This window comes from Microbacterium sp. NPDC055903, assembly GCF_053615555.1.
The window spans coordinates 56,271-113,649 of record NZ_JBSHCA010000002.1; the positions used below are offsets into that span (position 1 = coordinate 56,271).

52 protein-coding genes (2 of these 52 only partly in view) are annotated in these 57,379 nt (G+C 68.5%); 40 read left to right on the forward strand and 12 right to left on the reverse strand.

Going from position 1 to position 57,379, the window contains the following annotated elements; genetic code table 11:
* Window positions 1-722: the 5' portion of an NAD(P)-dependent alcohol dehydrogenase gene (locus ACWGJP_RS09610; RefSeq protein ID WP_452329568.1), read on the reverse strand. 319 nt of this gene lie to the left of the window's left edge; only the first 722 of its 1,041 coding nucleotides appear in the window; the start codon lies at window positions 720-722; its stop codon lies beyond the left edge, outside the window.
* A 74-nt stretch (window positions 723-796) separates the two neighbouring features.
* Entirely contained in the window at window positions 797-1,711 is a 915-nt protein-coding gene (locus ACWGJP_RS09615) for a methyltransferase family protein (protein WP_452329569.1), read from the reverse strand.
* Window positions 1,712-1,815: 104 nt separating this feature from the next.
* Here ACWGJP_RS09615 and ACWGJP_RS09620 point away from each other — a divergent pair, with 104 nt between their 5' ends.
* The gene (locus ACWGJP_RS09620) at window positions 1,816-2,436 is read left to right on the forward strand and encodes an SGNH/GDSL hydrolase family protein (RefSeq protein ID WP_452329570.1); all 621 of its coding nucleotides are present in this window, start codon (window positions 1,816-1,818) and stop codon (window positions 2,434-2,436) included.
* A 44-nt stretch (window positions 2,437-2,480) separates the two neighbouring features.
* Complete coding sequence (locus ACWGJP_RS09625) at window positions 2,481-2,861, forward strand: hypothetical protein (protein ID WP_452329571.1); 381 nt, start codon at window positions 2,481-2,483, stop codon at window positions 2,859-2,861.
* Window positions 2,862-2,963: 102 nt separating this feature from the next.
* On the opposite strand, the gene ACWGJP_RS09630 is transcribed toward ACWGJP_RS09625, so the two are convergent.
* From ACWGJP_RS09630 to ACWGJP_RS09640, 3 genes are read right to left on the reverse strand one after another with little or no spacing between them, the layout of a single operon-like run.
* Entirely contained in the window at window positions 2,964-6,338 is a 3,375-nt protein-coding gene (locus ACWGJP_RS09630) for an error-prone DNA polymerase (protein WP_452329572.1), read from the reverse strand.
* Window positions 6,338-7,837, reverse strand: a complete 1,500-nt coding sequence (locus ACWGJP_RS09635; protein ID WP_452329573.1) for a DNA polymerase Y family protein — start codon at window positions 7,835-7,837, stop codon at window positions 6,338-6,340. Before ACWGJP_RS09635 ends, ACWGJP_RS09630 begins: the two co-directional genes overlap by 1 nt.
* Complete coding sequence (locus ACWGJP_RS09640) at window positions 7,837-8,568, reverse strand: hypothetical protein (RefSeq protein ID WP_452329574.1); 732 nt, start codon at window positions 8,566-8,568, stop codon at window positions 7,837-7,839. Before ACWGJP_RS09640 ends, ACWGJP_RS09635 begins: the two co-directional genes overlap by 1 nt.
* A 133-nt stretch (window positions 8,569-8,701) precedes the next feature.
* On the opposite strand from ACWGJP_RS09640, the gene ACWGJP_RS09645 reads away from it, so the two are divergent.
* The 5 genes from ACWGJP_RS09645 (at window position 8,702) to ACWGJP_RS09665 (ending at window position 11,979) form a co-directional block, all read left to right on the forward strand.
* On the forward strand, window positions 8,702-9,187 hold the full coding sequence (locus tag ACWGJP_RS09645; RefSeq protein WP_452329575.1) for a prepilin peptidase: 486 nt from the start codon (window positions 8,702-8,704) through the stop codon (window positions 9,185-9,187).
* A 9-nt stretch (window positions 9,188-9,196) separates the two neighbouring features.
* Window positions 9,197-9,409, forward strand: a complete 213-nt coding sequence (locus ACWGJP_RS09650) for a response regulator (protein WP_452329576.1) — start codon at window positions 9,197-9,199, stop codon at window positions 9,407-9,409.
* Entirely contained in the window at window positions 9,402-10,034 is a 633-nt protein-coding gene (locus tag ACWGJP_RS09655) for a CYTH domain-containing protein (RefSeq protein WP_452329577.1), read from the forward strand. The genes ACWGJP_RS09650 and ACWGJP_RS09655 overlap by 8 nt, the downstream gene beginning before the upstream one ends.
* Before the next feature lie 75 nt (window positions 10,035-10,109).
* Entirely contained in the window at window positions 10,110-11,267 is a 1,158-nt protein-coding gene (locus tag ACWGJP_RS09660; protein ID WP_452329578.1) for a type III polyketide synthase, read from the forward strand.
* Window positions 11,254-11,979 carry a methyltransferase domain-containing protein gene (locus ACWGJP_RS09665; RefSeq protein ID WP_452329579.1) on the forward strand — a complete coding sequence of 242 codons (726 nt, stop codon included), beginning with the start codon at window positions 11,254-11,256 and terminating at the stop codon, window positions 11,977-11,979. The genes ACWGJP_RS09660 and ACWGJP_RS09665 overlap by 14 nt, the downstream gene beginning before the upstream one ends.
* A 68-nt stretch (window positions 11,980-12,047) precedes the next feature.
* On the opposite strand, the gene lpdA is transcribed toward ACWGJP_RS09665, so the two are convergent.
* Window positions 12,048-13,445, reverse strand: a complete 1,398-nt coding sequence (lpdA, locus tag ACWGJP_RS09670; protein ID WP_452329580.1) for a dihydrolipoyl dehydrogenase — start codon at window positions 13,443-13,445, stop codon at window positions 12,048-12,050.
* A gap of 9 nt (window positions 13,446-13,454) precedes the next feature.
* Window positions 13,455-14,114 (reverse strand): copper resistance CopC family protein, encoded by a 660-nt coding sequence (locus ACWGJP_RS09675; protein WP_452329581.1) that lies wholly within the window; start codon window positions 14,112-14,114, stop codon window positions 13,455-13,457.
* Window positions 14,115-14,217: 103 nt separating this feature from the next.
* Between ACWGJP_RS09675 and ACWGJP_RS09680 the strand changes: the two genes are divergently transcribed.
* From ACWGJP_RS09680 to ACWGJP_RS09690, 3 genes are all read left to right on the forward strand, one after another.
* Window positions 14,218-14,703, forward strand: coding sequence for an FHA domain-containing protein (locus ACWGJP_RS09680; RefSeq protein WP_452329582.1), 486 nt, complete (start codon window positions 14,218-14,220; stop codon window positions 14,701-14,703).
* Window positions 14,703-15,395 (forward strand): transcriptional regulator FtsR, encoded by a 693-nt coding sequence (ftsR, locus tag ACWGJP_RS09685; protein WP_452329583.1) that lies wholly within the window; start codon window positions 14,703-14,705, stop codon window positions 15,393-15,395. The genes ACWGJP_RS09680 and ftsR overlap by 1 nt, the downstream gene beginning before the upstream one ends.
* Before the next feature lie 99 nt (window positions 15,396-15,494).
* Entirely contained in the window at window positions 15,495-16,040 is a 546-nt protein-coding gene (locus ACWGJP_RS09690) for a MerR family transcriptional regulator (RefSeq protein ID WP_452329584.1), read from the forward strand.
* 99 nt (window positions 16,041-16,139) lie between these two features.
* On the opposite strand, the gene ACWGJP_RS09695 is transcribed toward ACWGJP_RS09690, so the two are convergent.
* Window positions 16,140-16,952, reverse strand: coding sequence for a ParA family protein (locus ACWGJP_RS09695; RefSeq protein WP_452329585.1), 813 nt, complete (start codon window positions 16,950-16,952; stop codon window positions 16,140-16,142).
* A gap of 92 nt (window positions 16,953-17,044) precedes the next feature.
* Here ACWGJP_RS09695 and ACWGJP_RS09700 point away from each other — a divergent pair, with 92 nt between their 5' ends.
* From ACWGJP_RS09700 to ACWGJP_RS09710, 3 genes are read left to right on the forward strand one after another with little or no spacing between them, the layout of a single operon-like run.
* Window positions 17,045-20,452, forward strand: a complete 3,408-nt coding sequence (locus ACWGJP_RS09700) for a pyruvate carboxylase (protein WP_452329586.1) — start codon at window positions 17,045-17,047, stop codon at window positions 20,450-20,452.
* A gap of 48 nt (window positions 20,453-20,500) precedes the next feature.
* Window positions 20,501-22,327 carry a MinD/ParA family ATP-binding protein gene (locus ACWGJP_RS09705; RefSeq protein ID WP_452329587.1) on the forward strand — a complete coding sequence of 609 codons (1,827 nt, stop codon included), beginning with the start codon at window positions 20,501-20,503 and terminating at the stop codon, window positions 22,325-22,327.
* Window positions 22,327-22,818, forward strand: coding sequence for a peptide deformylase (locus tag ACWGJP_RS09710; protein ID WP_452329588.1), 492 nt, complete (start codon window positions 22,327-22,329; stop codon window positions 22,816-22,818). The genes ACWGJP_RS09705 and ACWGJP_RS09710 overlap by 1 nt, the downstream gene beginning before the upstream one ends.
* Window positions 22,819-22,873: 55 nt before the next feature.
* Here ACWGJP_RS09710 and ACWGJP_RS09715 read toward each other — a convergent pair whose 3' ends face one another.
* On the reverse strand, window positions 22,874-24,703 hold the full coding sequence (locus ACWGJP_RS09715) for an AMP-dependent synthetase/ligase (protein ID WP_452329589.1): 1,830 nt from the start codon (window positions 24,701-24,703) through the stop codon (window positions 22,874-22,876).
* Window positions 24,704-24,819: 116 nt separating this feature from the next.
* On the opposite strand from ACWGJP_RS09715, the gene ACWGJP_RS09720 reads away from it, so the two are divergent.
* Window positions 24,820-25,512 carry a lysophospholipid acyltransferase family protein gene (locus ACWGJP_RS09720; protein ID WP_452329590.1) on the forward strand — a complete coding sequence of 231 codons (693 nt, stop codon included), beginning with the start codon at window positions 24,820-24,822 and terminating at the stop codon, window positions 25,510-25,512.
* A 30-nt stretch (window positions 25,513-25,542) separates the two neighbouring features.
* Window positions 25,543-26,886, forward strand: a complete 1,344-nt coding sequence (locus ACWGJP_RS09725; protein WP_452329591.1) for a class II 3-deoxy-7-phosphoheptulonate synthase — start codon at window positions 25,543-25,545, stop codon at window positions 26,884-26,886.
* Window positions 26,887-26,956: 70 nt separating this feature from the next.
* Here the strand turns inward: ACWGJP_RS09725 and pknB are convergent, their stop codons facing one another.
* Window positions 26,957-28,909, reverse strand: a complete 1,953-nt coding sequence (pknB, locus tag ACWGJP_RS09730; protein WP_452329592.1) for a Stk1 family PASTA domain-containing Ser/Thr kinase — start codon at window positions 28,907-28,909, stop codon at window positions 26,957-26,959.
* A gap of 70 nt (window positions 28,910-28,979) precedes the next feature.
* The gene (locus ACWGJP_RS09735; protein ID WP_452329593.1) at window positions 28,980-29,927 is read right to left on the reverse strand and encodes a LysM peptidoglycan-binding domain-containing protein; all 948 of its coding nucleotides are present in this window, start codon (window positions 29,925-29,927) and stop codon (window positions 28,980-28,982) included.
* Between the two features lie 130 nt (window positions 29,928-30,057).
* Between ACWGJP_RS09735 and ACWGJP_RS09740 the strand changes: the two genes are divergently transcribed.
* Window positions 30,058-30,408 carry an Rv2175c family DNA-binding protein gene (locus tag ACWGJP_RS09740; protein WP_452329594.1) on the forward strand — a complete coding sequence of 117 codons (351 nt, stop codon included), beginning with the start codon at window positions 30,058-30,060 and terminating at the stop codon, window positions 30,406-30,408.
* A 9-nt stretch (window positions 30,409-30,417) separates the two neighbouring features.
* Here ACWGJP_RS09740 and ACWGJP_RS09745 read toward each other — a convergent pair whose 3' ends face one another.
* Window positions 30,418-31,512 carry a polyprenyl synthetase family protein gene (locus ACWGJP_RS09745; RefSeq protein ID WP_452329595.1) on the reverse strand — a complete coding sequence of 365 codons (1,095 nt, stop codon included), beginning with the start codon at window positions 31,510-31,512 and terminating at the stop codon, window positions 30,418-30,420.
* A gap of 103 nt (window positions 31,513-31,615) precedes the next feature.
* Here ACWGJP_RS09745 and ACWGJP_RS09750 point away from each other — a divergent pair, with 103 nt between their 5' ends.
* The 24 genes from ACWGJP_RS09750 to nrdR all read left to right on the forward strand — a co-directional run.
* Window positions 31,616-31,996: a DUF3040 domain-containing protein gene (locus ACWGJP_RS09750; RefSeq protein WP_452329596.1), complete on the forward strand. Its 381-nt coding sequence runs from the start codon at window positions 31,616-31,618 to the stop codon at window positions 31,994-31,996.
* 274 nt (window positions 31,997-32,270) lie between these two features.
* The gene (gene mraZ / locus ACWGJP_RS09755) at window positions 32,271-32,702 is read left to right on the forward strand and encodes a division/cell wall cluster transcriptional repressor MraZ (RefSeq protein ID WP_452329597.1); all 432 of its coding nucleotides are present in this window, start codon (window positions 32,271-32,273) and stop codon (window positions 32,700-32,702) included.
* 101 nt (window positions 32,703-32,803) lie between these two features.
* Window positions 32,804-33,742, forward strand: coding sequence for a 16S rRNA (cytosine(1402)-N(4))-methyltransferase RsmH (gene rsmH, locus ACWGJP_RS09760; RefSeq protein ID WP_452329598.1), 939 nt, complete (start codon window positions 32,804-32,806; stop codon window positions 33,740-33,742).
* Window positions 33,739-34,284 (forward strand): hypothetical protein, encoded by a 546-nt coding sequence (locus ACWGJP_RS09765; RefSeq protein ID WP_452329599.1) that lies wholly within the window; start codon window positions 33,739-33,741, stop codon window positions 34,282-34,284. Before rsmH ends, ACWGJP_RS09765 begins: the two co-directional genes overlap by 4 nt.
* Window positions 34,285-34,296: 12 nt before the next feature.
* Window positions 34,297-36,078, forward strand: a complete 1,782-nt coding sequence (locus ACWGJP_RS09770; protein WP_452329600.1) for a peptidoglycan D,D-transpeptidase FtsI family protein — start codon at window positions 34,297-34,299, stop codon at window positions 36,076-36,078.
* Window positions 36,079-36,106: 28 nt separating this feature from the next.
* Window positions 36,107-37,522 carry a UDP-N-acetylmuramoyl-tripeptide--D-alanyl-D-alanine ligase gene (locus ACWGJP_RS09775; protein ID WP_452329601.1) on the forward strand — a complete coding sequence of 472 codons (1,416 nt, stop codon included), beginning with the start codon at window positions 36,107-36,109 and terminating at the stop codon, window positions 37,520-37,522.
* Entirely contained in the window at window positions 37,519-38,628 is a 1,110-nt protein-coding gene (gene mraY, locus ACWGJP_RS09780; RefSeq protein ID WP_452329602.1) for a phospho-N-acetylmuramoyl-pentapeptide-transferase, read from the forward strand. Before ACWGJP_RS09775 ends, mraY begins: the two co-directional genes overlap by 4 nt.
* Window positions 38,625-40,160 (forward strand): UDP-N-acetylmuramoyl-L-alanine--D-glutamate ligase, encoded by a 1,536-nt coding sequence (murD, locus tag ACWGJP_RS09785; protein WP_452329603.1) that lies wholly within the window; start codon window positions 38,625-38,627, stop codon window positions 40,158-40,160. Before mraY ends, murD begins: the two co-directional genes overlap by 4 nt.
* Window positions 40,129-41,325, forward strand: a complete 1,197-nt coding sequence (locus ACWGJP_RS09790) for an FtsW/RodA/SpoVE family cell cycle protein (RefSeq protein ID WP_452329604.1) — start codon at window positions 40,129-40,131, stop codon at window positions 41,323-41,325. The genes murD and ACWGJP_RS09790 overlap by 32 nt, the downstream gene beginning before the upstream one ends.
* Entirely contained in the window at window positions 41,322-42,395 is a 1,074-nt protein-coding gene (locus ACWGJP_RS09795) for a UDP-N-acetylglucosamine--N-acetylmuramyl-(pentapeptide) pyrophosphoryl-undecaprenol N-acetylglucosamine transferase (RefSeq protein WP_452329605.1), read from the forward strand. The genes ACWGJP_RS09790 and ACWGJP_RS09795 overlap by 4 nt, the downstream gene beginning before the upstream one ends.
* 56 nt (window positions 42,396-42,451) lie before the next feature.
* Complete coding sequence (gene murC, locus ACWGJP_RS09800) at window positions 42,452-43,852, forward strand: UDP-N-acetylmuramate--L-alanine ligase (protein ID WP_452329606.1); 1,401 nt, start codon at window positions 42,452-42,454, stop codon at window positions 43,850-43,852.
* Between the two features lie 3 nt (window positions 43,853-43,855).
* Window positions 43,856-44,776: an FtsQ-type POTRA domain-containing protein gene (locus ACWGJP_RS09805; protein WP_452329607.1), complete on the forward strand. Its 921-nt coding sequence runs from the start codon at window positions 43,856-43,858 to the stop codon at window positions 44,774-44,776.
* Window positions 44,777-44,967: 191 nt separating this feature from the next.
* Window positions 44,968-46,116, forward strand: a complete 1,149-nt coding sequence (gene ftsZ / locus ACWGJP_RS09810) for a cell division protein FtsZ (protein WP_452329608.1) — start codon at window positions 44,968-44,970, stop codon at window positions 46,114-46,116.
* The gene (locus tag ACWGJP_RS09815; RefSeq protein WP_452329609.1) at window positions 46,113-46,805 is read left to right on the forward strand and encodes a YggS family pyridoxal phosphate-dependent enzyme; all 693 of its coding nucleotides are present in this window, start codon (window positions 46,113-46,115) and stop codon (window positions 46,803-46,805) included. The genes ftsZ and ACWGJP_RS09815 overlap by 4 nt, the downstream gene beginning before the upstream one ends.
* Before the next feature lie 46 nt (window positions 46,806-46,851).
* Complete coding sequence (locus tag ACWGJP_RS09820) at window positions 46,852-47,322, forward strand: cell division protein SepF (RefSeq protein WP_452329610.1); 471 nt, start codon at window positions 46,852-46,854, stop codon at window positions 47,320-47,322.
* A 3-nt stretch (window positions 47,323-47,325) separates the two neighbouring features.
* Window positions 47,326-47,637, forward strand: a complete 312-nt coding sequence (locus ACWGJP_RS09825) for a YggT family protein (protein WP_452329611.1) — start codon at window positions 47,326-47,328, stop codon at window positions 47,635-47,637.
* Between the two features lie 172 nt (window positions 47,638-47,809).
* Window positions 47,810-48,403, forward strand: coding sequence for a DivIVA domain-containing protein (locus ACWGJP_RS09830; RefSeq protein WP_452329612.1), 594 nt, complete (start codon window positions 47,810-47,812; stop codon window positions 48,401-48,403).
* Between the two features lie 9 nt (window positions 48,404-48,412).
* Complete coding sequence (gene lspA / locus ACWGJP_RS09835) at window positions 48,413-49,096, forward strand: signal peptidase II (RefSeq protein ID WP_452329613.1); 684 nt, start codon at window positions 48,413-48,415, stop codon at window positions 49,094-49,096.
* Between the two features lie 2 nt (window positions 49,097-49,098).
* Window positions 49,099-50,019 (forward strand): RluA family pseudouridine synthase, encoded by a 921-nt coding sequence (locus ACWGJP_RS09840; protein WP_452329614.1) that lies wholly within the window; start codon window positions 49,099-49,101, stop codon window positions 50,017-50,019.
* A gap of 166 nt (window positions 50,020-50,185) precedes the next feature.
* The gene (locus tag ACWGJP_RS09845; RefSeq protein WP_452329615.1) at window positions 50,186-50,773 is read left to right on the forward strand and encodes a GNAT family N-acetyltransferase; all 588 of its coding nucleotides are present in this window, start codon (window positions 50,186-50,188) and stop codon (window positions 50,771-50,773) included.
* A gap of 99 nt (window positions 50,774-50,872) precedes the next feature.
* Window positions 50,873-54,391, forward strand: coding sequence for a DNA polymerase III subunit alpha (gene dnaE, locus ACWGJP_RS09850; RefSeq protein ID WP_452329616.1), 3,519 nt, complete (start codon window positions 50,873-50,875; stop codon window positions 54,389-54,391).
* 126 nt (window positions 54,392-54,517) lie between these two features.
* Window positions 54,518-55,750: a hypothetical protein gene (locus ACWGJP_RS09855; RefSeq protein WP_452329617.1), complete on the forward strand. Its 1,233-nt coding sequence runs from the start codon at window positions 54,518-54,520 to the stop codon at window positions 55,748-55,750.
* A gap of 1 nt (window position 55,751) precedes the next feature.
* Window positions 55,752-57,071 carry a histidinol dehydrogenase gene (gene hisD / locus ACWGJP_RS09860; RefSeq protein WP_452329618.1) on the forward strand — a complete coding sequence of 440 codons (1,320 nt, stop codon included), beginning with the start codon at window positions 55,752-55,754 and terminating at the stop codon, window positions 57,069-57,071.
* Between the two features lie 19 nt (window positions 57,072-57,090).
* On the forward strand, window positions 57,091-57,379 hold the 5' portion of the coding sequence (nrdR, locus tag ACWGJP_RS09865; protein WP_452329619.1) for a transcriptional regulator NrdR. The gene runs 188 nt beyond the window's last position; the window shows 289 of its 477 coding nt (coding positions 1-289); the start codon lies at window positions 57,091-57,093; the stop codon falls past the right edge of the window.

The window sequence follows — 57,379 nt, forward strand, 5'->3', positions numbered from 1 at the left end:
ACGGCATCTGCGCCGTAGCCGTCCGTGAGCTCGAGGACGGCGGCCGCGGCATCCGCATCGCTCTTGAGCACCACATCGGCACCGTGCTCTTTCGCCGCCGCGAGCTTCTGCTCGTCGATGTCGAGCGCGATGATGCGTGCTCCCGTCGTCGCCGCGAGGATCTGGAGACCGATGTGGCCGAGGCCGCCGAGAGCGATCACGACGGCGGTCGAGCCGGGCGTGAGGCGGTGACGGGCACCGTTGATCGCGTGTATCGGCGTGAGGCCGGCATCCGCCAGCGGTGCCGCGGTGACCGGGTCCAGATCGCCGAGCGGCTCCAGGTAGCGGGCCTTCACCTTCATGTACTCCGCCATCCCGCCGTCGGGGCCGAGACCCGGAGTGGGCGGGTAGTTGTGTCGACCGGCGGCGCTGATGCACACGTTGTCACGGCCCTCGATGCACGAACGGCAGTGCCCGCACGACCAGATGAGGTAGACGAGCACGGCGTCGCCCTCGGCGAAACCGTCGACGTCCTTGCCGACCGCGGCGACGTGACCGCTGGTCTCGTGTCCGAGCGTCAGCGCTGAGGGCCAGGGGAACACCGGCATGTGGCGGACGTGGATGTCCGAGTGGCACAGGCCCGCGCCTGCGACCTTGACGAGAACCTCATCGGAGGCGATCTCGGGGACCGGTACCTCCCGGATCTCGAGCTGACCTGGACCGACGATCTGAAGAGCGCGCATGACGGCAGTCAATGTCGCGGCGGTGCGCGGACAGAAGGATCATCCGCGCTCGGAAGCGCTGCCCTGCGGGTCCTTCAACGTCCTCGGCCGAGCCGTGGCACCCAGCACCGTACACGATCACGGTAGGCGCGGAAGTCGTCGCCGAAACGCCGCTCGAGATCGTCCTCTTCCAGGGGTCGGACGAGCGCGTTCCACATCACAGATCCGCACAGGGCGTAGAGGATGACCAGCCATGATCCGGCGAGCATTCCGACGGCGACGCCTTGGGTGATGCCGGCGACGGCCATCGGATTGCGGACGAACCGGTATGGCCCTGAGACGACGAGGCGGCTCGCGGTCTCGGACGGGAGCGGCGTTCCTGCGCCGCGCGTCGACATCGCCAGGGCGGACCAGATACCCAGGGCACTGGCTGCGATGAGGACGACTGCCCCCGCCGCGCGCACGCCGAACGGAAGGTCGATGTCGAGCCTCCAGCGCCGCTCCACTGCTGCGATGACGGCCGGCGCGAGGAGGAGGAAGACGCCCCAGAACACGATGAGCTGCAGCACGGTTCGACGGACGTGGCGACCTGTGGTCCCGGGAGCCGCGGGGCGGAAGGCGAAGGGACCGCGCAGGATCCGCTCGGTGGGGAAGCGGCCGAAGACGACGAGAAAGCCGGCGCCCGCCCCGGCGACGGCGGCGCCGACCATGAGCAGGGCTCCCCACCCGGCCGACGTGGTGATGGTTGCGTATGTCGCCATGCAGACGGCGACGAGCGCAGTCCAGGGGACCACGATCCAGACGGCCCAGCACATCCCCAGAGCGACCAGTGCCGAGGCGATCACGAAGAGGGGGATGTCGAGCGCCGCGACGAGGACCGGATCGAGCTCGCCGAGCGTGAGCCTGCGAACAGCATCCGTGGTGAAGACCATGCTCCACCACGCGGCACCGAGCAGCGCCTGAACGGCGAAGTACCATCGCCCCGCAGTGACGTCGGGGGAGCGCGGCATGCGGTCGAGTCTAGGAGAGAGGTGCGCCGGTCGAGGCCAGTATGATGTCGCACGCGGCGCGCTTTCGCGTCGAATCCCCCGACGAAAAGAAACGGACCTCTCCCGTGACCACGAGCAGCGACGCTCCGACCCGTACCGTCCTCTTCTTCGGCGACAGCATCACGGATGCCGGACGCCGAGACGACCCGCAGGGCCTCGGACACGGCTACGTCCGCGTCATCGCCGAGCACTTCGAAGACGTCAGCCCCGGAACGGCCGTCATCAACCGCGGGATCAGCGGGAACCGCACCGGCGACCTCATCGCCCGGCTCGAGGACGACGTGCTCGGCGAGGCTCCGGACGTCGTCAGCATTCTCATCGGCATCAACGACGTGTGGCGGCGATACGACAGGGACGAGGCGACGAGCGCCGAGCAGTTCGAGGAGAACCTTCGAACCATCCTCACGACGATCCGCGATCGCACCCAGGCGCAGCTCGTCATCGTCGAGCCCTTCCTCCTCCCCGTCGCGGACAAGCTGCACTACCGGGAGGATCTCGACCCGAAGATCGCCGTGCTGCGGCGTCTTGCCGCGGAGTTCGACGCTGTCTTCGTGGATCTGGACGCACCGCTCACCGCATCGGCGACGCAGAGCACTCCCGAGACGGTCGCTCCCGATGGCGTGCACCCCTCCGCAGACGGCCACCGGTTCATCGCGGATGCGTGGTTGAAGGCCTTCGGCGCCTGAGGTGCGCTCTCGCGCAACGGCGTGCGGGTTCCTAGAGTGGAGCCATGGAGAGAACGATCGTGCTGATGGCCTCGGCGCCGCTACCCGTCGGTCACCTCGTCGAGGTCACCGAGCAGGTCGGTCGCGACGCGGCCAACACGGTCGTGGCCATCGCCGACCTCGAGACGGGGGTTCACTACCAGCGCGCGGAGGAGCCCAGCGGGCGCGTTTCGATCTGGCAGGGGCGCGTGCTCGCCACGACGATCACCGCGACGGCGGATGGTCCGAGGACGGCGGTGCGTATCGATCCGACCCGTGTGGGTGCCGCTGAGGCGAAGGCCGCGCTGCGGGGCGCGGATGCCGCGGCCGGGGCGGCCAAAGCGGAGGCCGACCGCTGGGGCGGGTCGGATCGCCCTCCCTACGAGGAGCCCGTCCGGATCTGGTGACCCGTCCGGATCTGGCGAACAACCGCACTGCAGCGTAGCCGGGAGTCTCGGCGGAGCCTGGGCATGACCGCCGCGCGGTCTCGGGGCGTCGGCGAGGCGGGATTATCGGAAGTCCCTTGAACGGTGCGCGATGCCTGTGCGGAGGTCTTCGAAGGCGTCCGCGAGCACATTCACGACACCCTCGGCGGAGCGCTCCAGGATCCCGCGGACGATGAGGGCGGGGGAGTCTCTCGCCACCCGCTGATATCTCCTCCAGACGCCGGGGGAGCAGACCACGTTGACGAGGCCGTGCTCGTCTTCGAGGTTGAGGAAGGTGATCCCCGATGCCGTCGCCGGGCGCTGCCGGTGGGTGACGAGTCCGGCGGCCTCGATGCGGCGGCCCACCTCGTACGTCGCCAAATCGGTGGAGGGGAGCACGCCGCGGTCGGAGAGCGCTGCGCGGAAATGCGCCATCGGGTGGTCATCCGTAGCGACACCGGTGGCCCAGAGATCGGCGGCGAGGCGCTCGTAGCCGCTCTGGTCCGGGAACAGCGGCGGCTGCACGGCCAGTGTCGTGCCGGGGAGGTAGCGGGAACGATCCTCTGCGGCAGCACCGGCCAGCCAGACCGCCTCACGGCGCTTCATGCCCATGCTCTCGAACGCCCCGGCCGTGGCCAGCGCCTCCAGCTGAGCAGCGGTGGCATCCGTTCGCCGTACGAGATCGTTCAGATCACGGAACGGGCCATGCTCCTCCCGCTCGGCCACGATGCGCTCGGCGAACGGGACGCCGATGCCCCGGACATCCGATAGGCCGAGTCGCACGGCATAGGCGCCGTCTCTTCGGTGCTCGGCGGAAGCATCCGGAGCATCCCGATCGAAGCGATGGATGCTCTCCCGCCCGTGGGAGAGCAGACAGGTGCTCTGCCCTGTCGCCCCCCGCTCCTCGCCGAGAGGCTCGAGCGAGGCCTGCGCCGCGGACGAGTGCAGATCGGGTCGGTGGACGACGACTCCATGCCTGCGCGCATCCGAGGTCAGGGTGGATGCCGAGTAGAAGCCCATCGGCTGAGAGCGCAGGAGCCCTGCCAGGAACGCTCCTGGATAGTGCAGCTTCAGCCAAGAGCTGGCATAGACGAGCAGGGCGAACGACAGCGAGTGCGACTCGGCGAAGCCGAAGTTCGAGAAGGCCTGGATCTGCGCGTAGATGCGGTCGGAGGTGCTCTCATCGAGTCCCTTGGCCGCCATGCCCGCGTAGAGCTTCTCGCGGATGCGCTCGATCTTCTCCAACCCGCGTTTGGAGCCCATCGCCCGCCGCAGCAGGTCGGCCTCATCGGCGGTGCAGTCGCCCAGCGTGGTCGCCATCTGGATGAGCTGCTCCTGAAAGACCGGAATGCCCAGGGTCCGGTGGAGGATCGGCTCCAGGGCCGCGTGCGCGTAGGTCACCTCCTCCTGGCCGAGCTTCCGGCGCACGAAGGGGTGCACAGCGCCGCCCTGGATGGGACCGGGACGGATGAGGGCGATCTGGATGACGAGGTCGTAGAACTCTCTGGGCTGAAGGCGGGGGAGCAGGCCCATCTGGGCGCGGGACTCGACCTGGAACACGCCGATCGAGTCGGCCCTGCACAGCATGTCGTAGACGGCAGGCTCCTCCTTGGGGAGGGTCTGCAGCGTCCACCGTTCGCCCGTGGCTGCGGCGATCAGATCGAAGCAGTGCTGCAGGGCGGACAGCATCCCCAGCCCAAGCAGATCGAACTTGACCAGCCCCATCCAGGCGGCGTCGTCCTTGTCCCACTGGATGACGGTGCGGTTCTCCATCCTCGCGTGCTCGACGGGGACGACCTCGCCCACCGGACGTGCGGTGAGCACCATGCCGCCGGAGTGGATGCCCAGGTGCCGCGGAGCCTTGAGGAGATCACCGGCATAGGTCAGCACCTGCTCGGGGATGTCGTGCCCGTCGGCCGGGAGGAGATCGGCGCCCCAGCCCTCGACCTGCTTCGACCAGGCGTCCTGCTGCCCCGGAGCGTGTCCGAGCGCACGCGCCATATCGCGGACGGCGTTCTTCGGCCGGTACTGGATGACGTTCGCCACCTGGGCCGCGCGCTCCCTGCCGTACTCGGTGTAGACCCATTGGATGATCTCCTCGCGTCGGTCGGAGTCGAAGTCCACGTCGATGTCGGGCTCTTCCTCGCGGGTGGTCGCGAGGAAGCGCTCGAAGGGGAGCCGGTACAGGATCGGGTCGACCGCCGTGATGCCCAGCAGATAGCAGACCGCGCTCGCCGCGGCCGAGCCCCGCCCCTGGCAGAGGATGCCGCGGCGCCGCGCCTCCGTCGCGATGCCGTGAACAATGAGGAAGTAGCCGGGGAAGTCCTTCTCCTCGATGACGTTCAGCTCCCGCTCGATGCGGGCACGCCCTTCGTCGTCGAGGGCGGGGTAGAACTCCGGCACGGCCCGCCACACCAGCGAGCGGAGATGGCTCATGGGCGTCTCTCCCTCCGGTACCTCCTGGCGCGGGAGCGCCGGGCGGGCCCGGCGCAGCGGGAACGTGCTCTCGGCGGCGATGCGCAGACCCTGCTCGATCGCGCCGGGGTAGCGCCGGAACCGCTCGGTCATCTCCGCACCGCTGCGCAGGTGCGCTGAGCCGTGCACGGGGAGCCAGCCGTCCAGGTCGTCCATCCCCCTGGTCGCCCGAACAGCGGCGACGGCCTCGGCCATCCCCACCCGCTCCGGCGCCGCGTAATGGACGTTGTTCGTCGCGACGACGGGCAGGCGGCGCCTGCGGGCGAGCTCGGCAAGGGCGTCGTTGCGACGGGTGTCCAGCGGGTCGCCATGATCGATGAGCTCGACGGCGACGTGCTCTCTCCCGAACAGATCGACCAGCCGGCGCAAAGGAGCATCGCCGTCACCGGCGGCGAGCCCCCGACGGACGGCGCCCTTGCGGCACCCGGTGAGGATCGTCCAATGCCCTTCCGCGCTCGCCGCGAGGTCGTCGAGGTCGTAGCGGGGACGGCCCTTCTCTCCGCCGCGCAACTGCGCGCGGGTGATCGCACCGGAGAGCCGGTGATATCCCTCCTGCCCGCGGGCAATCACCAGGAGATGCTCTCCCGGGGGGTCAGGACTGCCGGCGCGGGCGGTGGAGAGGTTCAGAGATAGCTCTGCTCCGAAGACCGTCTGCACGTTCGCCTTCATGGTCTCCGCCGTCTCGGCGAAGCGCGCCGCGCCGTAGAAACCGTCGTGATCGGTGAGGGCGAGAGCGGTCAGTCCGAGCCGTTCGGCCTCGGCGAGCAGATCCTCGGGGGAGGATGCGCCGTCGAGGAAGGAGAAGGTGGAGTGCGCATGCAGTTCGGCGTAGGGGACCGCATCGTCGGGGCGGACGATGCCCGCAGGAGGGGAAGGCCGTCTTCTGCTCCTGACCGGACCCGGGTCGGGGCGCAGGACCGGCCGGCCGCTGAGAGTCGCCTCCATCTCATGCCAGTTCATCCCCGGATGGTTGTTCCAGCCCATCAGCCGTACCTCCCCTCCACCCACCAGCTCCCGTCCTCCCAGAGCACGAGCCAGGCTTGCTGCGCCTCATCGACGATCTGGAAGCGCTGGGCGCTGCGGGTGCTCTGAGGATCCCAGCCCCGCTCGCGCAGCGGCCATGGGCCCGCCCATGCCTGTATCGGCACACCGGCGATGAAGGCCGGCTGCGCGGTGAGCACGCCACGGGCGTCGACGGAGGGCGAGGAGAGATCGGATGCCAGGACGTCGATCGACCGCGGCGGGACGAAGACCTCGGAGGGCAGCGGGTCGGGAAGAGAGCCGGGCCAGGGCAGCGCCGGGTCGCGCTCGACAGGCATACGGTCGCCCCAGGGCTGCAGCTGCTGGCGGTCGGCGAGCCGTCGCCCTCCGACGATCACGGGGGTGCCGACGCCGCGGTGGCCGAGGAGCGCCTGCACGCGGGAGACCGCATGATGCAGACGCTCCTCGGGGCCCTGCCCGAAGAGGCCTGGTTGATGATGGCTGCTGTCGTCCGTGCGAGTGGGGATGATCCGTGCCAGGACGATGCCGCTGCCCAGATCCGTCGCGGCCTCCAGCTGCCATCGCACTCTGTCGACGAGATCGGCGGGCTCGAAGGAGGTCGGGTGCATCCACACCCGTGAGGAGACGCCTCCGTCGTCATCGGTGAGCTCGATGCGCACCTCTGTACACACCTGGGAGATCGCGGCCAGGCCTTCGCTTACGGCATCGGCCGTCTGCCTGATGGCGAAGGCGATCTGATCCGCCTGCGTCAGCGGGGTCTCGAAGGAGATCTCTCTGGCGAGCTCTGGCGGGGCGTCCTCGGAGGGGAGCGGGCGGGAGTCGACTCCCGCGGCCAGGGCATGCAGTCGTGCACCGCGCTCGCCAAGTCTGTCGCGGACCAAGGCCGCATCCAGCAGGGCGAAGCCCTCCAGTGTTCGCACTCCGAGCTTGTCGAGGAAGGCGGTGAGAGCGTCGTCGCCGAGGGCGGGAACGGGGAGCGGCGCCAGGAAGGCGCGCGCCTCACCTGCGGGGACGACGAGGGCAGGGTCGCCGCGTCGTGCGGCCTGCTCTGCTGTGAAGAGGCCGTCTGCAACGCCTGCCTTCGCGCCGGGGTGGCCGTGTTCGGCCAGGATCTCGATGAGGTGGAGGGCGGCCGCGCGCTCCCCGCCGTAGTAGCGGGACGCGCCCCGAGCGCGCATCGCAGCGAGCCCTGGCCGCAGCGGCTGGACATCGGGCACGAGCTCGGCGAGCATCCGCAGCACCGGGAGGAAGGTGCTCTCCTCGCGGCGCGGATCGGCGGGCAGGAGGTGCAGCGAAGGGGCGCGCATCTGCGCCAGCCTTCGCCGCTGACCACGGCGCACTCCCTGGGCGCGGGCCTCGGCGGAGCAGGCCAGCACCGCATTGCCCTGCATGACGGCCACGGGGCCGTACGGTCCGGGTGTTCCCATCGCCGCGCGCACCGGCCAATCGGGCAGCCACAGCACGAGATGTCGTGAGGGCATCATCCCGCCACCGCCCAGGTGCTCGGCTGTTCCACCTCAGCTGCCGCTTCCGTTGTGGCAGGCAGCGGAAGAGGAGCGACGGGGCGGATGGCCGCCGGAGGCGCGTCCACGCGCCCGAGGACTCCGGGGAGGCGGACGCGGATGCTCTGCGCCCCCTGTCTGCGTGAGAAGGCGCGCAGCGTGACGGTGCGGTCGGCGAGCAGGCCCCATCCTTCGCCGAGACCGTGCCACTCGATGTCCTCCACGCGGATCGTCGCCTCGCTCTGCGGCCATCGTGCGGTGACCAGCAGTGTGCAGGAGCGGTCGCGAAGCCGGGCGCTCAACCGTTGCACATCGGCATCCGATACGCGGCTGCGCGGATGCACGGCGATGAGCGGAACCACCTCGGAGAGTGCGGAGGCGACGGTCAGCCAGCGTTCGCCTGGCTCGGGGATCAGGATCAGACGGGACAGGTCCACGCCGAAGGCGGCCATCGCCTCGACGCCGAGGGTGGGCATGCCGATCACGGCGCACCAGGAGCCCTGTTGCGATGGTGCCGCGAGAAGGGCGCCCAGCAGACTTGGCGATGGGGCGATCGAATAGGCGGTTCCGGTGCGAAGGCCAGGATCGGGGAGGAGCCCTTCCAAAGCGGGATCGAGGGGCAGGAATGGCGCGTCGCTGCGTCGGCGCTGCATGCGGGAGATCTCGCTGCGCAGCCGGTGCAGCTCCTGCGCGCGGGCGGGTGATGCCATGCCCATACCTCCATGCTCGAAGATAAGTACGAAGAAATCAAGTCGTGCTGCGAGCATAATTCGGACATCGGACATCGATCCGGAGTTCTCCACAGGCCTCCTGTGGACCAGGGGGATCTCGTAGCCTTCCGTCATGGTCGGGTCTCATCCGCATGATCTCCTCGTGCTCCTGGTGCACGGGGCGCTTCTCGGCGCAGGGGCCTGGTTGCTCGTCATCGATGCCCGTACGCATCGGCTGCCGAACCGCATCGTGCTGCCGACCGGCGGCGCCCTGCTCCTCCTCGTCCTGGTCGAGGCCACCGCGACGGGCGCATGGGCGACGTTCTGGCGCTCGCTGGCGGGGATGATCGTGCTCGGCGGCTTCTACGCACTGCTGAACCTGGCCGGAGGAGGAGTCGGCGGGGGAGATGTGAAGCTCGCCGCGGTCATCGGCATCGTGCTGGCCTGGCACGGCTGGCAGGCCTTCCTGACCGGTAGCGCCGCGGCCTTCATCCTCGGTGCCGTCTACGCGCTCGTGCTGATGACGCTGCGCCGCGCGAAGAGGACGACGCGCATCGCCTTCGGGCCGTGGATGATCATCGGCGCGGTCATCGGTGTCGTCGTGGGTCGAGGGGTCTAGGGTGATCACATGGCATTGGCACGACTTCACGGCGGACCGCTGGACGGGCAGATCATCCCGATCGAGAGCGCCGACGACAAGCTGGTCATCCCCTACAGCGAGACCCAGGTCGTCTATCACCGATCCGGAGACCCGCAGAACACCGGTTCCGGAGACGGTCCCACCGAGATCGACTACCGGTACGACGAGTCCCTCGAGGACATCGCGCCGGGCGATGACTGAGCCCGGCTCCGGTGCAGAGCCCTCGCGCATCGTCGAGGTCGAGCGCAAGTACGACGTCGACACCTCGACCCCGCTCCCGGTGTGGGAAAGCATCGACGGCGTCGATGCGGTGACGACGGGGGAGCTCCGGGAGCTCGACGCCCGTTACCTCGACACGGCTGATGCCGCACTCTCCCGTGCGGGTGTGGCCCTGCGCCGTCGCACCGGCGGCCCCGATGCGGGCTGGCATATCAAGGGCCCGCGCGAGGGCGACGGCCGGCTGGAGATCGGATGGCCGCTGGGAGACGGCGAAGACGTTCCCGGTGCGGTCGTCGAGACCCTTTCCCGCTGGACCACCGCGCCTCTCGCTCCTCTCGCCCGCATCGAGAACAGCCGCACCGCCTATCTGCTCACAGGTCCGGACGGGGTCGTGGCCGAGTTCGTCGACGATCGGGTCCGCTCGACGGATCTGCGCCGAGGCGTGCAGCGCGAATGGCGCGAATGGGAGTTCGAACTCGGCCCTGCCGCGCCCGCCGACGCAGCAGGCCGTGAGGCGCTCTTCGCTGCGGCGGAGGCGGCGATCTTCGGCGCAGGGGGCCGTCACGCGGCATCCGGTTCGAAGCTCGCTCGCGCACTCGGATTCTGAGCGTTCGGTCTACCGCGCGTCCTTGACGCGGGCAAGCCCCTGGCGCTGTACCGCTCGCCATGCCAACGTGTGCTCATGAGCGCCTTCCTCCGCGTGCCGCAGACCGTCCTCCCCTCGACAGCGCTCGCCCAGGAGGAGATCAGGAGTGTCTTCGCCGCGCAGCCGGGTCTCGATCGACGAGCCGTGCGCATCCTCAACGCCTCCTTCAGCGGCTCGGGGATCGACGAGCGCCGGACCGTCATCGAAGAGCTCGCCGCAGGGTCCGAGGGCGAGACGCTGTTCTACGATCGCGAGGAGGGCGTGCTGCTGTCGCCGAGCACGCGCGCGCGCAACGAGGCGTACGTCAGGGAGGCGACCCCTCTGTTCGTGGAGGCGGCGCGACGGGCGATCGACGCATCCGACGATGTCTCGCCCGATGACGTCACCCACCTCATCACGGTCTCGTGCACGGGATTCCACGCACCGGGCCCCGACTTCGCGATCGTGACCGCGCTGGGCCTCTCCCCGGGGGTGCAGCGGTATCACTTCGGCTTCATGGGGTGCTACGCGGCGATCCCGGCCCTGCGCGCCGCCGCCCAGTTCTGTCGTGCCGATGAGCGGGCGGTGGTGCTCGTGGTGAGCGCGGAGCTGTGCACGCTGCATCTGCGTTCCTCCGACGACCCGGACACCATCATCGCGTCCTCTCTCTTCGCCGACGGGGCGGCGGCAGCCCTGGTGACCGCGCGTCCGCCGGTCCCCGGAGTCCCGGGCGCGGAGCTGGACTCCTTCGCGACGTCGATCGCGCCGGACAGCGAGCAGCACATGGCATGGACGATCGGGGACGACGGCTTCGAGATGGTGCTCTCGACGGCCGTGCCGAAGGTCATCGAAGCGAACATCGATGATGCGCTCGCGGCGCTGTGCGCGGCGGATGAGGAGCTCGCCTACGCCCGTTCGTGCGAGGATCTCGCCGGAACGGTGACGCACTGGGCGGTGCACCCGGGCGGACGGGACATCCTCGACCGCATCCAGCACGGCGTCGGTCTCTCCCCTGGCCAGCTCGCCGACGCCAGGGAGGTGCTCCGCACCTGCGGCAACATGTCCAGCGCCACCGTGCTGTTCGTCTTGCGCCGCATCCTCCTCGGCCGGACGGCGCGCACCGGACAGCGCCTCATCGCGATGGCGTTCGGTCCGGGTCTCACGATGGAGGGCGGCGTGATGACCGTGCTGGGAGCCGCGGATGCCCCTTCCTGACCTGCGCGACAGGGACGCATCCGCGCGCGAGCTCATGGACGCACCGGACGCCGATCCGCAGGCGCTGGGCCGCACTTACCATCGCTTCGAGCTGGTGAACCGGATGCTCAGCGGGTGGCGCGGTCTGTATCGGCGGAGGATCCGCGCGCGCATCGCAGGACGAGAGGTGCGCGTGCTCGACATCGGCTCGGGAGGCGGCGACATCGCCAGGGCGCTGGCGCGCTGGTGCCTCGTCGATGCGGCCCGTTGCGAGCTCATCGCGGCGGACCCCGACGAGCGTGCGACGTCCTGGGCGCGCGCGCAGCCGGGGCCAGGAGCGGTGGCCTACGCGACAGCCGACTCGGGCGAGCTGCGTCGGACGGGCGAGCGCTTCGATGTGATCGTGTCCAACCACCTCCTGCACCATCTGAGCGAGGGGGAGGTGACCGCGCTGCTGGACGATTCGCGCGCGCTGCTGCGTCCCGGCGGGGTGGTGCTGCACAACGACATCGCCCGGTCGTCGGCCGCCTATGGGCTCTATGACGCGGTGACGCTGCCGCTCGCGCGCAATCTGCTGGACGGGACGTTCATCCGAGCGGACGGGCTCACGAGCATCCGCCGTGCGTACACGCCGGACGAGTTGCGGATGCTCGCCCCTGCGGCGTGGCGGATCGACCGTGCGATGCCCTTCCGCGTCGTCGTGGAGCTGCACGAGCCCTCTGGCCGAGAGTGATGCCGAAACCGCGGCAGGCATGACGAGGGCCCGGCCGCCGAAGCGGACCGGGCCCTCGTCATGAACGATCAGAAGTTGATCATGTGCCCGGCGAGGCCGTGGAAGCCCTCCTGCAGAGCCTCCGACAGCGTCGGGTGGGTGTGCACGTTGCGGGCGAGCTCCAGAGCGGTGAGGTCCCACTTCTGGGCCAGGGTCAGCTCGGGCAGCAGCTCGGAGACGTCGGGGCCGATCATGTGGGCACCGAGCAGTTCGAGGTGCTCGGCATCCGCGATCATCTTCACGAAGCCGACCGGCTCGCCGAGGCCGTGCGCCTTGCCGTTCGCCATGAACGGGAAGCTGACGACCTTGATCTCGCGACCGGTCTCCTTCGCCTGCGCCTCGGTGAGCCCGAAGGAGGCGACCTGCGGCGAGCAGAACGTCGCGCGGGGCATCATCCGGTAGTCGCCGAGCGTCTGCGTCTCGGCTCCGCCGATCGTCTCCGCGGCCACGACGCCCTGCGCCTCGGCCACGTGCGCCAGCTGCAGCTTCGCGGTGACATCGCCGATGGCGTAGATGCCGTCGACGTTGGTGCGCATGTGGTCGTCGATGTCGATCGCGCCGCGCTCGGTGAGCTTCACGCCGGTGTTCTCGAGTCCGAAGCCCTCGATGTTCGGGGCGAAGCCGACGGACATGAGCACCTTGCCGGCCTCGATGGATCCGGCCTGGCCGTCCTTGCCCGTGTAGGTGACCGTCACGGAGGAGCCGTTGTCGACGATCGTCTCGACCTTGGTGGAGGTGAGGATGTCGACGCCGTAGTTCTTGTACTGCTTGGCGATCTCCTTGGACACGTCTGCGTCCTCGTTGGGCAGTGCGCGATCGAGGAACTCGATGATCGTGACCTTGACGCCGTAGTTCGTGAGGACGTAGGCGAACTCCATGCCGATCGCACCCGCGCCGACGATGACGATCGACTCGGGGAGCTCCCTGGAGAGGATCTGCTCCTCGTAGGTGACCACGTTGTCGCTCAGCGTGACGCCGGGGAGCAGCCGCACCTTCGAGCCCGTCGCGATGATCACGTTGTCGAAGGTGACGTCCTCGGTCGTGCCGTCGGCCTTCGCCACCGAGATCGCCTTCGGGCCCGTGAACGTGCCACGGCCGTTGTACTCGGTGACCTTGTTCTTCTTCATCAGGAAGTGGATGCCCTTGACGCGCCCGTCCGCGACTTCGCGCGAGCGATCCCAGGCCTTGCCGAAGTCGATGGTGAAGTCGCCCGAGATGCCGAAGAAATCGGCCTTGTGCTTAAGCGTGTGCGCGAGCTCCGCGTTCTTGAGAAGCGCCTTGGAGGGGATGCAGCCGACGTTCAGGCAGACACCGCCCCAGTACTTCTCTTCGATGATCGCGGTGGACAGACCGAGCTGTGCGCTGCGGACGGCGGCGACGTAGCCGCCAGGGCCCGCACCGAGGATGACGACATCGTAATGTGGCATGGCTCCAGCCTATCGCTCTGCAGGGGTGTCGGAATCGGAGTCGGAGGGGTCGCGTCGCCCGCGGAGGGACAGCCAGACCGCGGCGCCCCCCGCAAGGAGGATGCCGCCGATCGCGAGCACCCAGATCCAGACGGATGCCCCATCGGAGCCCGTCTCTTCAGGGGCCGGTGCCACGGTGGGATCGGCTGTCTCGGTCGGGGCGGATGCCGTCGGCTCCGCGGCGTCAGGGGTCTCGGTCTCCACCGGCGTCGGCTCGGAGACGGCGGACCCCGTCGTGACGGTGAAGGTGAAGCTCCCATCGGTCGGATGCCCGTCGCTGGAGACCATCTGCCAGAGAACGGTGTACTCGCCGGCCGCGGCGCCCTCCGGATTCAGCGTCTGCGTGAGCACGGCGCCGTCGATCTCCGCCGGTCCTTCAGAGACGGTCTTGCCGTCCGCCGAGGTGACGACGACCGCCGTGCTGTCCGGAGCGTCGATGAGGGCGGCGCTGAACGTGAGCGTCAGCTGCGCCGGGAGCGTCTCGACGGTCGAGTCCGCAGCCGGATCGCTGGCCACGAGGGAATCGTGCGCCGATGCGCGTCCGGCAGGGATGAGCGCGAGGGCCGCCGCGAGCAGGACTGCGACCAGTGCGTAAGCGGGGGAGGGGCGTCTGAGAGTTGCGGCTGACACGCGTCCAGCCTATGCAACGAGGCTGAAGATCGTTCTGAATGCGGGATCCGCCTCCCGCAGGGCGCGCTCGATCCGTTAGGCTTGGACGTCTTAGGAGGGCACCGTGACAGACAACGACAGCCGACACATCGGGAACGCCGCGATCCATCGGGACGGCGAGCAGAAGCACGATGTGACGCAGACGTTCGGACACGATTCCGATCTCTCCTTCGTGCCCTTCGGGGTGGAGCTCTCGGAAGCGGAGCAGGCCGCGATCGCCGCGCTTCCCTCCGGGTCCGCGCTTCTGCTGGTCCGCTCCGGCGCTCTCGCCGGTGCGCGCTACCTGCTCGACACGGATGTCACGACCGTCGGGCGGCACCCCGAGGCGGACATCTTCTTCGACGACGTCACGGTGTCCAGGCGCCACGCGGAGATCACCCGCGCGGGGCAGTCGTTCGAGATCATCGACCAGCGCTCGCTGAACGGCACCTACGTGAACGGCGAGCGGGTCGACCGCAGCGTCCTCGCGAACGGCTACGAGCTGCGCGTCGGCAAGTTCCGGTTGAACTTCTTCGCCTCGCCTGCAGATCTCGCGGCGGCGAACGACTGATGGCGGCTGCCTCATCGGCCCGGGAGCGCTCCGCGTCTCCGGGCCTGCTGAGCATCGGCCAGGTGCTCGCCCGGCTCGCCCCCGAGTTCCCCGACATCACGGCGAGCAAGCTCCGCTTCCTCGAGGACAAGGGGATCGTCACGCCGTCGCGCACGGAGTCCGGCTACCGCAAGTTCTCGGCATCGGATGTGGATCGGCTGCGCATCGCACTGACGCTCCAGCGCGATCACTATCTGCCGCTCAACGTCATCAGGGAGCAGCTGGACGATGCGCGAGCCGCGGGCTCGGGTGACACCGCGCTGACGCCGCCGCCGTCGATCACCGCGACACCGCGCCGGTATCGGCGTGACGAGCTCCTCGCGGCGGCCGCAGCCGGTCCGCAGCTGCTCAACGACGCGATCAGCACAGGGATCATCGTCGCCGCCGAGTCGTATCCGGAATCGACGGTGACGATGCTGCGCGGGCTGGTCGCCCTCGACCGGCACGGCATCGAGCCGCGCCACCTGCGCTCCGTGCGTCAGAGCGCCGAGCGGGAGGTGGCGCTGATCGAATCCGCGCTGTCCGCGCTGCTGCGCAGGACCGATGCCGGTTCGCGGGGCAGGGCGGGCGAGATCGCCCCGGAACTCGCCGCGCGCATCGACGAGGTGCGGTCGATCTTCGTGAAGGAAGCGCTGGCGCGCACCCTTTCGTAACGAACTGATTGCGACACACCTTCCGAGCGATGCGGATGTCGTTGCCGGGGATGGGGCGCTGCTCTAGCGTGGAGACAAGCGCTTCAGGGAGGACAGAGAATGAATGCGGATGAGCTGAGCGGCGACCCGCGGTTCGTGACCGAGCTCCTCTTCACGGACGGTCTTCCCGCCATGGACGACGAGGTGGGCTACCGCGGCGCGGTGGCCGCACGCGCGGCGGGCATCACCTATCGCCAGTTGGACTACTGGGCCCGCACCGAGCTCGTCGAGCCCACGGTTCGCGGAGCATCCGGGTCCGGATCGCAGCGCCTCTACGGTTTCCGCGACATCCTCGTGCTCAAGCTCGTGAAGAGTCTGCTCGACACCGGTATCTCGCTGCAGCAGATCCGCACCGCCGTCGAAGAGCTCCGGCGTGCCGGCATCCGCGACCTCGCGGGAACGACACTGATGAGTGACGGCGCCTCCGTCTATCTGTGCACCTCGAACGACGAGGTCATCGACCTCGTGAGCCGCGGACAGGGCGTCTTCGGCATCGCCGTCGGCAAGGTCCTGCGCGAGGTCGAGTCGACGCTCGTCGAGTTCGACCCGACGGCTCCGGATCCCGTCGATGAGCTGGCCGCGCGTCGCACCAAGCGCTCCGCCTGACCGAGCTCGCCCCCATATCTGCAGACCTCCCGTCAGCGACGAAACCCCGGCATATTCGCGTGAATATGCCGGGGTTTCGTGAATGAGGAGAGGTCTCGCTCAGGTCTGGGGGCCGCGCTCCGGCACCGGCACGCGACCGGTGCGGATGATGCGATCCAGCAGCAGGTCGAAGTCCGCGGCGAGCTCCTGGGCGGAGTCTCCCGGCCAGATGTGCAGCGGCTTCGCGGCGCCCTGCGCCTGCTGCAGCGAGGTCCGCTCCGGGAGCTGGGGCGACAGCACGAGCGGCCCGAACATGTCGCGCAGCTCCTTGATGCGGAACTGGTGCTCGATCGACTGGGGGCGCACGCGGTTCACGACGATGCCCAGCGGCTGCAGTCGCGGCGAGAGACCACGGCGGATCTCCTCGATGGCACGCAGCGCGCGGTCCGCGGCGGCGACGGAGAACAGGCCAGGCTCGGTCACGACCATCACGCGGTCGCTGGCGGCCCAGGCCGTACGGGTGAGCGCGTTCAGCGAGGGCGCGCAGTCGATGAGCACGAGGTCGTAGTCCGCCTCGACGGCGGCCAGGGCCTCCTCGAGCTTCCACACGTCGCGCACGCTCGGGTGCGGTCCATCGAAGTTGATCGCGGAGGGGCTGCCGATGAGCACGTCGATCGTCCCGGGGTGGACCTTCGCCCAGCCGCTGGAGGTGATCGCCTGACGGACGACCTTCTCCTTCGGGTTGGCGAGAACGTCCGCGATGTTCAGACGTCCGGCCACCTGGATGTCCATCCCGGTGGAGACGTCGGACTGCGGGTCGAGGTCGACGACGAGGGTCCGGACGCCCCTGGCGAAGGCCGCGGAGGCCAGGCCGAGAGTCACGGTCGTCTTGCCGACGCCTCCCTTGAGAGAGCTGACGCTGAGTACGTGCACGGACTCCACGTTACCGTGCCCTAGTCTGGGGGGACACTCAGCCCCGCCCTTGCGCGTGCCATGTCGCGCGCATCGAGCAATAAGAGGTGTGCATGTTCCAGAAGATCCTGGTGGCCAATCGCGGCGAGATCGCGATCCGCGCCTTTCGTGCGGCATTCGAAGTGGGGGCGCGCACCGTCGCGGTGTTCCCCTACGAAGACCGCGGTTCCGTGCATCGGCTGAAGGCCGATGAGGCGTACGAGATCGGTGAGCGCGGGCATCCCGTCCGCGCCTACCTCGATGTGGACGAGATCATCCGCGTCGCGATCGAATCCGGTGCCGATGCGATCTATCCCGGATACGGCTTCCTCTCCGAGAATCCTGAGCTGGCCGCGAAAGCGGCCGACAACGGGATCGTCTTCATCGGTCCTCCGTCGCGCGTTCTGGAGATGGCGGGGAACAAGGTCGAGGCGAAGCGCCACGCCATCGAGGCCGGCGTTCCCGTGCTCCGATCCACGGAGGCATCCGATGACGTGGATGCGCTGCTCGCGCAGGCCGACGAGATCGGCTTCCCGCTGTTCGCCAAGGCCGTGGCCGGCGGCGGAGGCCGCGGGATGCGTCGCGTGGCCTCCAAGGCAGAGCTCGCCCCGGCGCTGGCCGAGGCGATGCGGGAGGCCGCCAGCGCCTTCGGCGATCCGCGGATGTTCCTGGAGCAGGCGGTGGTCCGTCCCCGTCACATCGAGGTGCAGGTCGTCGCGGACAAGACGGGGGAGACCGTCCACCTGTTCGAGCGCGACTGCTCCGTGCAGCGACGTCACCAGAAGGTCGTCGAGATCGCTCCCGCGCCGAACCTCGACGACGGCATCCGGACGGCGCTGCACGGGTACGCGATCGCCTTCGCCCGCTCGATCGGGTACGAGAACGCCGGGACGGTGGAGTTCCTGCTGGAGACGGCGGGGGAGCGCACCGGCGAGGTGGTCTTCATCGAGATGAACCCGCGCATCCAGGTCGAGCACACGGTCACCGAGGAGGTCACGGACGTCGACCTCGTGCAGACGCAGATGCGGATCGCGGCGGGGGAGACGCTCGAGGGCCTCGGCCTCACGCAGGACCGCATCCATCTCCGCGGAGCGGCGCTGCAGTGCCGTATCACGACGGAGGACCCGACGCAGGGATTCCGCCCAGACACGGGCAAGATCACGACGTATCGCTCTCCCGGCGGGGCAGGCGTCCGCCTCGACGGCGGCACGGTCCACCAGGGTGCGCAGATCAGCCCCCACTTCGACTCGATGCTCTCCAAGCTGACCTGCCGTGGTCGCGACTTCCCCGCCGCCGTCGCGAGGGCGCGTCGCGCGCTGGCCGAGTTCCGCATCCGTGGCGTCGCGACGAACATCCCTTTCCTGCAGGCGCTGCTGGAGGATGAGGCGTTCATCGCCGGCGACGTCAGCACCTCCTTCATCGATGAGCGCCCGGAACTGCTGCGCGGACGCGTCTCCAAGGACCGCGGGACCAAGCTGCTCAACTGGCTCGTCGACGTGACCGTCAACAAGCCGCACGGACAGCACCCCGGTACGGCGGATCCGCGCACGAAGCTGCCCACGATCGACCTCTCCGCCGCTCCGGCCACCGGGTCGAGGCAGCGGCTGCTCGAGCTCGGGCCCGAGGGCTTCGCGAACGCCCTGCGGCAGCAGACCGGCCTCGCGATCACGGAGACGACGTTCCGTGATGCGCACCAGTCGCTTCTCGCGACGCGCGTGCGAACCCGCGACCTCGTCGCGGCCGCACCCTATGTCGCCAGGCTCACCCCCGGGCTGCTCTCGGTCGAGGCATGGGGCGGTGCGACCTACGACGTCGCCCTCCGCTTCCTCGGCGAGGATCCATGGGAGCGACTGGACAAGCTGCGCGCCGCGCTCCCGAACATCGCGATCCAGATGCTGCTGCGCGGACGCAACACGGTGGGGTACACGCCGTACCCGACCGCCGTGACGGATGCCTTCGTGCAGGAGGCGGCGTCCAGCGGCATCGACATCTTCCGGATCTTCGACGCGCTGAACGACGTCGGCCAGATGCGCCCGGCGATCGACGCTGTCCGTGCGACGGGCTCCGCCGTCGCGGAGGTGGCGCTGTGCTACACCGGTGACCTGCTGAACCCGGCTGAGGATCTTTACACCCTCGACTACTACCTGCGTCTGGCCGAGCAGATCGTCGGGTCCGGTGCGCACATCCTCGCGATCAAGGACATGGCCGGCCTTCTCCGGCCGGCGGCCGCGGCGAAGCTCGTCAGTGCGCTGCGCGAGCGCTTCGACCTGCCCGTGCACCTGCACACGCACGACACCCCCGGCGGCCAGCTCGCCACGCTGCTCGCCGCCAGCGCCGCGGGCGTGGATGCCGTCGATGCGGCGTCGGCACCGCTTTCCGGAACGACCAGCCAGCCCTCGCTGTCGTCGCTGGTCGCCGCCCTCGCCCACACCGATCGCGACAGCGGGATCGAGCTGTCGGGAGTCAACGACCTGGAGCCGTATTGGGAGGCGGTGCGCAACACCTACGCTCCGTTCGAGTCCGGTCTGCCGGGTCCCACGGGCCGCGTCTACCACCACGAGATCCCCGGCGGTCAGCTCTCCAACCTGCGCCAGCAGGCGAAGGCGCTCGGTCTCGCTCAGGACTTCGAGCTCATCGAGGACATGTACGCCGCCGCCGACCGCATCCTCGGACGAGTTCCGAAGGTGACTCCGTCGTCCAAGGTGGTGGGCGATCTCGCTCTGCACCTGGCCGCGGTGAAAGCCGACCCTGCCGACTTCGAGGCCAACCCCGAGAAGTACGACGTGCCGGACTCGGTGGTCGGCTTCATGGCGGGCGAGCTGGGAGATCTGCCTGGCGGATGGCCGGAGCCGTTCCGGAGCAAGGTCCTCGCCGGCCGGGAGGTCCGTCCGTCGCTGACCAGCATCAGCGCCGAGGACGAGGAGCAGCTCGCAGGCTCGAGCGCGTCCAGGCGCGAGCGGCTCAATCAGCTGCTCTTCCCGGCGCCGACGCGCGAGTACGCCCAGACCAGGGAGCTCTTCGGAGACCTCTCGGTCCTCGACACCAGCGACTACCTCTTCGGGCTGATGCAGGGGCAGGAGCACCTGATCGAGATCGACCGCGGCGTCCAGCTGTACGTCGGTCTCGAAGCGATCGGCGATGCCGACGACAGGGGGATGCGCACGGTCATGACGACGCTGAACGGTCAGCTCCGCCCGGTCTTCGTCAGAGACCGCTCGGTCGCCGTCGACGCGCACGAGGTCGAGAAGGCTGACACGTCCAAGCCCGGTCAGGTGGCCGCACCGTTCTCGGGTGTGGTCACGCTGAAGACCGAGGTCGGCGCCGTCGTGAAGGCGGGTGCGCCGGTCGCGTCCATCGAGGCCATGAAGATGGAAGCCGCCATCACGGCCCCCGTCGACGGGGTGGTGGAGCGGCTCGCCATTGCGGCGACGGCGCAGGTGGATGCCGGTGATCTTTTGGTCGTCATCCGCCCCGGCCAGTAATCTTGTGCGGGCGAGACGCTCGCACAAGGCTTTCTGGGAGTTGATGCAGTGACTGCGAAGAAGAACACGGATCCGGCAGAGGACGACTCGCTGGGTGTGCTCGACGACGCCGCATCGCTGGATACCACCGGCATCGGCATCCTGGGTGGCACGGCTCAGGTCAATGTCGCGATCCCCACAGGAGACGATGACGACCTGGTCGACGACTCTGTGATCGACGGAGAGGTCGTCTCGGATCTCATCATCGATGAGGTCGAAGGCTCCTCGGGCGTCGGCCGTATCGACGACGAGGCCTTCGACATCGTCATCGAACTCCCCGCGGACGAGCTTCCCGAGGCTCTGCCTACGCCGGCAGCGCCTCGGGACAGTGCGGAGGACGTCGAGCAGGCGGGCCCCGCAACGGCGGCGAGTGCCGACCCGGCGCCGGTGACGGCGGAGATCGTCGAGCAGCCAGAGTCGTCACCCGAGCCCGAGCCGGAACCTGTCGTCGTCCCCCCGTCGAAGAGCGCGCCGAAGCCCGCCGCGGCGAAGGCGAAGGCGAAGGCGAAGACCGAGCCGGCAGCGGCTGCGGCACCCGCTCCGGTTCCGGAGCCGGTGGCCGAGAACGCTCTCGCCGCGGCAGGGGATGCCGCAGGCACCGCACCGTCGGAGCCTGCGGATGTCTCCGGATCCTCCTGGGCGGACGCCCTGCAGAAGGCGGCGAACGGCTCGGCGGCGGCTTCGGCTCCGGAGAGCCCTGAATCGGCATCCGACGCCGAAGCAGGGGATGTGCCAGAGCCGGTCCCCACGCCAGAGCCGGCACGTGCCGCCGATCAGGCGGCGCCGCGCGCGAAGGCGGACACGCATGCGGCACTCGCCCCGAAGCCCGTCGCCGCCCCCGCGGAGGTCGAGCTCGCCTCACGTCGCATCGACGACCAGCGCGGACAGGCCTCCCGCGAATCGGCCGACCTGCTCACGGCGGATCGCCTGCTGGATCCGCATCAGCTGACCAAGCCGGAGCCGGAAGGCGCCTGGAGCCACTTCCTCTACACCGTCTCGGGGCGCCGGATCAACATCGGCGACGGGAAGAAGGCCAAGGCCCGCAAGGCGCTCACGGCGCGGATCGCCGGCTCGCTGCCTGGTGGTGCCCGGTTCGTCCCTGTGCTCTCGCGCAAGGGAGGAGTGGGCAAGACCACCGTCACCGCGCTGCTCGGCATGGCGCTGGCGGATGCCAGGGACGATCGGGTGATCGCGGTCGACGCGAATCCCGACCGGGGAACGCTCGCGGCGCGCATCGTCGGTGCCCACGGCAAGTCCGTCCGTGACCTCGTCCGCGCGCGCGGCGAGGTGCGCGGCTACCACGACCTCTCCGCGATCGTCGCGCGCGATGTCACGCGGCTGGACGTGCTGGCCTCCGACGCCGATCCGCGCATCGCGGATGCCTTCGGCGACGCCGACTACCGGGACGTGGCCGACGTCGCCGCGCACTACTACTCGCTCGTTCTCACGGATACGGGAACCGGCATCGTGCACTCCGTCATGGGGGCCACCCTGGACCTCGCCGACCAGCTCGTCATCGTGTCGGGTCTCAGCGTGGACGAGGCGCGGCTCGCCTCCGAGACACTGACCTGGCTCGAGGCGAACGGCTACGCCGAGCAGGCCCGTCGCGCGATCGTCGTGCTCAACCAGTCCACGCCAGGCAGCCCGCTGGTGCGGCTGACGGAGCTCGAGACGCATTTCGCCACCAGGGCGGGCCATGTGATCCGCATCCCGTACGATGCCCAGATCGCCGGCGGTGGACCGATCGTTTTCGCCGCGCTCCAGCCCGAGACGCGCAACGCCGCCCGCGAGCTGGCTGCGCTCCTCGTCGAGGGCCTGCGGGCGGACGCCGCCTGATGGCCGTCCGTGAGATCCGCCTGTTCGGCGACCCGGTGCTGCGCACGGTCTGCGCCCCGATCGAGACGATCGACGAAGGGGTGCGCGCGCTCGTCGCCGACCTCGTCGACACGGTAGAGCTGCCTGGTCGAGCCGGCGTGGCGGCGAATCAGATCGGCGTCGCCGTTCGGGCCTTCAGCTACAACATCGATGGCGACATCGGCTACGTCCTCAACCCCGTGCTCGTCGAGGTGCGGGGAGAGCCCGTCCCCACCGGAGAAGGCTGCCTGTCGGTGCCGGGTCTCTGGCACGATGCGATCCGCTACCCGTGGGCGCGCGTCGAAGGCATCGACCTGGATGGCGACCCCGTCATCCTGGAGGGGGAGGGGCTGCTCGCCCAGGCGCTGCAGCACGAGACCGATCACCTCGACGGCAAGGTCTATCTCTCCCGCCTCGATCCTGAGACGCGCAAGCTCGCCATGCGCGAGGTCCGCGAGAGCGGCTGGTTCTGAGACGGATCGAGGCGATGCCGAACGGCACCGCCTCGATCCGATCCTCGTGGGTGGTTCAGCCGCCGAGCGCGACGTTCGTGGTCTGCACGGGCTCGTCGTAGATCGCCGAGATCTCGTCGGCGAAGTCCGAGACGATCACGTTGCGCTTGATGGACAGCTTCGGCGTCAGGTGTCCGGATGCCTCGGTCCACTCGCTGCCCAGGATCGTGAACTTCCTGATCGATTCCGCGCGCGACACGGTCGCGTTCGCCGCGTCGACGGCGCGCTGCACCTCGGCCCGCACTGCGGGGTCCTTGGCCGCCTGTGCGAGCGTCATGGACGCGTCGAGGCCGTTGTTCCCCAGCCAGGTGGGGAGCATCTCGGGGTCGAGCGTGATGAGCGCCGAGATGAACGGCTTCTGATCGCCGACGACGACCACCTGGCCGATGACCGGGTTCGCCCTGATCGGGTCCTCGAGGGCCGCGGGGGTGACGTTCTTCCCGCCCGCGGTGACGATGATCTCCTTCTTGCGCCCGGTGATCGTGAGGAATCCCTCGGAGTCGAAGGAGCCGATGTCCCCGGTGCGGAACCAGCCGTCGTCGAACGCCTCCGCGGTCGCCTGCGGGTTGTTCCAGTACTCCTTGAAGACGTTGATGCCGGTGATCTCGATCTCGCCGTCCTCGGCGAGGCGGACGCCCACACCGGGGAGGGCCGGACCCACCGTGCCGATCTTGGACTTGTCGGCGAGGTTCACGGTCGCGGGAGCCGTCGTCTCGGTGAGCCCGTAACCCTCGAGGATCGTGACGCCGAGGCTGTGGAAGAAGTGCCCGAGCCGAGGTCCGAGCGGGGCGGAGCCGGAGATCGCGTAGGTCACGTTGCCGCCCATGGCGGCCCTGATCTTCGAGAGCACGAGCCGGTCGAGCACCGCGAAGCGCATCTTGAGCCCGAACGGCACCTTCTTCCCCGCCTCGACGAGCTGCGAGTGCTCGATGGCGGCCGCAGCGGCGGCGCGGAAGATCTTGCCCTTGCCGCCCGTCTCCGCCTTCTGCTCGGAGGAGTTGTAGACCTTCTCGAACACGCGGGGGACCGCGAGGAGGAAGGTCGGCTTGAAGGATCCGAGTGCGGGGAGCAGCTGCTTGGTGTCCGGCTGGTGGCCGGTGCGCACGCCGGCGTGCACATCGAGGATCGAGATGAACCGCGCGAACACGTGCGCCGTCGTGATGAACAGCACGGTCGAAGCGCCCGGCGTGGTGACGACGGCCTCGAGCGACTTCGCCGCATTGCGCGCCAGTTCGACGAAGTTGCTGTGCGTCAGCACGCATCCCTTCGGTCGCCCGGTCGACCCGGAGGTGTAGATGAGGGTGGCGATGTCGCTGCCGACGGCGAGGTTGCGCCTGCGCTCGATCTCGGCATCCTCGACCTCGGCGCCCTGTGCCGTGAGCGTCGCGATCGCGCCGAGGTGCATCTGCCACACCTCGCGGATCAGCGGAAGGTCGCCGCGGACCTCATCGACGCGCTGGAAGTGCTCTGCCGACTCGACGATCAGGGCGACCGCCCCGGAGTCCTCCATGATCCACTGGATCTGCGCGGGGGAGCTCGTCTCGTAGATCGGCACCATCACCGCGCCGGCATAGAACAGGGCGAAGTCGATCAGCGTCCATTCGTACGTCGTGCGGGCGAGGAATCCGACCTTGTCACCGGGCTGGATGCCCGCTGCGACGAAGCCCTTCGCCAGTGCGATGACGGCGGTCTGGAAGTCGGCGGCGGTGATATCGCGCCAGCCGTCGCCCTGGGGGACCGAGAAGAGCGCGAGAGCGGGGGTCGCCTGGACGCGCTTGACCAGGAGGTCGGTGATGTTCGCATCTGGGTCGGCGGGGACGATCGCGGGGACTTCGAACTTGACCACGGCAGCTCCTTCGGTACCGGCCGGAACGGGTTGGGTTCGAGTCTATGGCATGGGATCGGGTCGCGCGCGCTGTGGAACTGAGTCGCACGCTCGTGCGGGCGCTAGACTTCACAGCGATGTTCTACTGGCTGATGAAGTACGTGGTGATCGGCCCCATCGTCAAGGCCGTGTTCCGGCCGTGGATCGTGGGCCGGAGCAACGTGCCGAAGAGCGGTCCCGCGATCCTTGCGAGCAATCATCTCTCGGTCTCCGATTCGGTGTTCCTGCCTCTCATGATCGATCGCTCCGTCTCCTTCCTGGCCAAGAGCGACTACTTCACCGGGCGCGGCATCAAGGGCTGGGCCACCAGGGTGTTCATGAAGGCGACGGGGCAGATTCCCATCGACCGCTCGGGCGGCAAAGCGTCGGAGGCGTCCTTGAACGCAGGGCTCCAGGTCCTCGGACGCGGTGACCTGCTCGGCATCTACCCGGAAGGCACCCGCAGCCCCGACGGCAGGCTCTATCGAGGGCGAACCGGTATCGCCAGGATGGCGCTGGAGGCCAAGGTGCCGGTCATCCCGGTGATCATGGTGGACACCGACACCGCCATGCCGATCGGTCAGGCGATCCCGAACGTGATGCGGGTCGGCATCGTGATCGGCGAACCGCTCGACTTCTCGCGTTACGCAGGCATGGAGAACGACAGGTATATCCTGCGTTCCGTGACCGACGAGATCATGATCGCGCTGCAGCGACTCGGCGAGCAGGAGTACGACGACGTGTACGCCTCGACGGTCAAGGACCGCTCGCCAGCGCGACGCACGTCCTGAGGGTGAGCGGCGCCCCACTAAGCTGAGGGCATGCCGACAACGCACGATCTCGACGCCTGGCGCTCCCTCCCGATCAAGCAGCAGCCGCAGTGGCCCGACGCCGAGCGCGTCGTCGAGGTCTCGTCGCAGATCGCAGCGCTCCCGCCTCTCGTCTTCGCCGGTGAGGTCGACAATCTCCGTGACCGACTCGCGCGTGCGGCATCCGGGCAGGCGTTCCTGCTCCAGGGCGGCGATTGCGCCGAGACCTTCGCCGGCGCCACCGCCGAGCAGATCCGCAACCGCATCAAGACGGTGCTGCAGATGGCCGTCGTGCTGACCTACGGCGCATCGATGCCGGTGGTGAAGATGGGGCGGATGGCAGGCCAGTTCGCCAAGCCCCGGTCCAGCGACAGCGAGACCCGGGGCGAGGTCACGCTTCCGGCATACCGCGGCGACATCGTCAACGGATTCGACTTCACCGAGGGCTCGCGTCAGGCGGACCCCGCGCGTCTCCTCCAGGGCTACCACACGGCGGCATCCACCCTGAACCTCATCCGCGCCTTCACGCAGGGCGGCTTCGCGGACCTTCGCGAGGTGCACTCGTGGAACAAGGGCTTCGCGCAGAACCCTGCCAATCAGCGCTACGAGCGGATGGCGGCCGAGATCGATCGCGCCATCAAGTTCATGGAGGCGGCGGGCGCCGACTTCGACGAGCTCAAGCGCGTCGAGTTCTTCACCGGGCACGAGGGCCTGCTGATGGATTACGAGCGCCCGATGACCCGTATCGACTCGCGCACGGACACGCCGTACAACACCTCGGCGCACTTCCTCTGGATCGGCGAGCGTACGCGCGAACTGGACGGCGCGCACGTCGACTACTTCTCGAAGATCCGCAACCCGATCGGTGTGAAGCTGGGACCGACCACCACACCGGAGACGGCTCTCGCCCTCATCGACAAGCTCGACCCGCACCGTGAACCGGGAAGGCTCACGTTCATCACTCGGATGGGCGCCGGGAAGATCCGCGACGCTCTGCCGCCGCTCCTGGAGGCGGTCAAGGAAGCAGGTGCGACGCCGCTGTGGGTCACCGACCCCATGCACGGCAACGGGATCACGACGCCGACCGGCTACAAGACGCGCCGCTTCGACGACGTCGTCGACGAGGTCCGTGGCTTCTTCGAGGCGCACCGCCAGGTGGGCACCTTCCCTGGCGGCATCCACGTGGAGCTCACCGGCGACGATGTCACCGAGTGCCTCGGCGGCTCGGAGCACATCGACGAGGCCGACCTCGCCACGCGCTACGAGAGCCTGTGCGACCCGCGCCTGAACCACATGCAGTCGCTGGAGCTGGCCTTCCTCGTCGCCGAGGAGCTCGCTGCGGCGCAGGGGCGCTGAACGACGGCGAAGGGCCCGGAACACTCGTTCCGGGCCCTTCGTCCATCCCGCACTCGAGACGGTCGGCGTCTCAGAGCCCAGGGGTCAGGGTGATGGTCGCCCCGGGCAGGGCCTCGTCGTCTGGATCGACACCGCGGACGCGGTAGATGTCCCAGTAGCCGCCGCCGAAGGGCAGTTCCAGATCGTCGATGCCGGCGTTGACCTCGAATCCGAGGCCTTCGAGCTCTGCGACGGCGTCCCGGATCGTCCAGCCGACGACGTCAGGGATCGCGATCGGCTTCGGGCCGAGCGAGACGATGAGGGTGACCTCCTCGCCGGGGCGCCACGAGCCCTTCTCAGCTCGGTCGGCGATGCCGATCACGGCATCCTTCGCGATGTCGTCGTTGTACTGCTTCGTGGCCTCGGAGTTCACGGTGAGGCGGACGGCCTCGAGCGCGGCGGTCGCCTCTGAGACCGAGTCTCCGGTGACGTCCGGAACAGCGCCGAGGGAGACCTGGATGACGGCGGAGTCGTCCTCGAAGACCTCGCATCCTTCTGCGCACTCGTGGAGGTCTCCGCCGGCTCGCGGCGTGACCTTCACATTGATCACCGAGCCCGCAGCGGTGCGAGAGGAGAAGTACTCCTCGTTCTCGCCGATGTTGATCCTCGCGTCGCTGAGGATCGTGCGCACCTCGTCCTCCGTCTTGCCGGCCAGGGCGTCGAGGGTGTGAGCGGCAGGGCCGTCGGAGATGAAGACGGTCACCTCAGCGCCCTTGTCCAGGCGCTCTCCTGGCTCGGGGTCGGTGCGGATCGTCTGGCCCGCATCCACCTCGATCGAGTTCTCATGGGCCTCGACAGCGACGAGCTCCTGCTCGGACAGCATCTCCTGCGCCGTGGCGAAGTCGGTGCCGCGGACGTCGGGCACAGCGACGAGTGAACCGGGGCCCGATCCGAACCACCAGCCGACGCCTCCGGCGAGGGTCGCGAGGAGGAGGACGAACGCCAGCAGGAAAGCGCCCCTGGCCCGCCGCTTGGATGCGCGGCGACGCAGTAGCGTCGCGTTGTCGACCGCCGCGGTCACCGCCACCGGTTCGGTGGTCGGCCCGGCGATCGTGCCAGGGAGGATCTTGGTGACGTCGCCGGAATCGAGCGTGGAGCGGGCCGGGGGAGCGGTCGCGGCCGCGACCTGGGGGGCGATGCCGAGATCGCGTTCGATCTCACGGAGCCGGTCGAGCATCGCCTGAGCATCGTCAGGACGGTCCTGCGGGGAGCGCTCGGTCGCCCACAGCACGAGTTCGTCGAGCTGCTCCGGCACGGAGGCGTTGCGGATGCTCGGACGCGGCACCGATTCGGTGGCGTGCTGGAAGGCGATCTGCATGGGCTGCTCGCCCTTGTACGGTTGCTCGCCGACGAGCATCTCGTAGAGCATGATGCCGAGGGCGTAGATGTCGCTGCGGGCATCGGCGGTTCCCCGGGTGACGAGTTCGGGGGCGAGGTAGGCGATCGTCCCGAGCAGCTGCGCACCGGTGGCGGTGTTCGCCGTCGTCGCCCTGGCCAGCCCGAAGTCGCCGATCTTGATTCGGCCGTCCTCGGCGAGGAGCACGTTCTCCGGCTTCACGTCGCGATGCACGATACCGGCGCGGTGCGCGGCTGCGAGGCCGGCGAGCACCGCATCCATGATGGTGATGGTCTGCGGGATCGTGAGGCGACGCTGCTCGCGCATGAGCTCTCGCAGCGTGATCCCGGGGAGGTACTCCATGACCAGGTAGGCGAGCTCGCCGTCCTGGCCCTGATCGAAGACATTGACGACGTGCGGGTCGGCCAGTCGTGCCGCCGCGCGGGCCTCCTGGATGAACCGGCTCTGGAACGCGGAGTCGTCGCTGAGATGCGCGTGCATCACCTTCAAGGCGATGCGTCGTTCGAGGCGGAGGTCGGTGGCGACGTATACGGTGGCCATGCCGCCGCGCGCGATCCTGGCGCGCACACGGTAACGACCGTCGACGAGCCGCCCGATGAGGGGGTCGGCCTGCTGATTCGTCGTCACAGAGAGAGTCTACGGAGAACCACCTGCGAGCCACGGGAACGGCTCGCCCCCGAAGCCCTGCCCGCGGTGATCATCCGTACAGCTCGAGCCACTGGTAGGCCTGCGACTCCCACTGGCCGTAGCGCTCGGGGTACTGCGAGATCTGCACTGCCTGCGCGGCGTCGCTGAAGCTCATCGACTCCCACCCCGGGACGTCCAGGAGGCCGCGCGTGGTCTGGCCGTTGGGGTCGGACTCGCCGCCGAAGAACGCGCGGATGGCGTATCCCCGGTGTCGGATCTCCTCCGGCGTGCCCCAGCCTTGGCTCGGCCGCTGCTGGAAGAGCCCGAGCGAGTCGCGGTCGCCCCAGTCGAGGTTGCGCAGCCACGACTCGACCATGCTCGTCGCGAGGGCGATCGCGATGCCGCGGTCGGACACGCCGAGCTCACGGCCGATCCGGATGATCAGCGCAGCGTTCTCCGCCTGCTTCGCGTTGAGCGCGTGATCGCCGGAGGAGGGGATGGCCAGGCGCTGGCCGGGGTAGATGATCGACGACGCGGAGAGGCCGTTCGCGGCCAGCACCGCCGAAGTGGTCGTGCCATGCGCGCGTGCGATGGCGGACACCGTGTCGCCCTTCGCCACGACATGCGTGGACCCGGTGGAGGAGGTCGCCGTCGGTGCGGCGGCAGCCGGCTTCGCAGCAGCGGGTGCCGAGAGGGTGAGGACCTGGCCGGGGTGGATGAGGGAGGAGCCGGTGAGTCCGTTCCAGGCCAGGACGTCCTTCGTTCGGAGGCCGAAGCGCTGTGCGATCGCCCAGACGGTATCGCCCTGTTTCACGGTGTACGAAGCGGGTGCCTGTCCCGCACTCAGGGCGAGGCCTCCCATCGGACGCGGCACCGCCGTCAGGTCGACCGTGCTGATCGCACCGGTCTCCGCTGCGGTCGCAGGGGTTCCGGTGAGGACGCCGGCGAGCGTTCCGATGATGGCCGCCGGTGTGGCGATCGGATGGCGTCTGGCTGTTCCGCGCAGCGTCTGACTCATGGTGTTCCCCCTCATGTGCCCTCAACACGCTGTCACGGATGTATATGCAAGTCAACAGGAGTTACTGCTGTGACACATGTGAACAATGGGGCGAAGTGCGATCGATGCCACGAGGTGAGATAGTTGCATCGTGCCTGAGAACGCCCCTGCGACGACCCCGACCGACTGGCTGACCCTTCCCGACCTCGTCGAGGTCCTCGGCGAATCGCTGGGGCGGGTGCGTCGCCTGCTCGACGAGCATCATCTCGTCGGGGTGCGTCGTGACGGCGTCTTCGCGGTGCCCTCGGTTTTCATCGTCGACGGGCATCCGCTCTCGTCGCTGCGGGGGACGATCATCGCGCTTCAGGACGCCGGCTTCAGCGACGACGAGGTCGTCGACTGGCTTCTCAGCCCGGAGGAGACCATGGGGCGCACGCCGATCGAGGCATTGCTGGCCGGGCACAAGAGCGAGGTCAGGCGCGTCGCGCGCACTCTCGCCTGACCCGCGCCGTCACGACGCGCGGCGGGTCGCCTGTCCGGCGAGATCGCGGAGCCGCTCGACGGCATCGCGCTGCAGCAGTGCATCGTCCAGTACGCGCAGCGCTGTCGTCGCGTACTCGGCGATCAGCGCTTCGACGCGATCGAGCGCACCGCTCTCGCTGATCGTGCGCTGAAGCCCGGCGATGACGTCGGCGCCGAGCCCGCGGTCTCCCAGAAGGGCATCCAGTGCATCCCGTGCTGCGCCGTCGATCCGCTCCCTGGTGAAGGCGACGAGCACGGTGCGCTTCCCCTCGCGCAGATCGTCGCCGGATGGCTTGCCGGTGACGCTCTCGTCGCCGAACACGCCCAGGATGTCGTCACGCAGCTGGAACGCCATCCCCACCGGGTTCCCGAACCGGCGCAGCGCGCTCTGCTGTCCAGCATCCGCTCCGGCGAGGAGGGCGCCGAGCAGGAGCGGCTCCTCGATGCTGTACCGCGCGGACTTCAGCGAGATCACGCGCAGGGCGCGATCGGCGTGCTCGTCGAGCGGGCTGACGCTCCAGGCCGACTCCTCGGCGATGTCCAGGAACTGCCCGATCGTCACGTCGCGGCGCATCCGGGCGTACTCCCGGCGGACCGCGTCGGCGTTCGGATGCTCGGCGATCGATTCCTCGAGGAGATCGTCGCTCCACGCGACGAGCAGATCGCCGAGGAGGATCGCGCCGGCGCGGCCGAACGCTTCCGCGTCGCCGCTCCACCCTTCTGCGATGTGACCGGCCTCCAGCGCCCGATGAGCGGCCGGTCGGCCCCGCCGCGTGTCGGAGTTGTCGATGAGGTCGTCGTGCACGAGCGCGGCGGACTGGAAGATCTCCAGAGCGGCGCACACGCCCCAGAGCGCATCGGGTTCTGCGGCCATGTCGTCGGCATGGCGCGCCACGGCCTGCCAGCCCGCATGACAGAACCGCGCCCGCAGGCGCTTGCCGCCCTGCAGGGTCCGCTCGGCGGCGTCGATGAAGCGGATGCCGTCCGGACCGTACTCTCCGGCCTGCGCGCGAATGCCGGAGAGGAAAGACGTCAGGCGGGCTTCGACGGCGTCGACGACGGTGCGGGAGGAGGTGGAAGGCACGCGTCCAGCCTAGGGTGAGAAGCACGGCGAGCTCTCAGCCGATCTCTAGCCTGTCGCGCCGCGCGCGAGTAGACTTTAAGACACTCAACCCGAGGGGGACGGAATGCCACTCTCCGAACAGGAGCAGCGTCTGCTCGACGAGATGGAACGCCATCTCCTCCAGAACGACGCCGATGTCGTCAGCGCGCCGACCGGCGATCGTGTACTGAGCTATCGCAATCTCGTCTACGGCGCCCTCCTGCTGCTGGCCGGCATCGGTGCGCTCGTCGTCGGTGTCGCGCTCGGCAAGGATCTCGGGTTCGTCGCCGTCATCATCGGGGTCGTCGGCTTCCTCGCGATGCTGGGTGGCGTGATGATCGCCGTCACCCCGATCCGTCGCACCACTCCTGTCGCCCCCAAATCCTCGTCGCGGGGGAACGCGTCTTCCTCGAGTTTCATGGATCGAATGAACGACCGATGGGATCGCCGCCAAGAAGGCCGCTGACCTCTCCACTTCTCTCCACGAAGAAGCCCGGATGCTCTGAGCATCCGGGCTTCTTCGCGTTCGGCCCCGATTCCTGACGCGTTGGTCCTCCACTGGCGCTCCACCAGCCCTCCACTCCGCTCCACTCGCCGTCTCCCCCGGAATCCCGGGGGAGCGCGGCGATGGTGTGCGCCGATGTGGCAAGATTCCTGCATCCGGTCGTAGGAAAGTGGAGCAAAGTGGAGTAAAGTGGGGAATACCTCGGGTTGGCCGGACGCAGAGGGGGTGTAGGCCGATGTTGCTGGGAACGCACGCTCCGAAGCTCGACGACAAGGGCCGTGTGATCCTCCCCGCCAAATTTCGTGAAGACCTGGGTGGCGGCATCGTCGTCACGCGTGGTCAGGAGCGTTGCCTCTACGTCTTCAGCACGGCCGAGTTCGAGGCGATGCACGAGCGGATCCGTCAGGCTCCGCTCAGCAACAAGCAGGCCCGTGACTTCCTGCGCATGTTCCTCTCGGGGGCGAGCGCGGAGATGCCGGACAGCCAGAACCGCATCACCATCCCCGTTCACCTCCGCCAGTACGCGGGGCTCGAGAAGGAGCTCATCGTCACCGGCGTCGGCGCACACGCCGAGATCTGGGATGCCGCGGCCTGGAACGCCTACCTCGAAGGAAACGAGGAATCGTACGCAGAACTGGAGCAGGAGGTGATTCCGGGATTGTTCTGACCCTCGGCTGTGATGCCCCGCCGCTCCCGCCCCGACACACTTCCCCGGTGCCGGGTCGAGACGCGGAGGGGGATCAGGGTCGAAGGTCACCCGAAGAGATCATGAGCATTCGCGACATCCACACCCCCGTGCTCCTCGAGCGCTGCATCGAGCTGCTGGCTCCCGCCCTGCAGCACGACGGCGCCGTGCTCGTCGATGCCACTCTCGGCATGGGCGGGCACACCGAGGCGTTCCTGGAGCGCTTCCCCAAGCTCAGGGTGGTCGGCCTCGACCGCGACACGGACGCCCTGCGTATCGCCTCGGAGCGCCTGGCACGCTTCGGTGACCGGGTCTCCTTCGTGCACACCGTGTACGACGAGATCGGCCTGCACGCGCACGGCGCCTCCGGCATCCTCTTCGACCTCGGGGTCTCCTCGCTGCAGCTCGACGAAGCCGATCGCGGTTTCGCCTATGCCAAGGACGCGCCGCTGGACATGCGGATGGACCAGACCAAGGGCACCACGGCTGCGGAGGTGCTCGCCACCTACAGCGAGGGGAACCTCCGCCGCATCTTCGAGCGCTACGGCGAGGAGAAGCTCGCCGCCCGCTACGCGCGCTTCATCGTGCAGTCCAGGGATGCTCAGCCGCTGGAGCGTTCAGGGCAGCTCGTCGAGCTCCTCGTCGCGGCGACTCCCGCTGCTGCACAACGCGCAGGGCACCCGGCCAAGCGCGTCTTCCAAGCGCTGCGGATCGAGGTCAACAGCGAACTGAGCGTGCTGGCGGACGCCATCCCCTCGGCCATGGATGCGCTGAGCATCGACGGGCGCATCGTCGTGATGGCGTACCAGTCGCTGGAGGACCGTCTCGTCAAGCAGGCGTTCGCTGCCGCATCCGCATCGACGGCGCCCGCGGGGCTCCCGGTGGAGCTCCCGGAGCACGCGCCGCGATTCCGGATGCTCACCAAGGGCGCCGAACTGGCGGACGACGAAGAACGGGCTCGCAATCCGAGGGCCATCCCCGTGCGACTGCGCGCGGCTCAGAAGCTGAGGGAGGCGTCATGAGCGCTGAAGCAGTCCTCCTGCCCGAGCACACGCGTCCGGAGCGCCGCCGTTCGCTGCGACCGCTCGAGGCGCCGGCGCCTCGCCGTCGACCCAAGCTCGTCTACGCCGTCATCGCGCTCGGCGGTGCCGCGCTGATCGCCCTGGCCCAGATCGGCCTCACGATCGCCACCACGCAGGATTCCTTCGTCCTCAAGGACCTCACCTCGCAGAACAGGGCGCTGACCCTGGAGGCACAGGCCCTCGAGGACACGCTCGCGGGCGTCAGCTCGCCGCAGGCTCTGGCGACGAAGGCCTCCGAGCTGGGCATGGTCGTCGCCGGGAGCGCCTCGTACCTGCGACTGAGCGACGGCGCCGTCGCCGGAGCCGGCTCCGACGCCGGCTGGGTGTCCAGCGTCAACCCCGCAGGCTCCGGCGCCGTGGCCAACGCGCTCCTCGACGCCAAGGTTCCCGCGGCTCCCGCCCAGGAGACCGCGGCGGAGACACCGGCATCCGACCTCCCCGCCACCCTGGAACAGGGCCTTCCGACACCGAGCACGCACTGATCAGGAGATGACATGACCACGCGCGCAACCCGAGGATCCCGCCGTCGCACCGTCGTCGCCCTCGCCGTGGTCCTCGCGGTCATCGGGGCGTTCCTCGTGCGCCTCGTCGACATCCAGGTGGTCAATGCCGCCGATCATGTCGAAGACTCGCTGTCGACGGGAAATCTCGGCACGACGACGACGCTCGCTGGCAACCGGGGAAGCATCGTCGACGCGCAGGGAACGGTGCTCGCCTCCAGCACTTTGGTCTACGACGCACAGCTCGATCCCTATCTCATCTCCCATCTCGAGGCCGAGGGCGAGGAGCCCATGCCGTGGGCCGAGGCGTCCGAGCGGATCGCTGCGATCACAGGACAGAGCGGCGAGGACGTACGCGCGCTCGTCGCCGGTGCACTGGAGAAGAACGAGAAGTCGCGATACGTGCAGCTGAAGAAGGGACTGACGACCGATCAGTACCTCCAGCTCCGCGAACTCGGCCTCTCCGTCTACCTCGCCATGCCGTCGCGGTCGGTCCGCGTCTATCCGAACGGCGCCGTGGCGGGCAACATCGTCGGGTTCCTTGACGGTGCGGGCGATGCCCAGTACGGCGTGGAGAAGCTCGCCGACCAGTGCCTGACGGCTGACGACGGCTCGCGCACCTACCGTGTCGGCAAGGATGGCGTCGTCATCCCCGGCAGCGAGACGACCACGGAGGCCGTCGACGGGGGCACCGTGCAGCTCACGCTCAACAGCGATCTGAACTGGTACCTGCAGCAGATGATCGCCGAGGAGGCGCAGAAGCAGGGCGCCGCCAGCGCGACCGCGACCGTCGTCGAGGTGAAGACCGGCAAGATCAGGGCGGCCGCCGAATGGCCCGCCGTCGACCCCAACGACATCGACGCGACGAACATGACCTACTGGACGTCGCAGATCTTCTCCGCGCAGTTCGAGCCCGGATCGACGTTCAAGGCCATCACTGCCGCGACGGTCATCGATCAGGGCGCAGCGAACTGGTCGACCGGAGTCTCGGCGGAGAGCAGGGAGACCTTCTCCAACGGCGCGGTGATCAACGATCCCTTCCCGCACCCCCGATACGACTACACCCTCGCCGGCGCGCTCATCGACTCGTCGAACGTCGCGCTGTCGAAGTACGGAACGCTCGTCTCTCCCGAGACGCGCTACGACTACCTCGACGCCTTCGGAGTGGGGCACAAGACCGGCATCGGGATCGTCGGCGAGACGGCGGGCACCTTGCATCCTGCGTCCGAGTGGGACAACCAGTCGCTGTACACGACCACGTTCGGGCAGCACTTCACGATCTCCGCAGCCCAGCTCGCGAGTGCCTATCAGACGCTCGCCAACGACGGCGAGCGGATCGATCTCTCGCTCATCGAGTCGTGCACCCAGTCGGACGGCACGGTCGTCGATCAGGCGGAGCCGGAGACCACCAGGGTGATCTCCGAGGACACCGCTTCGCAGGTGCAGCGGATGCTGGAGAACGTCGCTGTGCAGGGCGGTCTCTCCGAGAGGATCGAGGTGCCCGGCTACCGGATCGCCACCAAGACGGGCACGGCGCAGACTCCGAACGGCAACGGCGGATACAAGTCGGGCGTCTACGACGTGAGCATCGTCGGGTTCGCCCCTGCGGAGGATCCTGAGTACGTCGTCGTGATCACGATGGACGAGCCGACTAAGATCAGGACGTCGGCCGCCACCGCCTCCGCCTTCCAGAAGGCGATGACGCAGGTGCTGAAGACGTACCGGGTCCAGCCGTCCACCGAGCCCATGGAAGACCTGCTGCCCAAGTTCAACTGAGTCGGCGAGAGCCGCGCATGGAGAAGTCATGATCGCCCTGTCGCTTGCCCGGATCGCTGCTGTCCTCTCGGGAGAGCTGCGTGTCGCCGGCGGGCACACCCCAGAGACCTTGATCGACGGCATCGTCGACACCGACTCCCGGCAGATGGGGCCCGGTACGGTCTTCGTCGCGAAGCCAGGAGCGGCCACCGACGGCCACAACTTCGTCGCCTCAGCGGCCGAGGCCGGTGCGGCGCTCGCGATCGTCGAGCGTCCTGTTGACGTGGAGATCTCCCAGATCGTCGTTGCGGATGCCGTCGCGGCGCTCGCGGACCTCGCCAAGGAGGTCGTCGCCGTAGTGCGCGCGCTCGGCGGTCTGCGCATCGTGGGGATCACGGGCTCCAACGGCAAGACAACGACCAAGAACATGCTCGGCCGCATCCTCGAAGCCGAGGGCGAGACGGTCGCGCCGATCAACTCGTACAACAACGAGGTCGGTGCGCCCGTGACGATGCTCAGGGTCACCGAGTCGACCCGTTTCCTCGTCAGCGAGTTCGGTGCGAGCGCGCCGGGCCGCATCGCCCACCTCGCGGGTCTCGTCGAACCGGACCTCTCGGTCGTGCTCATGGTCGGCATGGCGCACGCGGGCGGTTTCGGCGGCATCGAAGAGACGGCGAAGGCCAAGTCCGAGCTCGTCGCCGCGACGCGCGAGGGCGGAACGAGCATCCTCAACACGGATGATCCGCGCGTCGCCGCCATGCGCCCGCTCGCCGAGTCCCGGGGGATCACCGTGATCGGCTTCGGACAGGGTGCTGCCGCCGACGTCCGGGCGCGCGACATCGAGGTGTCCGCCGACGGCACCCGGTTCGTCGTGGAGACCCCGGATGCCGCAGCGCTCCCCGTCCGGCTGAACGTCCTCGGTGCGCACCACGTCGGAAACGCCCTCGCGGCCATCGCCGCCGCCGGTGCGCTCGGCGTGCCGGCCGCCGCGGCCATCGAGCGCCTGGAGTCGCTGGAGATCGCTGAGCGGTGGCGCATGCAGCCGCTGGGCAACGAACGCGTTCGGATCATCAACGACGCGTACAACGCCAGCCCCGACTCGATGGCCGCCGCGCTGCGCACCCTCGCACAGATCACCGGCCCGGACGAGCGCACCGTCGCCGTGCTCGGGGCGATGACCGAGCTCGGCGAGGATGCGGGGGAGGAACACGACCGGATCGGTCTCCTCGCGGTACGCCTGAATATCCAGCGCATCGTGGTGGTCGGGCAGGAGGCACGGCGCCTCTTCCTCTCCGCCGTCGGCGAGGGCTCCTGGGACGGCGAGGCCGTGCACCTGACAGATCAGGACGCGGCGTTCGACTACCTGAAGGACGAGCTGCGCGACGGGGACCGTGTGCTCGTGAAATCATCCAATTCCGTGGGCCTCCGGCATCTCGGCGATCGTCTGGGAGAATTGTTCTCGTGAGGTCCCTGCTTATGGCGGCGGCGATATCGCTCGCCTTCACACTCTTCCTGACTCCCGTCTTCCTGCGACTGTTCCGCAAGTGGGGCTGGGGGCAGGTCATCCGCACCCCCGACGCGATCGAGAACCCGAGCCACGAGGCCAAGCGCGGCACGCCGACGATGGGCGGCGTGATCTTCATCGTCGGCACGATCCTCGGCTACTTCGTCGGCATCTACGCCGGCGGCAGCCAGCCGACGATCTCCGCCCTGCTCGTGCTCTGGGTCATGGTGGGCTTCGGCGTGGTCGGCTTCATCGACGATTACATGAAGGTCCGCTCGCAACGCAGCCTCGGCCTCTCCGGATGGCGGAAGATCCTCGGTCAGCTCCTCGTGATCATCCCGTTCGGCATCGTCGCGCTGAACTTCCCGAACAGCTGGGGGCAGACACCCGCGAGCGCCTACATCTCGCTGTTCCGTGACATCCCCTGGCTGAACCTCATGGCCGGCGGTGTGGTCCTCGGCTGGATCCTCTACCTGGCCTGGATCTCCGTGATCGGCGTGGCGACCTCGAACAGCGCCAACCTGACGGACGGACTGGACGGCCTCGCCACCGGAGCCGGCATCTTCATCGTCGGCGCCTACAGCCTCATCGCGTTCTGGCAGTACAACCAGGTCTGCGGGGTGGACATCGACAAGAGCGTGGTGTCGGCCTGCTACGAGGTGCGCGATCCCTTCAGCCTCGCGATTGTCTCGGCCTCCTTCGCGGCGTCGCTCATCGGATACCTCTGGTGGAGCGCACCCAAGGCGAAGGTCTTCATGGGCGATGTCGGCTCGATGGCGATCGGCGGCGTGGTCACCGCGATGGCGATCCTCACCCGCACCGAACTGCTGCTCTTCCTCATCGCCGGCAGCTTCGTCATCTCGTCCGGCTCGGTCATCCTGCAGCGGCTCTACTTCAAGGTCACGCGCGGCAAGCGCATCTTCCTCATGAGCCCCTTCCACCACCACCTCGAGATGCGTGGCTGGCCGGAGGTGACGATCGTGATCCGGCTGTGGATCATCGCCGGGCTTCTCGCGGTCTCGGCCGTCGGCCTGTTCTACGTCGAGTGGCTGAGCCAGGTGTCATGACGACGTCACGACTGGACGGCCTCACCAGCTGGCACGCCGACTGGAAGGGACTGAGAGTCGCCGTCCTCGGTCTCTCCGTCACCGGCTTCGCCGTCGCCGACACGCTCACCGAGCTCGGCGCAGAGGTGCTCGTGCTCTCCGAGAGCGCGAGCGAGGAGTACGAACGCCTCATCCCCGTCATCGGTGCGGCACTCGAGCTCGGTCCGCTGAGTGAGGTGCCAGACGCGCTCCGCGGCTTCGACGCGGATGTCGTCATCGCCTCGCCCGGCTTCCCACCCTCGCATCCGGTCATCCGATGGGCTCAGGAGAGCGGCATCGCGCTCTGGGGCGACGTCGAGCTCGCCTGGCGCGTGCGGGACAAGGTGGTGCGCGCAGACGGCACTCCTGCCGAATGGGTGCTCATCACGGGCACCAACGGCAAGACGACTACGACCCAGCTCACCGCGACGCTGCTCGTCTCCGGCGGCCTCCGCGCAGCCCCGTGCGGCAACATCGGCATCCCCGTGCTCGACGCGGTCCGCGACCCCGCCGGCTTCGACGTGCTCGTCGTGGAGCTCTCCAGCCATCAGCTCTGGTATCTGGGGCAGAGCGCGGCCGTCGCCGAGCTCGTGCCGTACTCGACCGTCTGTCTGAACCTCGCCGACGACCACCTCGTCTGGCACGGCAGTGCGCAGGCCTATCGGGATGCGAAGGCGATCGTCTATCGCAACACCAAGGTCGCCTGCGTGTACAACAAGGCGGACGAGGCCACCCTCAGAATGGTCGAGGACGCCGAGGTCGTCGAGGGCGCACGCGCGATCGGCTTCGACCTCGGCGTGCCGGGCCCGAGTGATCTCGGAGTCGTGGAGGGGATCCTCGTCGATCGCGCGTTCCACGACGACCGCGCGCACAGCGCTCTGGAGCTCACGACGGTAGCCGACCTCCAGCGCACGGGTCTCGCCGCGCCCCATCTTGTGCAGAACATCCTCGCAGCGTCCGCCCTCGCTCGTTCCCTCGGGGTGTCCCCGGCGGCGATCGCAGAGGGCCTCGCGTCCTTCCGGCTCGATGCCCACCGCATCCAGGTCATCGCCACGCACCGCGGCATCACCTGGGTCGACGACTCCAAGGCGACCAACCCGCATGCGGCGGCGTCGTCCGTGCGCGCGTATCCCGGCGCCGTCTGGGTGCTGGGCGGCGATCTCAAAGGCGTCGACATCGCAGAGCTCGTCTCCGAGGTCGGCTCGACCGCTCGCGCTGCGGTGGTGATCGGCGTCGCCCGCGAAGCGGTCGTGACCGCGTTCGGACGACACGCGCCGTCGGTGCCGGTCTTCGAGGTCGACACTGGCGACACTGGAGAGGTCATGAACCGCGTGGTCGAGATCGCGTCGGGGATCGTCGAGGGAGAGGGCACCGTGCTCCTCGCGCCCGCGGCAGCATCCTTCGACCAGTTCACCGGCTACGCGGAACGCGGCCGCCGCTTCGCCGAAGCGGTGCAGGACTGGATCGACCGGGGGAGCGCCGATGACGCAGGTCGCTCGCCCGAAGCGCACTGAGACGACAGGGCTCGCCGCCCGCGTCTCGTTGGGGCGCATCTTCACCCCCGTCTCGACGGAGTTCCTGCTCATCGCCTCCTCGGCGCTGCTGCTCACCGTCTTCGGACTGGTGATGATCATCTCGGCCACCAGTGCCACAGAGGCCGGCACCATGGACACGGCGATCAAGCAGGCGATGTTCGTCGCCGTCGGCCTGCCGATGATGTTCCTCGTCAGCCGGATGCCGCTGACCTGGCTGAAGCGACTGGCCTGGCCGGCCCTGATCGGGGCGACGCTGCTCCAGCTGCTCGTCTTCACCCCGCTGGGTGTCAGCTCCTACGGCAACCAGAACTGGATCGTCATCGCAGGGTTCCAACTGCAGCCGTCTGAGTTCCTGAAGCTCGCGCTGTCGCTGTGGATCGCGTACGTGCTGCTGCGCAAGAAGACGCTGCTGGCCAACTGGAAGCACGTCTTCATCCCCGTGATCCCGGTGTCCCTTCTCGTCATCGGCGCCGTGATGGCCGGAGACGACCTCGGCACGGCGATGGTGCTCGTGCTCGTGCTGCTCGCCTGCCTGTTCTTCTCCGGCGTGAAGCTGCGGCTGTTCATCATCCCGCTCATCCTCGGCGCCGGCGGCGTGCTCTTCTACGCGCTGTCCAGCGAGAACAGGATGCGGCGCATCACCGCGCTCTGCGCGAACGTCGACCCCGCCGTGAACACCGAGTCGTACATCAACGAGTGCTACCAGTCCATCCACGGCATGTGGGGCATGGCGACCGGCGGCGTCTTCGGCCTCGGTCTCGGCAACTCCCAGGAGAAGTACGGCTGGCTTCCTGCGGCATCCAACGACTTCATCTTCGCCATCGTCGGGGAGGAACTCGGGCTCATCGGATGCATCGTCGTGCTGGCGCTGTTCGTCACCTTCGCCGTCGGCGCCTTCCACGTGATCCGCAAGACCGACGACCCGTTCATCCGCGTCGCCGCCGGCGGGATCACGGTCTGGATCATCGGGCAGGCCCTCATCAACATCGGCGTCGTGATCGGCATCTTCCCCGTGATGGGCGTGCCGCTGCCCTTCATGTCCCAGGGCGGCACGGCGCTGCTCTCCGTGCTCCTCGCCTGCGGTGTGCTCCTCGCCTTCGCCCGCACGCTCCCGGCAGCCGAACGGGGTAAGGTCGCACGGTGACCACGTACCTTCTCGCCGGCGGAGGCACCGCCGGCCATGTCAATCCGCTGCTCGCCGTCGCCGACGGCCTGAGAGCGCGCCAGTCGTCCGACGAGCTGCTCGTGCTCGGTACAGCGGAGGGACTGGAAGCCAGGCTCGTGCCCGCGCGGGGCTACGAGCTGCTGATCGTGGACAAGGTCCCGTTCCCGCGCAAGCCGAACGCGCAGGCCGCTCGGTTCCCCGCGCGCTTCCGTCGCGCCGTCCGCCAGGTCCGCGAGCACATCCGCGCGCGCGGCGTCGACGTCGTGATCGGCTTCGGCGGCTACGCCTCGGCGCCCGCGTACGTGGCGGCGCGGCGCGAGGGGATCCCCTTCGTCGTGCACGAGGCGAATGCGAAGCCGGGACTGGCGAACAAGCTCGGCACGCGCGGCGCCGCCGGCGTCGGCGTCGCCTTCGAGGGCACGCCGCTGAAGCATTCCGAGGTCGTCGGCATGCCGCTTCGTCGCGAGGTCGTCCTCCTCGACCGGGCGGCCCTGCGCGACGAAGCGGCCGCGGAGTTCGGCCTCGACGCGGACAAGCCCGTCCTCCTCGTCTTCGGCGGCTCGACCGGGGCCCTCCGGTTGAACAACGCCTTCGGCGATTCCTGGGGCGATGTGCTCGCCGCGGGGTGGCAGCTCCTGCATGTGACGGGCGAGCGCAGCGATCTCGCCGATCCCGGCGTGCCGGGGTACGTGGTGCGCCGATACGTGGACCGGATGGACCTTGCCTTCGCGCTGGCCGATCTCATCGTCTCCCGCTCCGGCGCTGCGACGGTGAGCGAGATCAGCGCCCTCGGCCTCCCCGCCGTGTACGTGCCGTACTCGGTCGGCAACGGGGAGCAGCGCCTGAACGCCGCCCCGTCGGTCGCCGCCGGAGCCGCGATCCTGCTCGACGACCCGAGCTTCTCCGGTGACGTCGTGCGCTCGAGCGTGATCCCGCTGCTGAACGATGAAGCGCGCATCGCCGAGATGAGAGCGGCCGCTGAACGGATCGGCACCCGGTCGGGCACCGAGAACGTCATCGCGATGATCGATCGCGCCCTGGCGCGCTAGCCGCCCGCGAGCCGCACGGCACCCACGCATCCACGCCGACTTAGGATTGACGGGACATGATCAGACCTGACCTCACCCTCCCCATCCCGGAGGACATCACCGCTGCGCACTTCATCGGCATCGGCGGCTCCGGGATGAGCGGGCTCGCCAAGATGTTCCTCGATGCGGGCATCCGCGTCTCCGGTTCCGATCGTGCTGACAGCGCGGCGCTGCATGCCCTCGAGGCCGCCGGGGCGACCGTGTACGTCGGCCACGACGCCGCTCAGCTCGGCGACGCGGACACCGTCGTGCACACCGGCGCGATCTGGGCGGAGAACCCCGAGTTCGTCACCGCCAAGCAGCGCGGCCTGCACGTCATCCACCGTTCCCAGGCTCTGCACTGGCTGATCGGATCGCGGCGGCTCGTCTCGGTCGCCGGTGCTCATGGGAAGACGACCTCCACCGGCATGATCATCACGGCGCTGCGGGAGCTGGGCGCAGACCCGAGCTTCGTCAACGGCGGCGTCATCGAGCAGCTCGGAGTCTCCAGCGGCTCCGGTGCCGACGAACTCTTCGTCATCGAGGCGGACGAGTCGGACGGGACGTTCCTGCTCTACGACACGGCCGTCGCGCTCATCACGAACGTCGACCCGGATCACCTCGACTTCTACGGCTCGGACGAGGCATTCCACGACGCCTTCATCCGGTTCGCGGATGCCGCGACAGAGGCCGTCGTGATCTCGAGCGACGACCCGGGTGCGCTGCGGGTGAAGGCGGGGCTCAGCCACTCCCACGTGATCACGTTCGGCTTCGCCCCCGACGCCGATCTGCGCGTGAGCGATGTGGACGTGACGGGGCCGGTTTCGGCGACGCTCACCCGTGGCGAGGAGTCCGTGCGCCTGCAGCTCCCCGTGCTTGGTGCGCACAACGCCGTGAATGCCGCAGGCGCTGTCGCGGTGCTGCAGACCCTCGGCTTCTCGCTCGCCGATGCGGCGCGGGCGCTCGAGGCGTTCGCCGGCACCGTGCGCCGTTTCGAGCTGCATGGCACGGAGCGGGGCGTGGCCGTCTACGACGATTACGCGCATCATCCGGCCGAGGTCGAGGTCGCGCTCGCGACGGCGCGGGCGGTCGTGGGGGAGGGCAGGGTCATCGCGATCCAGCAGCCGCACACCTACTCGCGTACGCAGCACATGTACCGCGAGTTCGCCGAGGTGCTCGAGCAGGGTGCCGACCACACCGTCATGCTCGACGTCTACGGGGCCCGCGAGGATCCGGTGCCAGGCGTCACCGGGGAGCTCGTCTCCGGCGCCTTCGCGGATCAGGGCAACGTCCACTTCGTCGCCGACTGGCAGGAGGCGGCGGATTACACGGCATCCATCGCCCGCGAGGGCGACTATGTGATCACCCTCGGCTGCGGCAACGTCTACCAGATCATCCCTCAGGTCCTCGGCGCTCTGCGGCGGACCGCAGGGGAGTGAGGCATGCGTCGGCCCGCACCGCTTCCCGCTGAACAGGCGAAGCCGCAGCGCGAGCCGGCGCGGCGGGCGTCTCCTGCGCCTCGCACCGCCGACGTGCAAGGGGAACCCGAAGCGGATATCGCCGTCCTCGATGCCCCGGAGCGGGCGGCGGTGCAACCCTCCGATTCGCAGGAGCTGACGCAGCGCGACGTCTGGCGGGCGGCTCGGGCGAGGCGGAAGGCGCTCAAGAGCGAGATCCGTCGGTTCACGCAGCGCTCGCGCAGGCGTCGGATCGTCTGGCTGAGCGTGCTGGGCGCACTCGTGCTGCTCGTCGGAGGGAGCGCTGCCGCTGCCTACAGCCCGCTGTTCGCGGTCGAGAAGGTCACGGTCGTGGGCGCGTCGACGCTCGACCCGGCGACCGTCGAGGCTGCGCTTTCGGGCCAGGTCGGCACACCCCTCGCGCTCGTGGACGCGAGCGAGGTCAAAGCATCCCTGCTCGCCTTCCCGCTCATCGAGACCTACACGCTCGAGGCGAGCCCTCCACACGGGCTCATCGTCCGCATCGTCGAGCGCACGCCGGTCGGCGTGATCCGATCGGACGCCGGCTTCACCCTGGTCGATGCGGCCGGTGTCGTGCTGTCCACGACCGATGCGCAGCCGGAGGGGCAGCCGTTGCTCGAGATCGAGGGGGGTGCGGACTCATCCGCGTTCACCTCCGCCGGGCTCGTCGTGCGCTCCCTGCCGGCGGAGCTGCGCGCGCAGCTGACGCTCGTACAGGCGGCATCGGCCGACGCCGTCTCGCTCACCCTGGGCGGTCGGACCGTGGTCTGGGGGAGCGCGGAGGACTCCGCGCTCAAGGCGCTCGCGCTGCAGGGGCTCATCGCCGCGAACCCGGATGCGGACTCGTTCGACGTCTCGGCGCCCGGCGTCGGCATCGTGGGCTGAAGCCTTCTTCGGTCGACGAGGGACACCGAGTTTCCCCGACACGCGCGTGTCATTGCCGACGCAGGCGGATGCGGCGCATACCTTCGATCAAGAGAACGCAATACCGGGAAATACTTTATACCTCTAGTTGAGGTTTAAGGTTCGCCACCCCGCAGCAGAAGATTTCAGGCTCGACACATCGGAGGCCGGCCATGAGCCAGAACCAGAACTACCTCGCCGTGATCAAGGTCGTCGGCGTCGGCGGTGGCGGCGTCAACGCCGTCAACCGCATGATCGACCTCGGCCTGCGCGGGGTCGAGTTCATCGCCGTCAACACCGATGCGCAGGCGCTGCTCATGAGCGATGCAGACGTCAAGCTCGATGTCGGGCGCGAGCTCACGCGCGGTCTCGGCGCCGGCGCCGACCCCGAGGTCGGTCGTCGTGCGGCGGAGGATCACGCTGAGGAGATCGAGCAGGCGCTCACGGGGGCGGACATGGTCTTCGTCACCGCCGGTGAGGGCGGCGGCACCGGTACCGGTGGCGCACCGGTCGTCGCCCGCATCGCGAAGTCGATCGGCGCGCTGACCATCGGTGTCGTGACGAAGCCGTTCTCCTTCGAGGGGCGACGCCGCCAGAGTCAGGCCGAGGCCGGCGTCGCGAAGCTGAAGGAAGAGGTCGACACCCTCATCGTGGTGCCGAACGACAGGCTGCTGGAGATCAGCGACCGCGGCATCTCGATGATCGAGGCCTTCGCCACCGCCGACCAGGTGCTCCTCGCCGGTGTGCAGGGCATCACCGACCTCATCACCACGCCTGGTCTCATCAACCTCGACTTCGCCGACGTCAAGTCGGTCATGCAGGGTGCGGGCTCCGCCCTGATGGGCATCGGCTCCGCGCGCGGCGCCGACAGGGCCATCAAGGCCGCAGAGCTCGCCGTCGAATCGCCTCTGCTGGAGGCGTCCATCGAAGGTGCGCACGGCGTGCTGCTCTCGATCCAGGGTGGTTCGAACCTCGGCATCTTCGAGATCCACGATGCGGCGGACCTCGTCAAGGAGGCGGCGCACCCCGAGGCCAACATCATCTTCGGTACGGTCATCGACGACACGCTCGGCGACGAGGTGCGGGTGACCGTGATCGCGGCCGGGTTCGACGGCGGCGAGCCGTCGCTCCGGCTGGACCCGACGTTCGTCTCGCGCCCCGCCAGCCTTCCTGAGCAGGTGCGCGACGACCTCGATGAGGCCGCCTCATCTGCGGAGAAGCCTTCGGAGACCGAGACCATCGCGCCGATCTCGGTGACGAGCAGCATCGAGCCCGCATTCGTGGACGACGGGGATCTCGACATCCCCGAGTTTCTCAAGTGACGCTCGCGGCGCGGCTGTCGGCGATCGATGAGCAGATCGCCGACGCCGCGCGCGCAGCGAGCCGGGATGCCTCGGAGATCACGCGGATCGTCGTGACGAAGTTCCATCCGGCGTCGCTCGTGCGGGAGCTCGCCGCGCTCGGCGTCACCGATGTCGGTGAGAACCGCCAGCAGGAGCTCACCGCCAAGCGGGATGAGCTCTCGGCCGATGCGGGCGCGGTCACCGCCCTGCGCTGGCATTTCATCGGTCAGGCGCAGACGAACAAGGCGGCCGCGATCCGCCGAAGCGCGGATGCCGTGCACTCCGTCGACCGTGAGCGGCTCGCCGTGGCGCTGCACAGGGCGGCGGACGGCCCTGGCATCCTCGACGTGCTTCTGCAGGTCAACCTCACAGACGATGCCGGACGAGGCGGAGTTCGCCCTGATGAAGCTTCGGCGCTGGCCGACGCGATCGCGGAGCTGGATTCGCTCCGGCTGCGGGGGGTCATGGCCGTGGCGCCCCTGGACGAGGAGCCGGCGTCCGCGTTCGCCCGCCTGCGCCAGGTCTCCGACACGGTGCGCGCGCAGCATCCGGACGCCACCTGGATCTCGGCGGGTATGACCGCGGACTTCGTCGAGGCGATCGCCGTCGGCGCGACACACCTCCGGATCGGCTCCGCAATCACGGGTCCCCGCCCTCCGCAGGGATAACCTCGATGCAAGACCAGCCCCAGACGTTCGAACACCGGAGGACACGATGGGCAACCCGCTGAAGAAGACCATGGTGTATCTCGGCCTCGCCGACGAGGAAGAGGTCTACGAGGACCAGACGCCTCAGACGCCCGCCCGTGCGCACCGCGACCGCGACGTCGAGGAGCCGGCTCCCGCGCCGATCACTCCGCTGCGTCGCCCGACCGCCGTGCGTCAGCCGGCCGGAGGAGCAGTGAACGAGATCCTCACCGTGCACCCGAAGCAGTACCGCGATGCCCAGCTCATCGCTGAGAGCTTCCGCGAGGGCGTGCCGGTCATCATCAATCTTTCCCAGATGTCCGACGCAGAAGCTCGGCGTCTGATCGACTTCGCGAGCGGCCTCTCGCTCGGCCTCTACGGCCGCATCGAGCGGGTGACCTCCAAGGTCTTCCTGCTGTCGCCGGAGAACATCGCCGTCTCGGGTCACGGGGGTATCGCGCACGCGGACGCCGAGTCCGCGGGCTTCGATCACGCCTGACCCGTGGGCTCGCTGGTCTCCGTCATCGCGGGCATCGTCCACCTGGCGCTGCTGCTGTACATCTTCGTGCTGTTTGCGCGTCTGATCCTGGACTACATCCCGATCTTCAACCGGTCGTGGCGTCCCAAGGGCTTTGGGCTGGTCGCCGCTGAAGCCGTCTACACCGTCACCGACCCGCCGATCCGATTCTTTCGGCGCATCATCCCGCCACTGCGTATCGGCGGGCTGTCCCTGGATTTCGGCTTCACGCTGACGATGCTCGTCGTGCTGATCCTCATGTCGATCGTCCGGTTCATCGCCTTGGCGGCGGTGTGATCGCGCTCGATCCGCCCCGTCGACGTCCCGCCGCGCCGACCCCTTCGCGTCGCGGCTCCCACCTACGGGGGCTATGCTTGGCTCCCAGGTGCGCGCCCCGGGTACGCACCTGATCAACACCGCGCCATAGTCGAAAAACTGGCAACCGAACTCATCGAAAGAGGAGCCACCCATGGCACTGACCCCGGATGACGTCGTCACCAAGCAGTTCCAGCACGTCCGTTTCAAGGACGGCTTCGACCCGGACGAGGTCGATGACTACCTCGACGAGATCGTCGTCGAGTGGCGCAAGGTCATCGAGGAGAACAAGGAGCTCAAGGCGAAGCTCGCGGCCTTCGAGTCGGGCGAGCAGGCTGCTCCCGCCCCGGCCACCGTCGCCGAGGTTCCCGCTCCGGTTCAGGCTCCCGTCGCCACGACGACGCCGGACGCAACTGGTTCCACCACGGCCACCGCAGGCATCATCGAGCTGGCGCAGCGTCTGCACGACGAGCACGTCGCCGAGGGTGAGGCCAAGCGCAAGCAGCTCATTGCCGAGGCGGAGACCGAGGTCGAGAAGATCCGCAGCGAGGCGGCAGCCAAGCAGCGCGAGGAGTCGGCCCGTCTGGAGCGCGAGCGCAACACGCTCGAGGCCCGCATCACCGAGCTGCGCACGTTCGAGCGCGACTACCGCACACAGCTGCGCGGGTACATCGAGGGTCAGCTCCGTGACCTCGACGAGAAGTCGGCGTCCACGGACTCCACGCCGGTCTCCGCGATCGGCCTGTAAGGCGCCCTCTTGTCAGGACGCCGTCCCCTTCGTCGGTCGGCGGCCGGCGCGATCGTCGCGATTCTCGCGATCGTCGTGCTGGCCGCCGATCAGTACGTGAAGCACCTCACGATCGAGAACCTGCCCGAGAAGCAGCCTGTGCCTGTTCTCGGGGATTTCCTGCAGTGGTACTACATCCGCAATTCGGGAGCAGCATTCTCCCTGGGCAGCGATGTGACCTGGATCTTCACGATCGCCCTCGCCGTCGTCGCGGGAATCATCGTCTGGAAGGCGTTCGGGCTCCGGTCCCGGCTCTGGGCGGTCGTGCTCGGCGCCTTGCTCGGGGGAGTGCTGGGCAATCTCACCGATCGCCTCTTCCGGGAGCCGAGCTTCGGCATGGGACATGTCGTCGACATGATCTCGATGCCGTGGATGATGCCGGCAATCTTCAACGTGGCCGACATCTTCATCGTCTCCGGCATGATCTCGGTCGCCCTGCTGATCGCCTTCGGGCTGCGCTTCGACGGTACCCGCGAGAGTGATCACGTCGAGGCGGAGAAGGAAGCCGCAGCCGCCGCGGAGCAGGACGCCGAGGCCGTCGACGCGGACATCGCGGATGACGCTGACGGTTCGGCCGTGGATGCGGAGGGCGCAGACGTCGCCGAATCCGACGACCGCCTCGATCGGGAAGCGCCCTCCGGCGCGGCATCCTGATCGTGGATTCCCGTACTCTGCCCATTCCTGACGGGCTCGACGGCGTACGCGTCGATGCGGCGCTGGCGAAGATGCTCGGATTCTCGCGGACGTTCGCCGCCGAGGTCGCCGAGGCCGGCGGCGTCAGCATGGACGGCGCGACGATCGGCAAGTCGGATCGCCTTCGCGCCGGATCCTGGCTGAGCGTCGAATGGCGCCCGAAGGAGGAGCCGAGGATCATCCCGGTCGAGGTGCCGGAACTGGGCATCATCCACGATGACGACGACATCGTCGTGGTCGACAAGCCGACCGGTGTCGCCGCACATCCGTCGCTGGGATGGGAGGGACCGACCGTCCTCGGCGCTCTGGCCGCAGCGGGGTTCCGCATAGCGACCAGTGGAGCGCCGGAGCGCGCCGGCATCGTCCACCGGCTCGACGTCGGCACCAGCGGCCTCATGGTGGTCGCCAAGACCGAGCACGCCTATACGGTGCTCAAGCGGGCGTTCAAGGAGCGGACCGTCGACAAGATCTATCACGCTGTGGTGCAGGGGCATCCCGATCCTCTTGCGGGAACGATCGATGCGCCGATCGGTCGCCATCCGAATCACTCGTGGAAGTTCGCCGTCATCCCGACGGGCAAGGACTCGGTCACGCACTACGAGACGCTCGAGGCGTTCCCTGGAGCATCGCTGCTCGAGATCCACCTCGAGACCGGACGTACCCACCAGATCCGCGTGCACATGGCCGCTCACCGGCATCCCTGCGTCGGCGACCCGCTCTACGGCGCGGATCCGACGCTGTCGGCTCGGCTGGGGCTGACCAGGCAGTGGCTGCACGCGCATCGCCTGGCGTTCGAGCACCCCGCGACGGGGGACTGGGTCGAGTTCGCCTCGGACTATCCGGCCGATCTGGCCGGGGCGCTGGAGATGTTGCGCGGCGACTGAGCCCGCTGCGTTTCGGTCACGCGTCGGGCGGCTTGCGCTGTCGAGACCCTGCCGATTCGCGACCGGCGCCGCCGACAGATCACGCGTCGGGCGGCCCGGCATAGCCACAGGTCGCCCCAGACGTGACCGAACTGCGGATGTCGGATGCCTGCGCCACACTGGGGGCATGAGCATCGAGGTGCGTCCCGCGACGGTGTTCGATGACGTCGCGACGCTGGTGGGGCCGAAGAAGCCCACGTCGAACGTGTGCTTCTGCCTGAGCTATCGGATCGGGAACAAGGAGAACGTCGCGCTGCGCGGTGCCGATCGTGCCGCCCGTGTCCGTGAGCTGTGCGATCACGATCCGCCGCCTGGGGTGATCGCCTATCTCGACGGCGAGCCGGTCGGCTGGGCGGCGCTGCACCCGCGGCGTGACACCAGCTTCGCGCGCAACAGGCTCATCCCGCACGTCGATGATCTCGATGTCTGGTCGCTGTGGTGCTTCCGCGTTCGGCCTGGATATCGCAAGCGGGGTGTCTCGCACGCCCTCATCCAGGGAGCAGTGGCCTCTGCGCGCGAGCGCGGGGCACCGGCGGTCGAGGGTTACCCTGTCGACAACGTCGGCGCGAAGGTGAATCTCACGATGGCGTACGTGGGGACCCGTGCTCTGTTCGAGGCCGCTGGATTCGTGAAGGCAGCCGACACCGGCTCGGTGCTCGACGGCTTTCGCCGGGTGCTGATGCGGCTCGATCTCCGCGCGGACGACGAAGCGTGAACTGCATCCGGGCTCAGAGGCAGGACAGCGTCCTCGGTCATCGATGAAGCACCGTGAGCGGCGGGCGCCGGTGTCGGATGCCGAAAGTAGACTCGAAGCATGGCATCCGACTCCTTCGTCCACCTCCACGTGCACAGCGAGTACTCGATGCTGGACGGTGCGGCCAAGATCACCGCGATGACCCAGGCGGCGGCCGATTACGGCATGCCTGCGATCGCAGTGACCGACCACGGCAACACCTTCGCGGCCTTCGAGTTCTACAACGCGGCCAAGAACGCGGGGGTAAAGCCCATCGTCGGCCTCGAGGCCTACGTGACTCCCGGAACGCATCGCAGCGACAAGACCCGCGTGCAGTGGGGATCGCCGGATCAGAAGAGCGACGACGTCTCCGGTTCGGGCGCCTACACGCACACCACGATGTGGAGCCAGTCGACCGAGGGAATGCACAACCTCTTCCGGTTGAGCTCGCTGTCGAGCATGGAGGGCTACTACTTCAAGCCCCGCATGGATCGCGAGCTGCTGCAGACCTACGGCAAGGGGATCATCGCCACCACGGGCTGCCCGTCCGGCGAGATCCAGACCCGGCTCCGTCTTGGGCAGTACGACGCGGCACGCGCTGCAGCCGCCGAGTTCCAGGACATCTTCGGCAAGGAGAACTACTTCGCCGAGATCATGGATCACGGCCTGTCCATCGAGCGAAGGGTGATGACCGACCTCCTGCGCCTGGCCAAGGATCTCGGCATCCCGCTGGTCGCCACGAACGACTCGCACTACACGCACCAGCACGAAGCAGACGCGCACGCGGCGCTGCTGTGCGTGCAGTCGGGGTCGACGCTCGACGATCCGAATCGCTTCAAGTTCGACGGCGACGGGTACTACATCAAGACCGCCGCTGAGATGCGCCAGATGTTCCGGGACCACCCCGAGGCGTGCGACAACACGCTGCTCATCGCCGAGCGCTGCGAGGTCGAGTTCAACACCTCGGCCAACTACATGCCCCGCTTCCCCGTGCCGGACGGGGAGACCGAGGACAGCTGGCTCATCAAGGAGGTCGAGAAGGGGCTGCACTACCGCTACCCGAACGGCATCCCCGACAAGGTGCGCAAGCAGGCGGAGTACGAGACCGGGATCATCCTGCAGATGGGCTTCCCCGGCTACTTCCTCGTCGTCGCCGACTTCATCAACTGGGCTAAGGACAACGGCATCCGCGTCGGCCCCGGCCGTGGTTCCGGTGCGGGCTCGATGGTCGCCTACGCGATGAAGATCACCGATCTCGACCCGCTCGAGCACGGCCTCATCTTCGAGCGCTTCCTCAACCCCGACCGTGTCTCCATGCCCGACTTCGACGTCGACTTCGACGACCGCCGCCGCGGCGAGGTCATCGACTACGTGACCGAGAAGTACGGGTCCGAACGCGTCGCCCAGATCGTCACCTACGGCACCATCAAGTCCAAGCAGGCGCTGAAGGATGCCGGACGCGTGCTCGGCTTCCCGTTCAGCATGGGGGAGCGGCTGACCAAGGCCATGCCGCCGGCGGTCATGGGCAAGGACATGGAGCTCGGCGGCATGTTCGACCCCGAGCACAAGCGCTACAAGGAGGCCAGCGAGTTCCGGGCTCTCATCGAGACCGATCCCGAGGCCAAGACGGTCTTCGACCGCGCCCTCGGTCTTGAGGGTCTGAAGCGTCAGTGGGGCGTGCACGCCGCCGGCGTCATCATGTCGTCCGAGCCGCTGCTGGACATCATCCCGATCATGCGCCGTGAGCAGGACGGCCAGATCGTCACCCAGTTCGACTACCCGTCGTGCGAGACGCTCGGTCTCATCAAGATGGACTTCCTCGGGCTGCGAAACCTCACGATCATCTCCGACGCGCTCGACAACATCCGGATGAACAAGGGCGAGGAGCTCGATCTCGAGCACCTCGAGCTCGACGACAAGGACGCATACGAGCTCCTCACCCGCGGTGACACCCTGGGCGTGTTCCAGCTCGACGGTGGACCGATGCGGTCGCTCCTGCGCCTCATGAAGCCGGACAACTTCGAAGACGTCTCGGCCGTCATCGCCCTGTACCGCCCTGGGCCGATGGGAGCGAACTCCCACACCAACTACGCCTTGCGCAAGAACGGTCTGCAACCGGTCACCCCGATCCATCCTGAGCTCGAGGAACCGCTGAAGGACATCCTCGACATCAGCTACGGCCTGATCATCTATCAGGAGCAGGTCATGGCGATCGCGCAGAAGGTCGCGGGGTTCAGTCTCGGCCAGGCGGACATCCTCCGTCGCGCGATGGGCAAGAAGAAGAAGTCCGAGCTCGACAAGCAGTACGAGGGCTTCCACGACGGCATGATCGAGCGGGGCTACGGCGAAGGAGCGATCAAGGCGCTCTGGGACATCCTGCTGCCCTTCTCCGACTACGCCTTCAACAAAGCGCATTCCGCCGCATACGGGCTCGTCTCGTACTGGACCGCGTACCTCAAGGCGCACTATCCCGCCGAGTACATGGCGGCGCTGCTCACCAGCGTCGGCGACTCCAAGGACAAGATGGCCCTCTACCTCAACGAGTGCCGGCGCATGGGCATCAAGGTGCTGCCGCCGGATGTGGGGGAGTCCATCAACTTCTTCGCCGCAGTCGGGGAGGACATCCGCTTCGGACTCGGCGCGGTGCGCAACGTCGGCAGCAACGTCGTCGAGGGCATCATCCAGGCCAGGAAGAAGGAGACCTTCTCCTCGTTCCACGACTTCCTCGGCAAGGTCCCCTTGCACGTCGCCAACAAGCGCACGGTGGAGTCCCTCATCAAGGCCGGCGCCTTCGACTCGATGGGCGACACCCGTCGCGCACTGCTGGAGATCCATGAGGATGCCGTCGAGGCGGCCGTCGACCGCAAGCGCAACGAGGCGCAGGGTGCCATCGGCTTCGACTTCGACAGCCTGTACGACGACCTCGAGGAGGCGGCTCCGGCGAAGGTCCCCGATCGGCCGGAGTGGACGAAGAAGGACAAGCTCGCGTTCGAGCGGGAGATGCTCGGACTCTACGTCTCCGACCATCCGCTGGCCGGGCTCGAGGTGCCCCTCGCCAAGCACGCATCGATCTCGATCCACGACCTCAACAACTCCGAGGACATGCAGGACGGCGATCAGGTCACGGTCGCGGGTCTCGTCACGAGCGTGCAGCACCGCGTCGCCAAGGCGAGCGGAAACCCGTACGGCATGATCACGGTCGAGGACTTCAACGGCGAGGTGACGGTGATGTTCATGGGGAAGACGTACACGGAGTTCCAGCACGTCCTCCAGCAGGATGCCATCCTCGCCGTCCGAGGGCGTGTATCCAGACGGGACGACGGTTTGAATCTGCACGCGCAGTCCGCGTTCGCGCCGGACGTGGGATCCTTCGACGCGGCCGGGCCGCTGTCCCTCCTCGTCGCGGAGCAGCGTGCGACCGAAAGGGTGATGAACGACCTCGCCGACGTCCTGCGCCGCCATCACGGCGATACCGAAGTGGTGCTCCGCGTCCACAGAGGGCGCACGGCCAAGGTCTTCGAGGTCCCGATGCCCGTATCGGTGTCCGCTGATCTCTTCGGCGACCTGAAATCGCTGCTGGGCCCCGCCTGTCTCGGCTGACGCCGTTGATGAGAAACCCGTGAGGATCCTGCCGCGGTGAAGGTCGCTCCCGGCCCAGCCGAGTAGGATCGGGACGCGTTAGGCGCGCGGATTCTGTTGCCCCGCGCTGCGACGAAAGGAACGTGCATGAGCTCCCCGTACCCGAACGACGATCCGGCGGTGTCCGTCGATCCGGCTGTCGAGACCACCCCGGTCGGCGTCGACGACGGTGACGTCCTCTACGAGGACCAGGTCGCCCCCGAGTTCGGGATTCTCGGCTTCACGCTGCGTGAGCTGATCATCGTCGGTGTCTGGCTGGTCGCCTTCGTGACCTCCTTCTTCCCCCTCTTCGGTGTCGCGGATTCCTCGATCTGGAACGGAGTGCAGTGGGTTCTGCCGATCGGGGTGCCCACCGCCGCGGTGTTCCTGATCGTGCTTCGACGCTTCTCACCCGATGGCATCCGTCGCGTCGGGTCCCTCGGGATCGATCAGTTCGCGTCCGTCGCGTTCTCCGTGGCCACGGTCTACTGGATCCAGCTGCTGTGGGCCTACATCGGGGCAGCCATGTCCTCCGGTGCGGCGCCGGTCGCCTGGGTGCCGTGGGTGCAGGTGGTGACGATGCTCGCCCTCGTCGTCCTGACGGTGTTCGCCCCCTTCGTCCCGGGCATCCGCGAAGACTTCCGTGGTCGTCTCGAGACCCTGGCGCATCGCAGCGCCAATCCCGTGCGTCCCGTGATCCCTCGACCGCGTGAGCCCAAGGCTGTCGCCCCTGCTGCCGCGGCCCACGAGCCGCTCTCGCAGGACGCGCCGGCCGATCAAGACGATCTCGCTATCCGGTATGCGACGGACGAGATCCCGCGCCTTGATCTCTCCGAGCAGGTCCCGCTCTCCGCGCACGCATCCGGAGGAGAACTCGGAGCATCCTCGCCCTCGTCCGACGAGGAGTACGCCCCGGCGTACGCGCGACGCTCCCGGCGCGCAGTGGACGATACGGATGCGGACGACAGCCGAGTCGTCGACGACCTGGATGCTCCGGAGGCCATCGCCGAGCTCGGGTTCGAGCCGGCAGGCGAGACGGGCGACCAGCCCGTCCTCGAAGAGATCCAGGAGCCGGTCGTGGCGATCGCCGAAGACACATCGACGCACGTGCTCGACGTGGACGCGACGAATCCCCGCACGCCGTCGTCGCCTGCTCAGCCGTTCTGGGCGCTCGCACCGACCGAGCGAGACGTCGTGGACGAGCGCGGGGAGCCGATCTTCCGCATCGGTCCGACGGCCTGGGCGCTCGTCATCGAGGACAGAGGCGGGGCATTCGTCGTCCGGCATGATGACGGCCGGATCGGCTACCTCCACGACATCGCAGACATCACGAAGGGCTGACGTGCGAACCATCGATCTGCGGGGGCGCGAGCTCTCGCCCGCCGACATGCTCGCCGCCGTGCCTCGCGCCGCGCAGGCCAGAGCCGAGGCGCTGGAGACGGCCATGCGCATCGTCGACGACGTGCGCTCCCGCGGCGAGGAGGCGCTCCGCGAGCAGGCGGAGCGTTTCGACCGCGTCTCCGGACACGCCATCCGCGTACCGGCGGAGCACATCGCCGAAGCGCTGGAAGGCGTCGATCCAGAGGTGAGGTCAGCCCTCGAGACCGCGATCGCGCGCGTACGCCGTGGGTCGGCGGCGCAGGTCCCCGGTCCGCAGACCACGCGGATCGGGCCGGGCGCCGTGATCACGCAGCGCTGGCAGCCGGTCTCCCGGGCCGGCGTGTACATCCCGGGAGGCAAGGCCCCGCTGTCATCGAGCGTCGTCATGAACGTCGTTCCGGCACAGGTGGCCGGTGTCGTCGACGTGGCGCTGGCGTCGCCGCCGCAGGCGGAATACGGCGGACGCGTGCACCCCACGATCCTGGCGGCGGCAGGTCTTCTCGGGATCGACGAGGTGTACGCCATCGGAGGGGCGGGTGCGATCGGGGCGCTCGCCTACGGCGTCGCCTCGCTGGGGATGGACCCGGTGGACGTGGTCTCCGGCCCTGGCAACAACTACGTCGCTTCGGCCAAGCGGGCTGTGGCCGGCGTCGTCGGCACCGATTCCGAGGCCGGCGCCACCGAGATCCTCATCGTGGCCGATGAGTCCGCCGATCCGCGCCTCATCGCGGCAGACCTCATCAGCCAGGCGGAGCACGATGAGCAGGCGTCAGCGGTGCTCGTCACGGACTCGCCGCTGCTCGCCGAGCGCGTCGCCGCCGAGATCGACGAGCGCGCCGCACGGACGCGCCACGCTGAGCGCGTCGCCGTCTCCCTGGGTGGAGAGCAGTCGGCGATCGTCCTCGTCGACGACCGTGCGATGGCCGAGGCCTTCAGCAACGCCTACGCCCCGGAGCACCTGGAACTTCACATCGCGGACGCCTCAGCGGCCGCCTCGCGGTTCACCAGCGCCGGCGCGGTCTTCGTGGGCGACCAGACCCCGGTCAGCCTCGGCGACTACATGGCGGGGAGCAACCACGTGCTGCCCACGGGCGGTCAGGCGCGATACGCCTCCGGCCTCGGCGCATACACGTTCCTCCGGCCCCAGCAGGTCATCGAGTACGACCACGCCGCCCTCGCCGAAGTCCGCGCCGGCGTCGTCGCCCTCGCAGCGGCCGAGATCCTTCCCGCACACGGCGAAGCCGTCGAGGCGCGATTCGCCTCGGAGGCCGGCGGCGCCTGAGCGGGTACGCTGAAGCACCATGCACTGTCCTTTCTGCCGGCATCCGGACTCCCGCGTCATCGATTCGCGCACGAGCGACGACGGTCTCTCGATCCGTCGTCGTCGGCAGTGTCCCGAGTGCGGCGGTCGCTTCTCCACGACGGAGACGGCCAGCCTGAATGTCATCAAGCGATCTGGCGTGATGGAGCCGTTTAGTCGGGAGAAGGTGATCTCCGGTGTGCGCAAGGCGTGTCAGGGGCGCCCCGTGACGGACTCGGACCTCGCCGTGCTCGCGCAGCGCGTGGAGGAGGCCGTGCGGCAGACCGGCG

What these genes read in the sequence shown, in the direction of transcription:
- ACWGJP_RS09615 (WP_452329569.1), bottom strand. Translation starts at nt 1,711, where the DNA reads ATGCCGCGCTCCCCCGACGTCACTGCGGGGCGATGGTACTTCGCCGTT.
- ACWGJP_RS09625 (WP_452329571.1), top strand. Translation starts at nt 2,481, where the DNA reads ATGGAGAGAACGATCGTGCTGATGGCCTCGGCGCCGCTACCCGTCGGT.
- ACWGJP_RS09630 (WP_452329572.1), bottom strand. Translation starts at nt 6,338, where the DNA reads ATGGGCTGGAACAACCATCCGGGGATGAACTGGCATGAGATGGAGGCG.
- ACWGJP_RS09635 (WP_452329573.1), bottom strand. Translation starts at nt 7,837, where the DNA reads ATGCCCTCACGACATCTCGTGCTGTGGCTGCCCGATTGGCCGGTGCGC.
- ACWGJP_RS09640 (WP_452329574.1), bottom strand. Translation starts at nt 8,568, where the DNA reads ATGGCATCACCCGCCCGCGCGCAGGAGCTGCACCGGCTGCGCAGCGAG.
- ACWGJP_RS09645 (WP_452329575.1), top strand. Translation starts at nt 8,702, where the DNA reads ATGGTCGGGTCTCATCCGCATGATCTCCTCGTGCTCCTGGTGCACGGG.
- ACWGJP_RS09650 (WP_452329576.1), top strand. Translation starts at nt 9,197, where the DNA reads ATGGCATTGGCACGACTTCACGGCGGACCGCTGGACGGGCAGATCATC.
- ACWGJP_RS09655 (WP_452329577.1), top strand. Translation starts at nt 9,402, where the DNA reads ATGACTGAGCCCGGCTCCGGTGCAGAGCCCTCGCGCATCGTCGAGGTC.
- ACWGJP_RS09660 (WP_452329578.1), top strand. Translation starts at nt 10,110, where the DNA reads ATGAGCGCCTTCCTCCGCGTGCCGCAGACCGTCCTCCCCTCGACAGCG.
- ACWGJP_RS09665 (WP_452329579.1), top strand. Translation starts at nt 11,254, where the DNA reads ATGCCCCTTCCTGACCTGCGCGACAGGGACGCATCCGCGCGCGAGCTC.
- lpdA (WP_452329580.1), bottom strand. Translation starts at nt 13,445, where the DNA reads ATGCCACATTACGATGTCGTCATCCTCGGTGCGGGCCCTGGCGGCTAC.
- ftsR (WP_452329583.1), top strand. Translation starts at nt 14,703, where the DNA reads ATGGCGGCTGCCTCATCGGCCCGGGAGCGCTCCGCGTCTCCGGGCCTG.
- ACWGJP_RS09690 (WP_452329584.1), top strand. Translation starts at nt 15,495, where the DNA reads ATGAATGCGGATGAGCTGAGCGGCGACCCGCGGTTCGTGACCGAGCTC.
- ACWGJP_RS09700 (WP_452329586.1), top strand. Translation starts at nt 17,045, where the DNA reads ATGTTCCAGAAGATCCTGGTGGCCAATCGCGGCGAGATCGCGATCCGC.
- ACWGJP_RS09710 (WP_452329588.1), top strand. Translation starts at nt 22,327, where the DNA reads ATGGCCGTCCGTGAGATCCGCCTGTTCGGCGACCCGGTGCTGCGCACG.
- ACWGJP_RS09720 (WP_452329590.1), top strand. Translation starts at nt 24,820, where the DNA reads ATGTTCTACTGGCTGATGAAGTACGTGGTGATCGGCCCCATCGTCAAG.
- ACWGJP_RS09725 (WP_452329591.1), top strand. Translation starts at nt 25,543, where the DNA reads ATGCCGACAACGCACGATCTCGACGCCTGGCGCTCCCTCCCGATCAAG.
- ACWGJP_RS09735 (WP_452329593.1), bottom strand. Translation starts at nt 29,927, where the DNA reads ATGAGTCAGACGCTGCGCGGAACAGCCAGACGCCATCCGATCGCCACA.
- ACWGJP_RS09750 (WP_452329596.1), top strand. Translation starts at nt 31,616, where the DNA reads ATGCCACTCTCCGAACAGGAGCAGCGTCTGCTCGACGAGATGGAACGC.
- mraZ (WP_452329597.1), top strand. Translation starts at nt 32,271, where the DNA reads ATGTTGCTGGGAACGCACGCTCCGAAGCTCGACGACAAGGGCCGTGTG.
- rsmH (WP_452329598.1), top strand. Translation starts at nt 32,804, where the DNA reads ATGAGCATTCGCGACATCCACACCCCCGTGCTCCTCGAGCGCTGCATC.
- ACWGJP_RS09765 (WP_452329599.1), top strand. Translation starts at nt 33,739, where the DNA reads ATGAGCGCTGAAGCAGTCCTCCTGCCCGAGCACACGCGTCCGGAGCGC.
- ACWGJP_RS09770 (WP_452329600.1), top strand. Translation starts at nt 34,297, where the DNA reads ATGACCACGCGCGCAACCCGAGGATCCCGCCGTCGCACCGTCGTCGCC.
- ACWGJP_RS09775 (WP_452329601.1), top strand. Translation starts at nt 36,107, where the DNA reads ATGATCGCCCTGTCGCTTGCCCGGATCGCTGCTGTCCTCTCGGGAGAG.
- murD (WP_452329603.1), top strand. Translation starts at nt 38,625, where the DNA reads ATGACGACGTCACGACTGGACGGCCTCACCAGCTGGCACGCCGACTGG.
- ACWGJP_RS09790 (WP_452329604.1), top strand. Translation starts at nt 40,129, where the DNA reads ATGACGCAGGTCGCTCGCCCGAAGCGCACTGAGACGACAGGGCTCGCC.
- murC (WP_452329606.1), top strand. Translation starts at nt 42,452, where the DNA reads ATGATCAGACCTGACCTCACCCTCCCCATCCCGGAGGACATCACCGCT.
- ACWGJP_RS09805 (WP_452329607.1), top strand. Translation starts at nt 43,856, where the DNA reads ATGCGTCGGCCCGCACCGCTTCCCGCTGAACAGGCGAAGCCGCAGCGC.
- ftsZ (WP_452329608.1), top strand. Translation starts at nt 44,968, where the DNA reads ATGAGCCAGAACCAGAACTACCTCGCCGTGATCAAGGTCGTCGGCGTC.
- ACWGJP_RS09820 (WP_452329610.1), top strand. Translation starts at nt 46,852, where the DNA reads ATGGGCAACCCGCTGAAGAAGACCATGGTGTATCTCGGCCTCGCCGAC.
- ACWGJP_RS09830 (WP_452329612.1), top strand. Translation starts at nt 47,810, where the DNA reads ATGGCACTGACCCCGGATGACGTCGTCACCAAGCAGTTCCAGCACGTC.
- ACWGJP_RS09845 (WP_452329615.1), top strand. Translation starts at nt 50,186, where the DNA reads ATGAGCATCGAGGTGCGTCCCGCGACGGTGTTCGATGACGTCGCGACG.
- dnaE (WP_452329616.1), top strand. Translation starts at nt 50,873, where the DNA reads ATGGCATCCGACTCCTTCGTCCACCTCCACGTGCACAGCGAGTACTCG.
- ACWGJP_RS09855 (WP_452329617.1), top strand. Translation starts at nt 54,518, where the DNA reads ATGAGCTCCCCGTACCCGAACGACGATCCGGCGGTGTCCGTCGATCCG.